The sequence below is a fragment of the Rhizobium sp. NXC24 genome, from assembly GCF_002944315.1.
In the GTDB taxonomy this organism is placed as follows: domain Bacteria; phylum Pseudomonadota; class Alphaproteobacteria; order Rhizobiales; family Rhizobiaceae; genus Rhizobium.
This window is the reverse complement of the sequence record NZ_CP024311.1, coordinates 2,197,901-2,254,138: the sequence shown is the minus strand read 5'-3', so window position 1 is coordinate 2,254,138 and position 56,238 is coordinate 2,197,901. Positions and strand designations below refer to the sequence as shown.

The 56,238-nt window shown below is 59.7% G+C and carries 54 protein-coding genes (2 of these 54 only partly in view); 24 read left to right on the top strand and 30 right to left on the bottom strand.

Annotation, left to right across the window (positions count from 1 at the left end; translation table 11 throughout):
* On the top strand, window positions 1–96 hold the 3' portion of the coding sequence (locus tag NXC24_RS11090; RefSeq protein ID WP_104823328.1) for a GNAT family N-acetyltransferase. 429 nt of this gene lie to the left of the window's left edge; the window shows 96 of its 525 coding nt (coding positions 430–525); its start codon lies beyond the left edge, outside the window; its stop codon occupies window positions 94–96.
* A gap of 5 nt (window positions 97–101) precedes the next feature.
* On the opposite strand, the gene NXC24_RS11085 is transcribed toward NXC24_RS11090, so the two are convergent.
* The 3 genes from NXC24_RS11085 to NXC24_RS11075 are packed head-to-tail and all read right to left on the bottom strand — an operon-like array spanning window position 102 to window position 1,823.
* Window positions 102–803 (bottom strand): TIGR02281 family clan AA aspartic protease, encoded by a 702-nt coding sequence (locus tag NXC24_RS11085; protein ID WP_104823327.1) that lies wholly within the window; start codon window positions 801–803, stop codon window positions 102–104.
* Window positions 800–1,021 (bottom strand): DUF1289 domain-containing protein, encoded by a 222-nt coding sequence (locus NXC24_RS11080; protein ID WP_104823326.1) that lies wholly within the window; start codon window positions 1,019–1,021, stop codon window positions 800–802. The genes NXC24_RS11085 and NXC24_RS11080 overlap by 4 nt, the downstream gene beginning before the upstream one ends.
* A gap of 19 nt (window positions 1,022–1,040) precedes the next feature.
* Window positions 1,041–1,823: an adenosylcobinamide-GDP ribazoletransferase gene (locus NXC24_RS11075; RefSeq protein ID WP_104823325.1), complete on the bottom strand. Its 783-nt coding sequence runs from the start codon at window positions 1,821–1,823 to the stop codon at window positions 1,041–1,043.
* A 123-nt stretch (window positions 1,824–1,946) separates the two neighbouring features.
* On the opposite strand from NXC24_RS11075, the gene cobT reads away from it, so the two are divergent.
* Both cobT and NXC24_RS11065 read left to right on the top strand, forming a co-directional pair.
* Complete coding sequence (gene cobT / locus NXC24_RS11070; RefSeq protein ID WP_104823324.1) at window positions 1,947–2,963, top strand: nicotinate-nucleotide--dimethylbenzimidazole phosphoribosyltransferase; 1,017 nt, start codon at window positions 1,947–1,949, stop codon at window positions 2,961–2,963.
* Between the two features lie 186 nt (window positions 2,964–3,149).
* Window positions 3,150–3,542, top strand: a complete 393-nt coding sequence (locus tag NXC24_RS11065; protein ID WP_104823323.1) for a diacylglycerol kinase — start codon at window positions 3,150–3,152, stop codon at window positions 3,540–3,542.
* 20 nt (window positions 3,543–3,562) lie between these two features.
* On the opposite strand, the gene NXC24_RS11060 is transcribed toward NXC24_RS11065, so the two are convergent.
* The gene (locus tag NXC24_RS11060; RefSeq protein WP_104823322.1) at window positions 3,563–5,092 is read right to left on the bottom strand and encodes a HAMP domain-containing sensor histidine kinase; all 1,530 of its coding nucleotides are present in this window, start codon (window positions 5,090–5,092) and stop codon (window positions 3,563–3,565) included.
* Between the two features lie 122 nt (window positions 5,093–5,214).
* Here NXC24_RS11060 and NXC24_RS11055 point away from each other — a divergent pair, with 122 nt between their 5' ends.
* The 3 genes from NXC24_RS11055 to NXC24_RS11045 all read left to right on the top strand — a co-directional run bounded on the left by NXC24_RS11055 (window position 5,215) and on the right by NXC24_RS11045 (window position 6,968).
* The gene (locus tag NXC24_RS11055) at window positions 5,215–5,781 is read left to right on the top strand and encodes a thermonuclease family protein (RefSeq protein WP_104823321.1); all 567 of its coding nucleotides are present in this window, start codon (window positions 5,215–5,217) and stop codon (window positions 5,779–5,781) included.
* The gene (locus tag NXC24_RS11050) at window positions 5,781–6,413 is read left to right on the top strand and encodes a uracil-DNA glycosylase family protein (protein WP_104823320.1); all 633 of its coding nucleotides are present in this window, start codon (window positions 5,781–5,783) and stop codon (window positions 6,411–6,413) included. The genes NXC24_RS11055 and NXC24_RS11050 overlap by 1 nt, the downstream gene beginning before the upstream one ends.
* A gap of 66 nt (window positions 6,414–6,479) precedes the next feature.
* On the top strand, window positions 6,480–6,968 hold the full coding sequence (locus NXC24_RS11045; RefSeq protein ID WP_104823319.1) for an Lrp/AsnC family transcriptional regulator: 489 nt from the start codon (window positions 6,480–6,482) through the stop codon (window positions 6,966–6,968).
* 77 nt (window positions 6,969–7,045) lie between these two features.
* On the opposite strand, the gene NXC24_RS11040 is transcribed toward NXC24_RS11045, so the two are convergent.
* From NXC24_RS11040 to NXC24_RS11010, 7 genes are all read right to left on the bottom strand, one after another.
* A complete protein-coding gene (locus tag NXC24_RS11040) occupies window positions 7,046–7,591 on the bottom strand; it encodes a YbhB/YbcL family Raf kinase inhibitor-like protein (RefSeq protein WP_104823318.1) in 546 nt (181 codons plus the stop codon).
* A 51-nt stretch (window positions 7,592–7,642) separates the two neighbouring features.
* Window positions 7,643–8,464 (bottom strand): AraC family transcriptional regulator, encoded by an 822-nt coding sequence (locus tag NXC24_RS11035; RefSeq protein WP_158704457.1) that lies wholly within the window; start codon window positions 8,462–8,464, stop codon window positions 7,643–7,645.
* 244 nt (window positions 8,465–8,708) lie between these two features.
* Window positions 8,709–9,581 carry an NAD(P)-dependent oxidoreductase gene (locus NXC24_RS11030; RefSeq protein ID WP_104823316.1) on the bottom strand — a complete coding sequence of 291 codons (873 nt, stop codon included), beginning with the start codon at window positions 9,579–9,581 and terminating at the stop codon, window positions 8,709–8,711.
* A 137-nt stretch (window positions 9,582–9,718) separates the two neighbouring features.
* A complete protein-coding gene (locus NXC24_RS11025) occupies window positions 9,719–10,195 on the bottom strand; it encodes an SRPBCC family protein (protein WP_104823315.1) in 477 nt (158 codons plus the stop codon).
* Window positions 10,192–10,536, bottom strand: coding sequence for a metalloregulator ArsR/SmtB family transcription factor (locus tag NXC24_RS11020; protein ID WP_104823314.1), 345 nt, complete (start codon window positions 10,534–10,536; stop codon window positions 10,192–10,194). Before NXC24_RS11020 ends, NXC24_RS11025 begins: the two co-directional genes overlap by 4 nt.
* Entirely contained in the window at window positions 10,529–11,221 is a 693-nt protein-coding gene (locus NXC24_RS11015; RefSeq protein ID WP_104823313.1) for a glutathione S-transferase family protein, read from the bottom strand. Before NXC24_RS11015 ends, NXC24_RS11020 begins: the two co-directional genes overlap by 8 nt.
* 131 nt (window positions 11,222–11,352) lie before the next feature.
* Window positions 11,353–12,174, bottom strand: a complete 822-nt coding sequence (locus NXC24_RS11010; protein ID WP_104823312.1) for a class I SAM-dependent methyltransferase — start codon at window positions 12,172–12,174, stop codon at window positions 11,353–11,355.
* 210 nt (window positions 12,175–12,384) lie between these two features.
* On the opposite strand from NXC24_RS11010, the gene NXC24_RS11005 reads away from it, so the two are divergent.
* Window positions 12,385–13,047, top strand: coding sequence for a DUF2270 domain-containing protein (locus NXC24_RS11005; protein ID WP_245463981.1), 663 nt, complete (start codon window positions 12,385–12,387; stop codon window positions 13,045–13,047).
* Window positions 13,048–13,169: 122 nt separating this feature from the next.
* Here NXC24_RS11005 and NXC24_RS11000 read toward each other — a convergent pair whose 3' ends face one another.
* The 4 genes from NXC24_RS11000 to NXC24_RS10985 form a co-directional block, all read right to left on the bottom strand.
* Entirely contained in the window at window positions 13,170–13,436 is a 267-nt protein-coding gene (locus tag NXC24_RS11000; RefSeq protein ID WP_104823311.1) for an usg protein, read from the bottom strand.
* A gap of 202 nt (window positions 13,437–13,638) precedes the next feature.
* Complete coding sequence (locus NXC24_RS10995; protein WP_104823310.1) at window positions 13,639–14,469, bottom strand: ABC transporter permease; 831 nt, start codon at window positions 14,467–14,469, stop codon at window positions 13,639–13,641.
* On the bottom strand, window positions 14,466–15,269 hold the full coding sequence (locus NXC24_RS10990) for an ABC transporter permease (protein WP_104823309.1): 804 nt from the start codon (window positions 15,267–15,269) through the stop codon (window positions 14,466–14,468). The genes NXC24_RS10995 and NXC24_RS10990 overlap by 4 nt, the downstream gene beginning before the upstream one ends.
* Before the next feature lie 117 nt (window positions 15,270–15,386).
* On the bottom strand, window positions 15,387–16,169 hold the full coding sequence (locus NXC24_RS10985; RefSeq protein ID WP_104823308.1) for an ABC transporter substrate-binding protein: 783 nt from the start codon (window positions 16,167–16,169) through the stop codon (window positions 15,387–15,389).
* A gap of 371 nt (window positions 16,170–16,540) precedes the next feature.
* Between NXC24_RS10985 and NXC24_RS10980 the strand changes: the two genes are divergently transcribed.
* Window positions 16,541–18,955 (top strand): OmpA family protein, encoded by a 2,415-nt coding sequence (locus NXC24_RS10980; RefSeq protein WP_104823307.1) that lies wholly within the window; start codon window positions 16,541–16,543, stop codon window positions 18,953–18,955.
* 46 nt (window positions 18,956–19,001) lie between these two features.
* Here the strand turns inward: NXC24_RS10980 and mobB are convergent, their stop codons facing one another.
* Genes mobB through NXC24_RS10965 form a run of 3 tightly spaced genes read right to left on the bottom strand, consistent with a single transcriptional unit; the run spans window position 19,002 to window position 21,105 of the window.
* Window positions 19,002–19,535: a molybdopterin-guanine dinucleotide biosynthesis protein B gene (gene mobB, locus NXC24_RS10975; RefSeq protein WP_104823306.1), complete on the bottom strand. Its 534-nt coding sequence runs from the start codon at window positions 19,533–19,535 to the stop codon at window positions 19,002–19,004.
* Window positions 19,532–20,182: a molybdenum cofactor guanylyltransferase MobA gene (gene mobA, locus NXC24_RS10970; protein WP_104823305.1), complete on the bottom strand. Its 651-nt coding sequence runs from the start codon at window positions 20,180–20,182 to the stop codon at window positions 19,532–19,534. The genes mobB and mobA overlap by 4 nt, the downstream gene beginning before the upstream one ends.
* Before the next feature lie 11 nt (window positions 20,183–20,193).
* Window positions 20,194–21,105: a DMT family transporter gene (locus NXC24_RS10965; protein WP_104823304.1), complete on the bottom strand. Its 912-nt coding sequence runs from the start codon at window positions 21,103–21,105 to the stop codon at window positions 20,194–20,196.
* Window positions 21,106–21,434: 329 nt separating this feature from the next.
* On the opposite strand from NXC24_RS10965, the gene NXC24_RS10960 reads away from it, so the two are divergent.
* Window positions 21,435–23,969, top strand: coding sequence for a methyl-accepting chemotaxis protein (locus NXC24_RS10960; protein WP_104823303.1), 2,535 nt, complete (start codon window positions 21,435–21,437; stop codon window positions 23,967–23,969).
* Window positions 23,970–24,050: 81 nt separating this feature from the next.
* On the opposite strand, the gene moaA is transcribed toward NXC24_RS10960, so the two are convergent.
* A complete protein-coding gene (moaA, locus tag NXC24_RS10955; RefSeq protein WP_104825117.1) occupies window positions 24,051–25,100 on the bottom strand; it encodes a GTP 3',8-cyclase MoaA in 1,050 nt (349 codons plus the stop codon).
* 135 nt (window positions 25,101–25,235) lie between these two features.
* Between moaA and NXC24_RS10950 the strand changes: the two genes are divergently transcribed.
* Both NXC24_RS10950 and NXC24_RS10945 read left to right on the top strand, forming a co-directional pair.
* Entirely contained in the window at window positions 25,236–25,610 is a 375-nt protein-coding gene (locus NXC24_RS10950) for a DUF971 domain-containing protein (protein WP_104823302.1), read from the top strand.
* Window positions 25,611–25,635: 25 nt separating this feature from the next.
* Window positions 25,636–26,835: a low temperature requirement protein A gene (locus tag NXC24_RS10945; RefSeq protein WP_104823301.1), complete on the top strand. Its 1,200-nt coding sequence runs from the start codon at window positions 25,636–25,638 to the stop codon at window positions 26,833–26,835.
* Here NXC24_RS10945 and NXC24_RS10940 read toward each other — a convergent pair.
* Window positions 26,832–27,314 carry a MarR family winged helix-turn-helix transcriptional regulator gene (locus tag NXC24_RS10940; RefSeq protein WP_104823300.1) on the bottom strand — a complete coding sequence of 161 codons (483 nt, stop codon included), beginning with the start codon at window positions 27,312–27,314 and terminating at the stop codon, window positions 26,832–26,834. The genes NXC24_RS10945 and NXC24_RS10940 overlap by 4 nt on opposite strands.
* 45 nt (window positions 27,315–27,359) lie before the next feature.
* Between NXC24_RS10940 and NXC24_RS10935 the strand changes: the two genes are divergently transcribed.
* Both NXC24_RS10935 and NXC24_RS10930 read left to right on the top strand, forming a co-directional pair.
* Window positions 27,360–28,331 (top strand): alpha/beta fold hydrolase, encoded by a 972-nt coding sequence (locus tag NXC24_RS10935; RefSeq protein ID WP_104823299.1) that lies wholly within the window; start codon window positions 27,360–27,362, stop codon window positions 28,329–28,331.
* 58 nt (window positions 28,332–28,389) lie between these two features.
* Window positions 28,390–28,998: a pyridoxamine 5'-phosphate oxidase family protein gene (locus NXC24_RS10930; RefSeq protein ID WP_104823298.1), complete on the top strand. Its 609-nt coding sequence runs from the start codon at window positions 28,390–28,392 to the stop codon at window positions 28,996–28,998.
* 66 nt (window positions 28,999–29,064) lie between these two features.
* On the opposite strand, the gene NXC24_RS10925 is transcribed toward NXC24_RS10930, so the two are convergent.
* The 3 genes from NXC24_RS10925 to NXC24_RS10915 all read right to left on the bottom strand — a co-directional run bounded on the left by NXC24_RS10925 (window position 29,065) and on the right by NXC24_RS10915 (window position 33,146).
* Window positions 29,065–30,132: a GGDEF domain-containing protein gene (locus tag NXC24_RS10925; protein ID WP_104823297.1), complete on the bottom strand. Its 1,068-nt coding sequence runs from the start codon at window positions 30,130–30,132 to the stop codon at window positions 29,065–29,067.
* 191 nt (window positions 30,133–30,323) lie between these two features.
* Window positions 30,324–31,931, bottom strand: a complete 1,608-nt coding sequence (locus tag NXC24_RS10920; protein WP_104823296.1) for a fumarate hydratase — start codon at window positions 31,929–31,931, stop codon at window positions 30,324–30,326.
* 162 nt (window positions 31,932–32,093) lie between these two features.
* Window positions 32,094–33,146 carry an AraC family transcriptional regulator gene (locus NXC24_RS10915; protein WP_104823295.1) on the bottom strand — a complete coding sequence of 351 codons (1,053 nt, stop codon included), beginning with the start codon at window positions 33,144–33,146 and terminating at the stop codon, window positions 32,094–32,096.
* Window positions 33,147–33,435: 289 nt separating this feature from the next.
* Between NXC24_RS10915 and NXC24_RS10910 the strand changes: the two genes are divergently transcribed.
* A complete protein-coding gene (locus NXC24_RS10910) occupies window positions 33,436–34,101 on the top strand; it encodes a glutathione S-transferase family protein (RefSeq protein ID WP_104823294.1) in 666 nt (221 codons plus the stop codon).
* Between the two features lie 65 nt (window positions 34,102–34,166).
* Here the strand turns inward: NXC24_RS10910 and fumC are convergent, their stop codons facing one another.
* Entirely contained in the window at window positions 34,167–35,558 is a 1,392-nt protein-coding gene (fumC, locus tag NXC24_RS10905) for a class II fumarate hydratase (RefSeq protein WP_104823293.1), read from the bottom strand.
* A 417-nt stretch (window positions 35,559–35,975) separates the two neighbouring features.
* Here fumC and NXC24_RS10900 point away from each other — a divergent pair, with 417 nt between their 5' ends.
* On the top strand, window positions 35,976–37,877 hold the full coding sequence (locus NXC24_RS10900) for a L,D-transpeptidase family protein (protein WP_104823292.1): 1,902 nt from the start codon (window positions 35,976–35,978) through the stop codon (window positions 37,875–37,877).
* A 184-nt stretch (window positions 37,878–38,061) separates the two neighbouring features.
* On the opposite strand, the gene NXC24_RS10895 is transcribed toward NXC24_RS10900, so the two are convergent.
* Together NXC24_RS10895 and NXC24_RS10890 are read right to left on the bottom strand one after the other, a co-directional pair.
* Window positions 38,062–39,231, bottom strand: a complete 1,170-nt coding sequence (locus tag NXC24_RS10895; RefSeq protein ID WP_104823291.1) for a TIGR02281 family clan AA aspartic protease — start codon at window positions 39,229–39,231, stop codon at window positions 38,062–38,064.
* 185 nt (window positions 39,232–39,416) lie between these two features.
* Window positions 39,417–40,091, bottom strand: a complete 675-nt coding sequence (locus NXC24_RS10890; protein ID WP_104823290.1) for an HAD family hydrolase — start codon at window positions 40,089–40,091, stop codon at window positions 39,417–39,419.
* A 195-nt stretch (window positions 40,092–40,286) separates the two neighbouring features.
* Between NXC24_RS10890 and rpiA the strand changes: the two genes are divergently transcribed.
* From rpiA to NXC24_RS10865, 5 genes are all read left to right on the top strand, one after another.
* Window positions 40,287–40,988 carry a ribose-5-phosphate isomerase RpiA gene (gene rpiA / locus NXC24_RS10885; RefSeq protein ID WP_104823289.1) on the top strand — a complete coding sequence of 234 codons (702 nt, stop codon included), beginning with the start codon at window positions 40,287–40,289 and terminating at the stop codon, window positions 40,986–40,988.
* 13 nt (window positions 40,989–41,001) lie between these two features.
* Window positions 41,002–41,571, top strand: coding sequence for a DUF2059 domain-containing protein (locus tag NXC24_RS10880; RefSeq protein ID WP_104823288.1), 570 nt, complete (start codon window positions 41,002–41,004; stop codon window positions 41,569–41,571).
* A 138-nt stretch (window positions 41,572–41,709) separates the two neighbouring features.
* The gene (gor, locus tag NXC24_RS10875) at window positions 41,710–43,095 is read left to right on the top strand and encodes a glutathione-disulfide reductase (protein ID WP_104823287.1); all 1,386 of its coding nucleotides are present in this window, start codon (window positions 41,710–41,712) and stop codon (window positions 43,093–43,095) included.
* 147 nt (window positions 43,096–43,242) lie between these two features.
* Window positions 43,243–44,616, top strand: coding sequence for a 3-deoxy-7-phosphoheptulonate synthase class II (locus NXC24_RS10870; RefSeq protein WP_104823286.1), 1,374 nt, complete (start codon window positions 43,243–43,245; stop codon window positions 44,614–44,616).
* Between the two features lie 156 nt (window positions 44,617–44,772).
* Window positions 44,773–45,198 (top strand): GFA family protein, encoded by a 426-nt coding sequence (locus NXC24_RS10865; RefSeq protein WP_104823285.1) that lies wholly within the window; start codon window positions 44,773–44,775, stop codon window positions 45,196–45,198.
* 89 nt (window positions 45,199–45,287) lie between these two features.
* Here the strand turns inward: NXC24_RS10865 and NXC24_RS10860 are convergent, their stop codons facing one another.
* Together NXC24_RS10860 and NXC24_RS10855 are read right to left on the bottom strand one after the other, a co-directional pair.
* Window positions 45,288–45,836: a DUF1003 domain-containing protein gene (locus NXC24_RS10860; protein ID WP_104823284.1), complete on the bottom strand. Its 549-nt coding sequence runs from the start codon at window positions 45,834–45,836 to the stop codon at window positions 45,288–45,290.
* A gap of 190 nt (window positions 45,837–46,026) precedes the next feature.
* On the bottom strand, window positions 46,027–47,955 hold the full coding sequence (locus NXC24_RS10855) for an LTA synthase family protein (protein ID WP_104823283.1): 1,929 nt from the start codon (window positions 47,953–47,955) through the stop codon (window positions 46,027–46,029).
* 190 nt (window positions 47,956–48,145) lie between these two features.
* Here NXC24_RS10855 and NXC24_RS10850 point away from each other — a divergent pair, with 190 nt between their 5' ends.
* From NXC24_RS10850 to NXC24_RS10840, 3 genes are all read left to right on the top strand, one after another.
* Window positions 48,146–49,825: an NAD+ synthase gene (locus NXC24_RS10850; RefSeq protein WP_104823282.1), complete on the top strand. Its 1,680-nt coding sequence runs from the start codon at window positions 48,146–48,148 to the stop codon at window positions 49,823–49,825.
* Between the two features lie 29 nt (window positions 49,826–49,854).
* Window positions 49,855–50,682: a TolB family protein gene (locus NXC24_RS10845; protein WP_104823281.1), complete on the top strand. Its 828-nt coding sequence runs from the start codon at window positions 49,855–49,857 to the stop codon at window positions 50,680–50,682.
* A 166-nt stretch (window positions 50,683–50,848) separates the two neighbouring features.
* Window positions 50,849–52,606: an ankyrin repeat domain-containing protein gene (locus NXC24_RS10840; RefSeq protein ID WP_104823280.1), complete on the top strand. Its 1,758-nt coding sequence runs from the start codon at window positions 50,849–50,851 to the stop codon at window positions 52,604–52,606.
* On the opposite strand, the gene NXC24_RS10835 is transcribed toward NXC24_RS10840, so the two are convergent.
* Entirely contained in the window at window positions 52,566–53,324 is a 759-nt protein-coding gene (locus tag NXC24_RS10835; protein WP_104823279.1) for a hypothetical protein, read from the bottom strand. The genes NXC24_RS10840 and NXC24_RS10835 overlap by 41 nt on opposite strands.
* A gap of 229 nt (window positions 53,325–53,553) precedes the next feature.
* The gene (locus NXC24_RS10830) at window positions 53,554–55,866 is read right to left on the bottom strand and encodes an NADP-dependent malic enzyme (protein ID WP_104823278.1); all 2,313 of its coding nucleotides are present in this window, start codon (window positions 55,864–55,866) and stop codon (window positions 53,554–53,556) included.
* A 236-nt stretch (window positions 55,867–56,102) separates the two neighbouring features.
* On the opposite strand from NXC24_RS10830, the gene NXC24_RS10825 reads away from it, so the two are divergent.
* Window positions 56,103–56,238 carry the start of a glycerophosphodiester phosphodiesterase family protein gene (locus tag NXC24_RS10825; protein ID WP_158704456.1) on the top strand. It continues 620 nt past the right edge of the window, so the window shows 136 of its 756 coding nt (coding positions 1–136); its start codon is at window positions 56,103–56,105; the stop codon falls past the right edge of the window.

The window sequence follows — 56,238 nt, the reverse complement described above, 5'->3', positions numbered from 1 at the left end:
GGCGGACGGATATCAGGCCGTTACGTCGATCCCGGCCCGGTTTGGCGATCGGACAACATCATCTTCGTTTGGGACGATTTGTCGTTGTTGATGTAAAGCCTTCAATCCCGCAGCCGCAGCTCATCCGTCTGCATCTGCATTGAGCCCAGCGTTTCCAGAAAGCTCATGCCGAGCAGGCTCTGATCGAGCTTGTCATCTTCGGCGACGGTTGCTTGGACATCGCGGCGCAGGATCGGACCGATGGCGACGGAGCCGAGTTCGACGGGAGCGGCCCTGGCCCTGCCGTTGGCGGTGATGACCGTCATGGAATAGGTGAGGTTTTCCGGATTGATGCCGACGCGCTCGGCGTCCTTTTGCGACAATGCGATGGTGCTGGCGCCGGTATCGACGAGCATGTCGATAGGCTGGCCGTTGATCATCACCTGTGCCTCGAAATGGCTGTTCAGCAGCTTGTGGAGAATGACTTCCTGGCCACCTTCGCTTGTCGTGACGACGACGGCGTGTCCGGGCACAAGGCCGGCCATCAACCGGTCGCCAACCTGCTGGGCATCGCGGCGGTAAATGTAGCCAGTCGCCAGCGCCATGATGATGACTAGCCAGATCAGCAGATTGCGCAATGACTGGCTCGCCGTATGGCGGCTCGCCCAAATGCCTGCCGCCATGACCAGTGCGAGCGGCACCAGATAGACGATGCCGGCAAAGTCGTCATTGTCGATTCCGAAGGTCGTGCCGCTGCTATTGTTGAAGACGAGGAGCGCGAGACCGATGCCGATAATGGCGAGGGCGACGTTCAGGCGGTTCATACTGCGCCGCGCTCCCGCGCCAGCCGCTGGCGACGGGTTTCGCGGCGCGGCTTGCGTTCGACGGTGGCGAGGCGCTCCGGCAGAACCTGCATGATCTCGCGGCGCTCATCATCGCTGTAGGACGTCCATGCGCCAATTTCTTCGCGCGTGCGTCCGCAGCCGAAGCAATAGCCGGTATTCATATCAATGGAGCAGACAAGAATGCAGGGTGTTAGCATAAGGGCATATATCGATGCTTCAAACGCACATGGCAAGGGTACAGAGGGCGGCGATCTCGCAAATCTGCTGCGTCGCACCGATGGTGTCGCCGGTGTGACCGGAAAGCCTTTGGCGTACGCGGCGGGTGAGGAGAAATGCCGCGGCTGCGGTGACAAAGAGGTACAGGATAAAGGCGGGAAGCCTGAGGCCCGGCCAGAGCAGAAGAGCAGAAAGCACCAGCGCGGTGATGAGCGCTATTTGCATTGCGCTGTAATCCGGTTTGCCGGCCGAGGCGGCAACGCCGTCCTGCTTCGCGGGGGGCAGGATATACCAGTGCCAGACCATGGCGCCGCGGCTGAGCGCGGCGGAAGCCGGTAGGGCAAGGGCTGCGGCAAAGGGCGTAAGGCCACGGGCGATGGCGGCAAGCGCTGCGGCGCGTAGTCCGAAAGAGAGGATCAGCGCCACCGCGCCGTAGGTGCCGATGCGGCTATCCTTCATGATCGCGAGCGCCTTGTCGCGATCCTTGCCGCCGCCAAGGCCATCTGCCATGTCGCTCAGACCATCCTCATGCAGAGCGCCTGTCGTCATCGTCTGGACAGCAAGTACCAACAGCGCCGCCATCAATGGGTCGGCGTGGAAGGCAAGCAGCACGCCGAAGACGATGGCGGCGGGCAGGGCAATCAGCAGGCCGGCGAGGGGGAAGGTACGCGAGACGCGGGCAAGCTTGCCGTCATAGCTCTCAAAGAAGGACGGCGGCACGGGAATGCGGCTCAAGAAAGCAACGGCGCGCGCGGTGTCGCCTGTGTATTCCCGAATATTCATCCTCTCCCCGATATTCCTGCGACAGCATCGGGCGTTTTTGGAGTTGTTCGCGCCTGTGCCGAAGACTAATAGAGTCGCACGCAAAGAACCTGATTTGAGACCAAAAGACAAGGAACGGCATTCATGAGCGTTACCGGCCTGCCATTCGACGATTTCCGCACGCTGCTGCGCGACCTTCCCGGTCCGGATTCCCGAGCGCTTGTCGCCGCTCGCGAGCGTGACGCCCAGCTCACCAAGCCGCCGGGCGCTCTCGGCCGTCTGGAAGAGATTGCCTTCTGGCTCGCCGCCTGGACCGGCCGTCAGCCGGCCGTCAACCGGCCGCTCGTGGCGATCTTTGCCGGCAACCACGGCGTTACCAAGCAGGGCATCACGCCATTTCCGCCGGCCGTGACGCAGCAGATGGTGGAGAATTTCGCCGCCGGCGGCGCTGCGATCAACCAGATTTGTGTAGCCTACGATCTCGGCCTGAAGGTTTTCGATCTGGCATTGGATTTCCCGACCGCCGACATCACCGAAGAGCCGGCTCTCAGCGAACGCGATTGCGCCGCAACCATGGCCTTCGGCATGGAAGCCATTGCCGGCGGGACGGATCTGCTCTGCGTTGGCGAAATGGGTATCGGCAACACGACGATCGCGGCTGCCATCCACTATGCGCTCTATGGCGGCACAGCGGCGGAGTGGGTTGGACCCGGCACAGGTTCGGAAGGCGAGATGCTGCAGCGCAAGATCGCTGCCGTCGAAAAGGCTGTGGCGCTGCATCGCGACCATCTTTCGGATCCGCTGGAAGTGCTGCGCCGCCTCGGCGGCCGTGAGATCGCGGCCATGGCCGGCGCCATCCTCGCCGCCCGTATGGAGCGCATCCCTGTGATTATCGATGGCTATGTCGCAACTGCCGCCGCTTCGATCCTCAAGGCTGCCAACCCCTCCGCTCTCGATCATTGTCTGATCGGTCACGTCTCGGCTGAGCCGGGGCATCTCAAGGCGATCGATAAGCTCGGCAAGACGCCGCTGCTGGCGCTCGGCATGCGGCTCGGCGAAGGCACGGGTGCAGCGCTCGCTGCTGGCATCGTCAAGGCCGCCGCTGCCTGCCATTCCGGCATGGCGACCTTCGAGAGCGCCGGCGTCGCTAACAAGCATTGACGGATAAAACGGCGGAGCGCCGCGATTAAGCGCCCCGCCTTCAAAATTCCGACCGACTTTCGACCTATGTCATAAAACTGTAATGATTTCTTTGGCCGACGCGGTTGTCGGCTTGCCTTGGGAATAGCGAAACGGTATTCGCAAGGCTGCTAATTTTGCGGTTAAGACGTTGCAAGCGGGGCAGGAATGGCCGAGTTTTCGAAATCAGCGGTAACCAAGGAAACGGGGATCCGGCATTTCTTTGCCGCCGCCGGTTATTCCTGGGGTGGCTTTCAACGCCTGCTGCAAGAATCGGCCTTCCGGCAAGAGCTGTTGTTCGCAGCCGCCGGATTGATCCTGCTCGTCGTCGTCGGGGCAACCCTTGCGGAAATCATGATTGCCGTCGTGCTGTTTCTCGGCGTTTTCGCCGTAGAGGCGATGAATACGGCGGTCGAGGAAGTCATTGACCGGATTTCGCCCGAGATTTCCAACGTCGGCAAGCATGCCAAGGATCTCGGCTCCTTCGCTGTCCTCTGCATGCTGGTCGCTTCCGGCCTCTATCTTCTTTATACGATCGCCAGCCATCTGTTTTTCCGCTGAAGCGCCGTATGGCCTGAGCGTCAGGCAAAGCTCTTCTTGCGACGCTCGACCAAGGGCGCGTCCTCGATGGCCGGCAGACTTTGCAGCACGCGTTTGGCCGGCAGGATGGCGATGACTTCCGTTCCCTCGCGCAGCTTGGACTTCAGCATGAACTGGCCGTCATGCTTGGCAAGGATCGCCTGAACGATCGGCAGTCCGAGACCAGTCCCCTGTTCGGCGCTCTTGATGGCGATCGAGCCCTGGCCGAAGGCGGAAAGAACGACGGGTATCTCCTCCTCGGGAATGCCCGGACCATTGTCCTTGATTGCCACATATTGCCCACCGCCGGCGGTCCAGCCAACCTTGACGGTGATCTCTCCGCCTTGCGGCGTGAACTTTACCGCATTCGAGAGAAGATTGAGGATCACCTGGCGCATGGATTTCTCATCGGCCCAGACCGAAGGAAGCTGTGGCTCGAACTGCGACGAAATGGAGATGTTCTTGCCACGTGCGCGCAACTGCACCATGCCGATGCAATCCTCCGACACATCCAGCAGCGAGATTGCTTCCTCGCTCAGCTCATACTTGCCGGCCTCGATGCGGGATAGATCGAGGATCTCGTTGATCAGGTTGAGGAGGTGTTGCCCGGAGCGGTGGATGTCGGTGGTGTATTCGCGATAGGTGGCGTTGTTCAGCGGCCCCATGACCTCCGCCGACATGACCTCGGAGAAGCCGAGGATGGCGTTGAGCGGCGTTCTGAGCTCATGCGACATCGAGGCCAGGAAGCGCGACTTGGCGAGGTTCGCCTCTTCGGCACGCCGTCGCGCTTCATCCGACATGGATTTTGCGACTTCCAGCTCGGCGATCAGATCGTCCTTTTCCGACTGGAACGAAAGGATCTTCAGATTCGATTGAAACATGCGGTTGGTAATGAAGGTGAAGAAGACGACCGCCACGGCAACGGTTGCGGTTAAGGCAATATCGACCGGATTGCGCGTCAGCGCCGCTTTGACGGCAAGTGCAACGATTGCCGGCGCGAAGGAGAAGGGTACGGCGCGCGGCAGCATGAAATTCGCCATCGCCGTGACGCAGATCCCCACCAGCAGCGTCGCGCCCTTATAGAGCGCGAAGCCATCGCCGCCGCAGGTGGCACAGTTCTGCATGGCGAAGTATGCCCAGCAAAAGCCGATGAGGAGTTGACCGAGCAACAGCATTTGGCGCCATTTTCTGGCGCTTTCGGCGGTCATTTCGCGTTTTTTTGCGCGGCGGCCGAGCAGCATGTTGAGGGCATGTGCCGACAGGGTGGGGATCGCCCAGATGAAGATTTGCGCGTCGCCGGCGAGATAGACGCCGAGCGCTGCGACGATGATGACGAAGATCGGCATGACTGAGGCGCCCTGCAAAAGGCTGTCGACATGCATCATCATGGCTTCGCGGTCGAAGCTGCGGCTGTGGCCGGATTGCAGGCGCTCGCGCGTCTGCCGCACCGTCTTCGACACAGCCCGGTTACGGTGACTGCGCGAACGGTCGACGATGATCTTATCTGTCGATGTGCTGACGCCGGTGCTCATAGATACGTTGAAATTTGGCCTGCCGAGGGCTACAGACTAGCGGCCAAACCTTAAGAAGATGCTGCTCAGAAATGATTTGTTGCCATCTTTGCCAAGGGTTTGTTCTTTAAGGAGGCAAAAGCGTGACGCGGCCCCGCCGCCTTTTTCGTGACGGCGTGACCACATTCGCGTTGCTGGCACTGCTCGGTTTGCTGGCTTTAAAGATGAACAATCGCCCGGAACTCATTCAAACTGGAAACTTTTATGTCGTTGACGGCGATACGCTCGCCCGAAACGGTGATCGTTTGCGCCTGCTTGGCATCGATGCGCCGGAGTATCGGCAGCAATGTCAGCGCGCTCACGTGGATTGGGCCTGCGGCGAAGAGGCGCGCAAGGCCCTTGATAAATTTATGAAGACGGGTCGGGCGGAATGTCGGGGAAGTGAACATGACCGTTACGGTCGGCTGCTGGTGACCTGCAAAGCCGACGGCGTTGACATTAATGGCGCGATGGTGCGCAGCGGCATGGCGGTCTCTTATGGTGGCTATGCGAGCGAAGAGGCGGCCGCGCGTCAGGCGAAGGCAGGGCTTTGGGCGGGCGAGTTCGAGCGGCCGCGCGACTATCGGCGCGACGAGCGTATGGCTCGCAATGGTGATCCGTTGGCCGGGCTCGGCGATTATTTGCGACAGTTTGTCGGATGGGATCGCTGATGGCGTGGGAGGAAGAGTTGCAGGCGCTGGGCAAGGCCATTGCCGCCTGCCGTATCTGCCGGGACACACCGCTGCGGGGCGAGGGGGACCGATTGCCGCATGAGCCGCGGCCGGTTGCCGTGTTATCGGCGACGGCGCGTATCCTGATTGCCGGGCAGGCGCCGGGGCTGCGTGTGCATGAGAGCGGCTTGCCGTTCAACGATGCCTCCGGCGACCGCCTGCGGCAATGGTTGGGTGTCGACCGCGATAGTTTCTACAATCCAGATCATTTCGCCATCGTGCCGATGGGGTTCTGCTTTCCCGGCTACGATGCCGCCGGCAGCGATTTGCCGCCGCGCCGGGAATGCGCGCCGCTCTGGCGGCAAAAGACCATCGACGCGATGCCGCAAATCGAGCTGGTCCTTACCGTCGGGCAATATGCTCAGGCGTGGCATCTCGGGCCGGCGCGTATGGCATCGATGACGGAAACCGTTTCGCAATGGCGGCGTTATCTCCTTACCAATCAGTCGCCCGCCGTCTTGCCGTTACCGCATCCGAGCTGGCGCAACAGCGGCTGGCTGAAGCGCAATCCCTGGTTCGAGATGGAGCTGCTGCCCGTGTTGCGAGAACGTGTGAAAATCCTTGTTTCGTGAAACAAGTTTCTTTTCCTCCGGCAAAAATGCGCTATAGAGAGAATATAATTCGAAAGGGCACTCGAAATGGACCGTCTTGACCGCAAAATCCTGCGCCTGCTGCAGGAGGATTCCACTCTGGCCGTGGCCGATCTCGCCAAAAAGGTCGGACTGTCGACGACACCATGCTGGCGCCGCATCCAGAAGATGGAAGAGGATGGCGTCATTCGCCGTCGTGTCGCCCTGCTCGACCCCGAAAAGGTCAACACCAAGGTCACCGTTTTCGTCTCGATCCGCACCAATAGTCACTCGATCGAATGGCTGAAGCGCTTCTCCGAAGTGATCGCCGATTTCCCGGAAGTGGTTGAATTCTATCGCATGAGCGGCGATGTCGATTATCTGCTGCGCGTCGTCGTGCCGGATATCGCCGCTTATGACGCCTTCTACAAGCGCATGATCGCCAAGATCGAAATCCGCGACGTCTCCTCGGCCTTTGCAATGGAGCAGATCAAGTATTCGACGGAGCTACCGCTGGATTACATGATCCTGGAAAACGCGAAATCGAGCGACGATTAATCGACAAGCGATATGTTTGGGCAACGCCCGCTGCGTGAACTTCGCAGTAAGGGCGTTGCGTCTTTGTCAGCGCGCCATCATTGGCCGTAAGTGGCGGTGATGGAAGCGGAGGCGAGGGCGTTTGCCTGCGTCATATAGCCGACGAGCGCCCCGCTGGCATTGCTGTCGAGGCCGAGCTTATCGACTTTCAACGCGGTTACGGTCAGCTTGTAACGATGCGCCGGGCCTGGAGGCGGGCAGGCGCCGCCGAAACCAGAGGTGCCGAAGTCGGTTCTTCCCTGGATGGCTCCGGAAGGCAGACCGGTTCCCCCAGTCGATCCCGCACCCGATGGCAGCGACTTGGCGGATGCGGGGATATCAAATACGGTCCAATGCCACCAGCCGGAGCCTGTGGGCGCATCCGGATCATAGAGCGTTACCACGAAGCTCTTGGTTCCCTCCGGTGCATCTTTCCAGCTTAGCGCGGGAGATACGTTTCCGCCCTTGCAGCCGAATACGTTGGCCACCTGTTCGATCTTGAGCGTGCCGCTGTCCTTCATGTCGGGGCTGGCGAGTTCAAAGGCTGAGGCTTGGCCCGATGCCAGCAACGTGGCAGCCAGGGCCGCGGCGATAGAATATTTCATGACAATCTCCGTTAGAGCGACGCTGTCCGCAGCGTCGACGGCGGGAGATTGTCATTCTGCGGCGATGAGCGCTGCGCTGTTTCGATCAGTCTTTGCGCCGTTTCGATCAACTTCACGCTGATGGCCGCGAATTTCGCTTGGCGCGAAATCGAACCGCGTCCGAAAGCGTGCGGTGAAGCGGGAGGCCGAGTCGTAGCCGACATCCAGAGCGATTTGCGTCACGGACTTCTCGGTCGTTTGCAAAAGGGTGAGTGCAGTCGTCATCCGGATATCAGCCAAAAGCTCAGAAAAGCTCGTTTCCGCCGCTGCCAACTTGCGCCGCAAACTGGCCTCGCTCATGCCGATAGTTTTCGCCAGCTCCGGAGCGCGCCAGGGGTAGGCCGGATCGGAATTGATGATCCGGCGCAGGCGTTCGATCGGGCCAGGGTTCGTGATCGGCGCAAACCGGTGGCCGAGCGCGCCGAGCCACAACAGGATTTCGTTGACACGAGATGCTGCGATGCTGTCCGGCAGGAGAGGGCCGCTTCGGATCGCCTCGATTGCCTTGCCATAAGCTTCTTCGAAAGCCGGCTGCATGCCGGTGAGAACCTGGATCTCCTGCACCGGCCTGGCATCGCCGACTGCGAAATCAGCGATCAAATTTGGCGCGAACTGCAGGGCGAGCGCCTGATAGCCGCCAGAGCCATCGGGCTCGTTGATGATATCGGAGGTGGCGCCTTCGGGGATCAGTACGAGATCGCCGGCGCAAGCCTTCATGTCGGCGACCCGATCGAGAATGATCTTCTGACCTTTTTGAACGAGCACCACGCCCGGAGCAGGCGACGCAAGGCGCTTGCAGAGCAGGCGCGTGCTTTGGATGATACATGCCGTCATTCCGGCTCCGTCGCGTCGGACGATATCGCGTTGGGGAAAGGCGGAATAATTATCCGAAATTTGAAACACCAGGCCTCCGCAACTCTTTTCACCGGCTTGTTCTTGTCAGCCGGCAGCAAAATGCCGCTAAACGTAGCGAAGGTTGCCGGTTTGTGAAACTGCCTTCGATCATCGTTTGCAGGAAGCAGGCGCCGCCTCGTTTGGCGAGCCGGCGGCGTCCCTCATCGAGCTGGACTAGGACGGATTATTTCCGCTCCAGTCGCGCCAACAGCGACGACGTGTCCCAGCGGTTGCCGCCCATGGCCTGGACGTCGCCGTAGAACTGATCGACCAAGGCGGTCAGCGGCAGCTTTGCCTTGTTGCGGCGGGCTTCCGACAATACGATGTCCAGATCCTTGCGCATCCAGTCGACGGCAAAGCCGAAGTCGTATTTTCCGACATTCATGGTCTTGTGGCGGTTTTCCATCTGCCAGGAACCGGCCGCACCCTTGGAGATGACTTCCACCACCTTTTCGATGTCAAGGCCGGCCTGGTTGCCGAAATGGATGCCTTCGGCCAAGCCCTGGACCACACCGGCGATGCAGATCTGGTTGATCATCTTGGTGAGCTGGCCTGCGCCGACGGCACCCATCAGGCCGACCATGCGGGCATAGGCATCGATCACGGGCTTTGCTTTTTCGAACACTGCCTCGTCACCGCCGCACATGACGGTCAGCACACCGTTTTCCGCGCCCGCCTGGCCACCGGAGACGGGAGCGTCGATAAAGTCCACGCCTTTTTCCTTGGCTGCGGCATAAAGTTCTCGGGCGACTTCGGCGCTTGCCGTCGTGTTGTCGATCAGGACTGCGCCCGCCTTCGTGCCGGCGAGCACGCCGTCATGGCCGATCGTCACCGCGCGCAGGTCGTCGTCATTGCCGACGCAGGTGAAGACGAAATCGGCGCCTTCGGCCGCAGCGGCGGGGGTTGGGGCGAACTTGCCGTCGAATTGTTTGGCCCAGGCTTCGGCCTTGGCGACGGTGCGGTTATAGACGGTGACGTCATGACCGCCCTTGACCTTCAAATGCCCTGCCATGGGATAGCCCATGACGCCCATGCCGATGAAAGCGACCTTTGCCATTCGCGAGACTCCTTCCAAGAATTTGCCTGAAGGCTTAGCGGAAAGGCGAGGGGGACGAAAGACCGATTTGTCGGCGAGTGGTAGCGGCCGAGCTCGAAAGCCAGTTGTTGGCGACGATCCTGGCTGGCTCGCGCGGGCTAGTTCGGCCTGCTTTCGTCGCCTTCGACATAGAGCCGAAGGTTGTCGAAGCCGATTTCGGTGCCCATCAACCGGGAACCATTGTCGCCATAGCCGTCGAGAAAAACCATTTGCTCGGTAAAGAGCATCGTGGTGCCGCTAGGCTCCGGCGCGAAGGTGACGGTTGCCAGCGATACCGAGATGCGCTTGTCAGCGAGCATCATGTCGAAGGCATAGATGATGCGTTCGTTCGGCACGATATCGATGTAGCGAGCCTGATAGGCGTGTACCACGCCATCCGTCGAGGCGACGCGGTTGCTCTCGCTGCCGCCAGGACGAAAGTCGAGCTGAAATTCCAGCGGCGTCCAATCCCCGTGGCAGGCGAACCATTGGCGCTTGTTTTCGGCCACCGCCCAGGCGCCGAAGACGCGCTGCAGCGGCGCCTTGAAATGACGCTCTATGGTCAGCGTCGTATGTTCCGTCGTTCTCTCGGTCATTTCACCGCCGTCTCCTCGGAATTGTCGGCCAGAAACTGATCGAGCCGGTCGAAGGTCCTGTTCCACCCCGCCCTACGCTCGGCGATCCAGCGTTCGACCTGCTCCAGCGCTTCTTTCCGTAGCTGGTAAGTCCGCACCCGGCCGATCTTTTCCGAGCGCACCAGACCGCTGGTTTCCAAAACATGCAGATGTTTCATCACGGTCGGCAGTGCCATGGCGAACGGCTGGGCCAGTTCCATCACCGAGGCGGGACCGCGGCCGAGGCGGTCGATCATGCCGCGGCGGCTTTGGTCCGACAGGGCCTGGAACATTCGGTCGAGCGCTATGGAATCCTCAACCATCCGATCGTTCCGGGCGGAAACGGGCGGGCAGCTTCTGGCTATAGGGATAGAAATGGAAGTAGGGCATCGCCTCTTCGAGCACGCGTGCAAAGGACGGACGATCGAGCAGGCGTTGATAATATTGCTGCAGCCGGACTTGCTGTTCTCCAAAGGGCACGAGCGTTTCGGCGTAGAACAATGCCGGGGCGGCGGCGCAATCCGCCATCGTCAGGGCGTCACCGGCGATCCAGAGCTTTTCGCCCAGTTGCTGCTCGATCATGCCGTAGGCGGTGCGCAACAATGCCTGCGCCTGCGCGACGGCTTTGGGGTTGCGCTCATCTTCCGGACGGCGAATGTCAGCAACGATCGCCTGCATCGGTTCCTGAACGTAGAGATCGAAGAAGCGATCCCAGAGGCGGACGCAGAGCGCATCCGTCGGATCGAGCGGCAACAGCGGCGTCGCGCCGGGATAATGCCGGTCGAGATATTCGATGATGATGCTGGTTTCGGGAACGGTGCTATCGAGCGCCTCGTCGCGCAGGACAGGGAATTTGCCGATCGGCCAGAGGCGCAGCAGCGATGCGCGGGACTCTTCATTGCCGAGATCGATGACCCGGCTTTCGAAGGGCGTACCGTTCTCATAAAGCGCCATCAGGACCTTATGGCAGAAGGAGGCGAGGGGATGCTGATAAAGGATGAGAGACATACAGCGACCTTTCCTACATCGAGGCGATGCCAAAACTTACCTAAATGGCTAAGTAACAGATCGTGCCAGCGAATGCAATGAATAGTTACCCAATTGGGTAACTATTCGGATTGGCTGCAGGAGAAATCAGATCACGACGCAAGGCGCGCGATAACCAGATGGCCCGGGGTCGGATGACCCTCTTCCATGCGGACATTGATGTCGGTGATTTCGATCAGCTCGAAGCCGGTCGCGGTCAGGCGTTCGCGCACGTAGCTTTCCGAATGGGCGAAACGCTGGTGCGGACCGACCATGTAGGCGCGGCCTGCCATAGCGCTGTCGGGCAGGGTTTCCGAGGAGAAGATGAAGAGGCCGCCCGGCGTCATGTTTTCAGCGGCGCCGAAGAACAACGGCTCCAGCGCGCCGAGATAGGGCAGCACATCGGTGGCGGTGATCAGGTCGAACGGCTCTTCGTCATTATCGTCGAGGAAATCCTCAACCTCGGCGACGAACAGCGTTTCATACAGATCCTTCTCATGGGCGACTTCGACCATGTTTTCGGAAATATCGATACCCGTAATGTCCTCGGCGATGTCTCGCAGCGTACCGCCGGTCAGGCCCGTGCCGCAGCCGAGATCAAGCATGCGCTTGAAGGGGCCGAGACCAAGTGCCTGCAGCCGCTGACGCACGAGAACCGGAACATGATAGCCGAGCTGCTCGACAAGCACGTCTTCGAAAACTTCAGCATGCTGATCGAACAGGGTTTCGACATAGGCGTCCGGCGCCTTAACCGGCGTTTCGCCGCGGCCCATCGAGGCGATGCGCACGGCTGCGCCGCCATGATCCTCGGGATCGATCGCCAGCACATCCTCATAGGCCTTGACCGCGGCGTCGATATCGCCGGCTTTTTCGAGCGCAAGGGCGCGGTTGTAGGCGTCCGCCAGCGCGTCTTCGTCTATCTTTTTCTTTGCCATGAGCGATCAGTCCTTCATTCGTCAAGGAGGCATTAAGGCGCTTGAATGGCTTTTGCAATGGCTGCGTTGAAGGAGCAAAATATTCGTCTGCGGCAGCGGCGGGCCATAAGGCCGTTGCGCAAAAAAAGAGAAATGGAGGAAAAAACCATGGCCACCGAGCTCACCACGTCGCATCTCATCAACAGCGCTACGGATCGGAAGCCGCCGCCTATGCCTTCGACGACGGGGGAGATCACCAACACGTTGACCCATTACTACCGCGGCGAGCTCGCGCGGATGACCAGTTGGCGCGATCGCATCGACCGGACGTCAAACTGGGCGATCACCGTCGTTGCGGCGTTGCTTTCCGTATCGCTGTCGACGCCGACGTCGCATCATGGCGTGTTGCTGTTTGGTATGATGCTGATCACCTTGCTGCTGATGATCGAGGCGCGGCGCTATCGCTTCTTCGACGTCTATCGGGCGCGGGTGCGGCAATTGGAACGCAGCTATTTTGCGCAGATCTTGGCGCCCGAAGCCAATCTCAATCCCGATTGGGCGGTGTCGATTGCCAAAAGCCTGCGCGCACCGCGTTTTCTGCTCAATTATTCCGAAGCGATGCAGCGACGCCTGCGGCGGAATTATTGCTGGATGTATGTGATCCTGCTGCTGGCCTGGGTTTTGAAGATCTCGACGCCGAAACTGCAAGCGAATGGTGCGCCGCAAGAACTGGCGCATTCGTGGAGCTATATTGCCGACAATGCAACGCTCGGACCGATCCCCGGTTGGCCGGTGATCGCAATCGTGGCCGTGTTCTATGCCGTCATTCTCTATAGCGCATTACGTCGCGGGCCGGATGACGGCGATTTCACCCATGGCGAAGCGCATGTCTGATCGTTTGGCAAAGCCAGACTAAAGCATGTCGCGCAAAAGTGCGCAGCGGTTTTGCGATAACGACACGCGCAAAATCAAGGGCCTAAAACGCAAGGAGCGAATCCCAGAGATCGCGATGCGTTTTAGTGCAGGATGAACTCTCCCTTCACTGCCCGCCACTCGGTCGCCGAGATCAGCCGACGGTGAACATAGCGCACCGAATGTAACGGCCCGTCGAGCTTCTCCTGCCAGAATTTCAGGAAGCCGCGCATCTCCGGGAAATTCGGGGCGAGATCATAGTCCTGCCAGATGTAGGTCTGCAGAAATTGCGGATGATCGGGCAGGCGATAGAGGATCTGCGCCGTAGTGAGCCCATAGCCTTGCAACTGCTTTTGCATGTCATTGTGCATGAGGTCTCTCTTTCTGTTCCCATTGTTCTTCGTGACGCGGATGTCACAGGAAAATGGAAACACCTCATGGTAAACCCAAGCTTTACAAAAGTGTTGCAAAAAAGAAATTTCTTTTCGAAAATCAATATGATAGCAGCCTCTATAGGTGAGTGCTGCCAAGGTGCAGGCGGCAGGCGCAAGGAGACGCCTGCCATGGCAAGGGTCAACGCTTCAGATGGCGCGTCAGGTAGCCCTCGATCCAAGCCCAGCGGTTACGCATCAGCTCGACGATGGAAAGATAGAAGATCGCTGCCCAGAGATAGGTCTGGTAGTCGTAGGTCTGCGAGAAGGCATAGCGCGTCTCACCCATCAGATCGTAGACGGTGATGATCGATACGGTCGCCGAGCTCTTGATCAGGAGAATGATCTCGTTGCCGTAAGGCCGCAGCGCCACGATCAACGCTTGCGGCAAGATGATCTTGTAGAAGGTGACGAGCTTATGAAGGCCGAGCGAGGCCGCAGCCTCGCTTTGGCCGTGATGGACGCTCTGGATGGCGCCGCGGACAATCTCGGTCTGATAGGCCGCCGTGTTTAGCGTCATGGCAAACAGACCGCAATTGAAGGGATCGCGGAAGAACCACCAGAGACCGATGCTGTCAATGAAGCCGCGCGCCTGCGGAAAGCCGTAGTAGACCATGAAGATCTGCGCCAGCAGCGGCGTGCCGCGGAAGAGATAGACATAGCCATAGGTCAGGCTCTTCAAAATCCGGTTCTTCGACATTCTCGCAAAGGCGAGCGGAACGGAGAGTATCCCGCCAAGGATGAAGGAAAGCCCGACCAGCTTCACCGTGATCCAGAGGCCGTGCAGAAAGCGTGGACCGAACTTGAAGAATTTTGCGTTGTCCCAATTGGTGATCATCATCGTGATCAGCGCGATGCCTAGCAGCGCCCAGAGGGCCAGGAAGAAATAACCGGCAATGCGGGCCTTGGAGAGGCGCTTCATCGTCTCCGGTGGTGCCGGCTGCGCGGGGATCAAGACTTCTGCATAGCTCATCGGCGAAACTCCGCGCGTTTGGCCCAACGGTCGAGGTAAGACAACCCGGCCGAGGAGATGACGGCGAGCGTCAAATAGAGTCCGCAGGCAACCAAATAGAAGAAGAATGGTTCCTTGGTCGCGCGCACGGCAAGGCCCGTTTGGCGGATGATGTCAGCGAGTCCGATGACGGAAACGTAGGATGTATCCTTCAGCAAGTTCATCCAGAGGTTCCCAAGATTGGGAAGCGAGATGCGGATCAATTGCGGCAGGATGATCAGACGCATGGTGCGGGCCCGGTGAAAGCCAAGAGCGTCGCCCGCTTCATACTGGCCCTTGGGAATCGCCCTGAAGGCCGACAGCAAAACTTCCGAGCAATAGGCGGAAAAAACGATCGACAGGGCGACCATGCCGGCGACGAAGGCGTTGATCTCGACCTGTCCGGTGTAGCCCACGTAAGCGAGGGCCGTTTGCAGCAGAATCTGTATGCCGTAATAGATGATGAACAGCGTCAGGAGCTCCGGCAGGCCGCGAAAGATGGTGGTGAACACGCCGGCTGCCAGCCGCAGCGACTTTTCTTCGGATTGCTGTGCCAGCGCCACCAGAAAGCCGACGACCAAGCCGAGCGGCAATGTCAGGACGGCTACTGTTATCGTGACTTTGAGGCCGCCGGCAATCTCGTCGCCCCAGCCGGTGTCTCCACAGGCAATAGAGGTGTTCTGGAAGAACACGGTGAAGAGCCCGACGGGGCCGCACAGCGGATCGAAAGCGTTATCTATCCAGGCCCACAAGGAACCAAACGCGGAAAACAATCCGCCCATACCGTATTTCCCCTCGCAGCTTTTGCCGCGTTTCTCTTATTCTTATATTATATGTCAAACAAAAACGGCGGAAGAGCAAGCTTCCGCCGTCGTCTTTTCCCAAGGAATCGACGGCGATCACTCGCCGTAGACGTCGAAGTCGAAATACTTGTCCTGGATCTTCTTGTAGGTGCCGTCGGCACGGATCGCGGCAATCGCGGCGTTTAACTTGTCCTTAAGGGCGGTGTCACCCTTGCGGAGGCCAATGCCGGCGCCGACGCCGTTGATTTCCGGATCGACCTTCAGCGTGCCGAGCATCTTGCAGCAATTGCCGGCATCGGACTTGACCCATTCGGAGAGAACCACGACGTCGTCGATGACAGCGTCGATACGGCCGTTAGCGAGGTCGAGCTTATATTCATCCGGCGACGGATAGAGCTTCAGCTCGGCATCCTTCAGATGCGCGGTGGCGTAGTTTGCGTGCGTGGTCGAGGACTGCGCGCCGATGGTCTTGCCCTTCAGGGCCGCATCGGTTGCTTCGGTTATGGTCGAATCCTTCGGCACGGCGATGGCCGGCGGCGTATTGTAGTATTTTTTGGTGAAGTCGATGGTCTTTTGACGCTCCGGCGTGATCGACATGGACGATACGATGGCGTCGAACTTCTTGGCCTGCAGAGCCGGAATGATGCCGTCGAAATCCTGGTTCACGAAGGTGCACTTGACCTTCATCTGATCGCAAAGCGCATTGGCTATATCGATGTCGAAGCCGACGAATTTGCCGGCGGCGTCGAGCGATTCGAACGGCGGATAGGTTGCGTCGGTGCCGATGACGATCGAATCGCCGTCAGCAAGCGCTGCCCCGGCGAAAAGCGACATCGCGGCAAGCGATGCAGCGGCGAAAAGACGAGTGGAGATGCGCATTTTGATCCTCTCTGTTGGCGACCGGCGGCTATTTTTCTTCATTGGCGGCCGGCCAGAATGGAGCGGGTGCGTGGCCCGCCTGCCTTCGATAATCGTACTTTTTTTTCGCAAATTGCAACTGGAATTACGAAGCCGGTTTGCATCGCACACACTATCTCCAAAGCGCTTGCGCGATCCCGCAAAGCTGAACGGAAGCCTTCCGGCGCGTTCAGGCGGGGTTAATTTTCCGTATCTAATTCTTTGGAACATATCACCGTTTGCCGCGATTCAGCCCTATGGACACCGAAAATCGGCCGGGATCATGGGGCATCTGTTCCGCGGGCTGAGATCCGCACCTTGGCGGATAATGATAAGAAAAGGAGATCCCAACTATGGGAAAGCGATCCAGACTATTTGCCAGTGCAGCATTTCCACTGCTGTCTCTATCACTGGCATTTGAGCCGGCTGCCGCCACAGCGCTGCGCGACCAAGCCATCGCACCGTTGAGCAATGCTGCCGCCGGATCGGTCGCCGTCAACGGCAATGCAAGTTTCGAGGTTGCCCAGGAGCAGCCGGCTCCGGACGGGCAGTCCGAAGAGGAGCTGAAAAAGCGCAAGAAGCCAGGCGGTGCGGAACAGGGCGAGCCGCAGGGCCAGAAGCATCAGGCCGCACCAGCACAGCAGGGCGGAGCCGAGCCACAGCGCAAGATGAAGGAAGCCCAGCCCGAAGGGCAGCCTGAACAGCAAAAGCCCGCCAAGCAGCAGCAGGAAACACAGCAGCCCAAGGCGCTGCAGCCGCAGGCGGTACCGGAAACCCAGCAGGCTCAGCCGGAGCAAAAGAAGCACAAGCAGAATGCGGAGCAACAGCCAGCGGCGCAGCCGGAAGTAGCGCCGCAGCCGAAAGCGGCCCAGCAACAGGCTGCCCCTGAAACGCAACCGCAAGGCCAGCCCGAACTCAAGAAACGTCAGAAGAAGCAAGATCAATCGGCTGAACCGGCACAGCAGCCAGCCGAACAGAAGGCCGCGCCCGCGCAGCAACAGGCGCCGGCTGCACAGCCGACTCAGAGCGGACAGGCCCAGCCGGAAACCCCCGCCCAGCCTGAGAAGAAGAAGCATCAGAAGCTGCAGGGCCAATCGGCTGAACCGGCGCAGCAACCGGCGGAACAGAAGGTAGCCCCAGCTCAGCAACCAGCAGAACAGAAGGTAGCACCGGCCCTGCAACAGGCTCCCGCCACAGAGCAGGCCCAACCGAAGACCCAGGTTCAGCCTGGAAATCAGGTCGAGCCCGGCACGCAGCAGGGCCAGAAGCCGGCGACCGGCAAACTGCCGCAGACTGAGCAGGGCGCGCAACAGCCTGCAGCCACTCCCGAACAAAAGCCAGTTCAGAAGAACCTGGGACAGCAGGCTCAGCCGCAGAACGAGGTAGCTCCGCAGGTCGGCAAACAGCAGCAGCCGAATGTCGAAACCGGTGCTCCCGCTCAGGGTAACGCCGTGCAGGCGCCTGCCAATGGTGCCGCGCAGCAGGGCGCCCAGACAGCGGCCCCCGCCGCTGGAGGTGAGCAGGTTTCGCCGCAGGAACTGGAGCGTCGCAAGAAGATCGCTGCAAATCCTGCAGCCAGCAACGAGACGGTTATTCTGCCGGTGCAGAATGGCGCTGCCGTGCTGGATAGCGACAAGGATGCGGCGCGGCGCGGCTTCCGTCAGGGTGGCCAAGCTGCCGGCGGGCAGGCTCAGACTGGTGCCGGTCAGGCTCAGACTGGGCAAGCGCAGAACGCCCCGGTGCAACAGCCGCAGGCCTATGCTAAGGCGCCGACATCCGATGCCGAAGCTCAACGCGCGCTCGCTGGCCAGCAGCAGCAACAGCCTGTGAGGATCGAAGCCATAACCAGCGAGCAGGGGCGTCGCCTCGACCGCAGGCCGGATTTCGCGTCGCCGGAAGGCGTTGCACTCCAGCCGAACGGCAATCAGGGCGGCCGCGTCATCCTGAATATCGACAATACCTACGTCGTTCGTCACGATGATAGCGCGCGCTTCATCCGTGAGGGTGAACGTCCGATCTATGAGCAGCTTCCGCGCGACCGTTACCGCGAAACGATCGATCAGCCGGATGGCGATCGCATTATTACCGTGCGCAATCGCTATGGCGACGTCATTCAGCGCTCGCGCATCGACGCTCGCGGCCGTGAATACGTGCTGTTCTACTCCCCGGAACTGGAGGATCAGCCGGACCGCGACGACTACTTCCGCGATCCGGGCGACGAGTTGCCGCCGATGCGCCTGCGCATTCCGCTGAACCAGTACATCATCGACACGGGCACGGACCGCGAGGCGGATTATTACGACTTCCTGCGCGAACCGCCGGTCGAGCCAGTCGAGCGGGTCTATTCGCTGAACGAAGTGCGTTATTCCGCCCGCATCCGCGACAAGGTGCGCCGTATCGACCTCGATACGATCACCTTCGCGACCGGCAGTGCGGAAATCCCGATGTCGCAGGCGAGTACGCTGCGCGGCGTTGCCGACGCCATGGGCAAGATCGTCAAGAAGGACCCGACCGAGACCTTCATGATCGAAGGCCATACGGATGCCGTCGGCACTCCGGAAAGCAATCTGGTCCTTTCCGATCAGCGTGCCGAATCCGTCGCCAAGGTCCTTAGCGACGTCTATGGCATTCCGCCGGAAAACCTGGTGACCCAGGGTTACGGCGAGCAATATCTCAAGGTGAATACGCAGGGGCCCGAGCAGGAAAACCGTCGCGTTACCATCCGCCGTGTCACGGCGCTGGTGCGTCCGGTCGCTTCAACCCAGTAAGCTTTTCCTGTCTCAAACGCGTAAGGCCGTCGGGAAACCGGCGGCCTTATTCTTTTGCCAGTTCGCCGAGGCCAACCGTCGCAGCGATGAAATCGGCGATCGCCAGGGTATCGTCGAGATCGAAGACGGTCAGTGCGCCGGCATCCTCCACCGGATGGTCGGTGGCTATGGCGACGATATGCGGGTCTTGCGGCGCCAAGGGCACGCGGTTGGCCGCCTCGAGGCGACGAGCTTCGATCTTGGGGATCGGCTCGCGCTTGTAGCCTTCGATCAAGACGAGGTCGCAAGGGGCAAGCCGCGCCAGGATTTCCTCGAAGCTCGGCTCCGGCTCGCCGCGTAGTTCGTGCATGATGGCATAGCGCGTGCCGGAAACGATGGTGACTTCATGCGCTCCAGCTTCGCGATGGCGAAAGCTGTCGGCGCCCACCTTGTCGATGTCGAAGTCATGGTGGGCATGTTTGATGGTCGAAATCTTGTAGCCGCGGCGGGTGAATTCGGTGACAAGCCGCACCGCAAGGCCGGTCTTGCCGGAGTTCTTCCAGCCGGCGATGCCGAAGATTTTGGGTCGCTTGGTTGTCATGATGTCTGCTCCAATGCCGCGAGCCATGTTTCTGCGGCGATCAGGTCTTCTGGTGTGTTGACGTTGAAGAAGGGATCGAGGGAACCGATCGGCGTTTGGATCATGGCAAATTCGACCGTTCGGACACTATGACGCGCGAGATAGTCCCTGACGCGTCGCTTGTCATCCTTGACAAGCCAGGTCGCGAGATCGTTGGCAATCGAGACGGGCCACACGCCGAACACCGGATGATCGCGACCCAATGATGTGGCTATCGCGATTTCGTCTCGGTCTTCGATCGTTTCGGCCAGCCGGGCGACCAGATCGATTGGAAAAAACGGGCTGTCGATCGGCGCCGTAGCGATATGCGACGCGTCCGGGTGCCTCATCACCGCATGGCGCATGGCGGTGTGCACGCCCGCCAGCGGGCCGAGCTTGCCGGGGATGGTGTCGGGAACCAACGGCAGCCCTTCCGTATCCGACCAATCGGCATCGGCATTCAACGCAACCGGCTTTCGCTGCTGCTGTCCGATGCGAGCGGCTATACGCGTCAGAAGAGTTTCGCCACCGAGAAGTGCAAGCGCCTTGTTCGCACCCATGCGGCTGGAGCGACCGCCGGCGAGCAGATAGGGCGGGATATCGGCGGGATCGGGGATGAAGCCGGGCATGTTGGGCGACCTCAGGCGGGCACACGCGGCTCGGATTCCTGGGCGACGCGCTCGACCGCTTGCCGTTTGCTCTCCCGGTAGAATGTATAGAGACCGGAGGCGATGACAATGGCGGAGCCGATCATGGTCCAGGCATCCGGCATCTCACTGAAGAACAGCAAGCCAAGCAATGCCGACCAGATGAGGCTTAGATAGCGGAACGGTGCGACGAAGGAGATCTCGCCCGTGCGCATCGCCTGGATCACCGATTGATAGCCAACGAGCACCAGGATCGATGCGAGCAGGATGTGCGAGAACGGGGTGAAAGTGATCGGCTGCCAGCCGCCGAGCGGAGCGATCGACAGGGCGCCGAAGATGGAAATCGAGACAGCGGTACAGACCGTCACCATCAGCGACGGCACATCCTTGCTGACACAACGCGTCGCCAGATCGCGGGCGGCTGTGGCGAACATACTGGCGACCACGAGCAGGGCAGCCGTCGTGAAGCCATCGGGGCCGGGGCGGATGATGATGAGCACGCCGACAAAGCCGACGACGATCGCCGTCCAACGCCGCCAGCCGACCGGTTCCTTCAGGAACAGGGCTGCGCCGAGGGTAACGGCGAGCGGCAATGCCTGCAGGATGGCGGAGGCATTGGCAATCGGCATCATGCCGAGCGCGGTGATATAGGTTGCTGCCGCAATTCCTTCGCAGACGACGCGCAGCGCGATCATCGGCTGCAGAATGACTTTCCATGAGCGCAGGGCTCCCATATTCCAGGCGAGCAGAAAGACGAAGATGCTGGTAAAAAGCCCGCGGAGAAACATGATCTCTCCTGCGTTCATGACCGCGATGACTGATTTGGAAAGTGCGTCGCTGCAGGAAAAGCCGGCCATAGCTGCGGCCATGTAGAGCGCGCCCTGCGTATTCTTCGTCCGCGGCATAAAGCGATTCCCTGGATATATCAGCTCGCTCTACTGCGGTTTTCCGCAAATTGGAATCATTGCCGGTGTAGTCGTGATCAAATTCGATTGTGCGTCGCAATGAAAACGTGAGCTGATGGCGAGTGCAATCACGCCGAAATCGCAAAATCGGGACAGCACTGTCGATTTTTGGGAGATGTGCGATCTTTTACGTTCGTGATTAATCCTTATTCAATCTAATTTCCGGACGCTCGGCTCAGTTTTGCATGAGGCAGAAGCTCTACCGCAGCGCAGCAGGGAATGACGGTCCCGCCTTCGCCGGATACCAACGAATTTCATTGGGGCGTGGCATGTTCTTCATTGATCGTCTTCTGCAAAGCCGCCGGATCGTGACCAAGGTTCTTATCTTCGTCGTACCGCTGGTGGTGCTCATCGCCGGCATCGGCCTGGTTGGCTATCACACGGCCAATATTCTCAACGGCCATATGACCGTGACGCGGGCGACGATCGAAAATATCAGCGACTTCGAGAACTTGCAGGCTGCTTTGCAGGAGTTCACCACGTCGCCATCCGATGAAACGCGCAAGACGCTTGCGGACAAGATCGATGCGCAGGCGGCCGGCGTCCAGCGTCTGAGCGGCCTGCTCAGCAATGATCAACGCGCCAAGATCTCCGCCGTCAGCGATCTGGCCGACAAGATGCGCACGCAGACGGCCGCCCTTTGGAACATCAAGCAAAAGCAGGACAGCGATGTCGACGCGATCCAGAAGGCAGTGTCGGGGCTCGAAGCCAGCGGCAAGGCGGCTGGAAAGCAGATCGACATCATCCGCAAGGAGTTCGGCGACAAGGAAACCTTCGCCAAGGAACTGCTTTACGATGCCGCTGCCTTCAAGGGCCTGTCGGACAAGATGAGCAACCTGCGCATCCAGGTGCAGATGGCCGCGGATTCCAATGAGGAAATCTCCGATGCGCGTACCTATACGGATGCGATCCTCAAGCAGGTCGCCACGTCGAAAGCTCTTGTTTCCAAGCGTGGCGTCGCGCTGGTCAACGGCGCGGCCGATGCTGCCAATAAGCTTGACGCAGTCCTGAAGGGCGGCGACACCGCCGATCTGAAGGTCCAGGCCATGGGACCGATTCTGCAGAGCTTCGTGAAGATCGAAGGGGATATGACCCTGCAATCGGCCAAGAACAGCGATACTGCCGCCGATCGCTTCGTCAGCCTCGACAAGATCATCGACGGCCAGAAAGAATTGTTGGATCACGTCGACCAGGCGCTGGGCATCATCGATCGCCTGACGCTGCATACCGCACGGATGGAGAATGTGCGCGACGCTGCCTCGCGGGACGCCGTCGTTGCCGATCTGAAGGATCTGCAAGACGCCGGCGTAAAGATCTCTGCGTTAGGCCAGACCAATTCTACGATGCGCGATTTTTCTGCTCGTACTCAGCCTTTGATCGACAGCGTGACCAAGGGTTCGGCCGATCTGTTGCAGACTGCGTCCGACTGGAAAAAGACGCGCGTCGATTCCAACAGCTTGCTGGCGGATGCGATGACGTCGCTGCGCAGCTTCGTTGCGCAAGCGCAGGAGATCGGCAAGGAAGACAGCGAGCGCTCCGCCAATGTCTCCGTCATTGCCATGATCCTCGGTACGTTGCTTGCCATCGTCGGCGGTCTAATGCTGGTCGAAACGCTGCGTGGACCTCTGAAGCGGGTTACCGAAATCATGACGCGGCTTGCCAGCGGCGATCTGGAAGTGGCGATCGACGGCCGCAATCGCGGCGACGAGATCGGCGATATGGTGCGTTCCGTCACCGTCTTCCGCGACGCTGCCGTGGAAAATGTCCGCCTGGAGCGGGAGGCCGAGAGCGCACGCGCTTTGTCGGCGGAGGATGCCGCACGCCGCGCCGCCGACCGCGCCCGCATCGAAGCCGAGCAGAAGCAGGCGCTGAATGCGCTGGCAGACGTTCTCTCCAAGCTTGCGGATGGCAATCTGGAAGAGAGCATGCGCGAAGACCTCTCCGCCGATTTCGTCGAAATGGCATTCACCTACAATCACGCTGTCGAAGCCCTGCGCGAGACGTTGACGGATGTCCGCTACACGGCCGAGGAGATCAAGGGCGGTACCGGCAATCTCGCCGCATCCGCCGACGATCTCGCACGCCGCACCGAGCAGCAGGCGGCTGCCCTCGAGGAAAGTTCGCGGGCACTCCACCGTCTGAGCGACGTCGTGCGTTCCACCGCCGACCGCGCTAAGCAGACGGCGGTCTCGGTCAACGAGACCCAGGCTTACGCAACGCAATCCGGCGAAGTCGTCGCCAAGGCCGTCGGCGCCATGAGTGAGATCAACCGCTCGTCGGAAAAGATCGTCACGATCATCGGCGTCATCGACGAAATCGCCTTCCAAACCAACCTGCTGGCGCTGAATGCCGGCGTCGAAGCCGCCCGCGCCGGCGAGGCCGGTCGAGGTTTTGCTGTCGTCGCGCAGGAAGTGCGCGAACTGGCGCAGCGCTGCGCCAACGCGGCAAAGGAGATCAAGGGCCTGATTTCGGCAAGCTCCTCGCAGGTGCAAAATGGCGTCCATCTGGTCGAGCAGACCGGTGCTGCGCTCGCCGAAATCATCGGCCATGTGACCGGCGTGCAGAAGCTCGTCGCCGACATTTCCGCGGCAACGGCCGAGCAGTCGACCGGGATCGAAGAAGTGACGCGAGCGGTCGGCGAAGTCGAGCTGATCACCCAAAGAAATGCGGCGATGGTGGAAGAAAACAACGCCGAGATTCATGGCCTGCGCCAACGCGTCGATATGCTCTCCGACAAGATCGACCGCTTCCGCACGGGCGATGGCGACGGGGCACATGAAGGCTATGGGTATCGCGCCGCCTGAGGCGTTACTTCAGAAAACAACAGCAACCAATAGAAACGCCGGACTTATCGCCCGGCGTTTTCTTGTCTTGGTATGGGAAGATCAGCCGCCGGTGACGCTCATATGGCGGGCGACAGCCGGTCTGTTGTGCGTGCGGTCGATGATAAAATCGTGACCCTTCGGCTTACGGGTGATCGCTTCGTCGATGGCGGCGTAGACGAGCGCGTCATCTTCGGTGGCGCGCAGCGCCGTGCGCAGGTCGGCGGCATCGTTCTGGCCGAGGCACATATAAAGCGTGCCGGTGCAGGTGAGGCGCACGCGGTTGCAGCTCTCGCAGAAATTATGGGTCAGCGGCGTGATGAAGCCGAGGCGGCCATCGGTTTCGGCGACTTCGACATAACGGGCCGGACCGCCGGTCTTATATGGAATGTCGGTCAGCGTGAATTGTTGTTCGAGATCGGCGCGCAATTTGGAGAGCGGCAGGTACCGGTCAGTGCGATCTTCCTCGACCTCACCCATCGGCATCGTCTCGATGACGGTCAGGTCCATGCCGCGGCCATGGGCGAAGCGCAGCAGCTCGGGTATCTCCGCCTCGTTGAAATCCTTGAGCGCCACGGCATTGAGCTTGATCTTCAGGCCCGCCTTCTGCGCGGCGTCGATACCCTCCATCACCTTCGCGAAATCGCCCCAGCGGGTGATGGCGTGGAATTTATTGGGATCGAGCGTGTCGAGCGAAACGTTGATGCGGCGCACGCCGCAATCATAGAGCTCCTCTGCATAGCGCGAGAGCTGCGACCCGTTTGTCGTCAGCGTGAGCTCCTCCAGGCCACCGTCTTGAACGCGTTTGCCGAGCTCGCGCACCAGAAACATGATGTTCTTGCGCACCAGCGGCTCGCCGCCGGTCAGGCGAATCTTACGGACGCCTTTAGCAATGAAGGCGGAACAGAGCCGGTTCAGCTCTTCCAGCGTCAGCAGATCTTTTTTCGGCAGGAAGGTCATGTTTTCCGCCATGCAATAGGTGCAGCGGAAATCGCAGCGGTCGGTCACGGAGACGCGCAGATAGGTGACCGCCCGCCCGAAAGGGTCGATCATCGGTGACGCATCCGCCACCAGCGGCGATCCGTTGCCTATCGTACCGACAATGCTGTTCACGAAAACCTCCGTTGTCATGTTAATGTGTGCATAGGCGATTGTTGCGTCAAGGGAAATGCATTTTCAAATGCACTTGCGCGTTAACGACTGGCGGCCTACTTCTCCGGGTACGCATTGAAACGCATGGGAAAATCGATGAGCGACGTCTGGCCAACCGAACTGAGAGTGTCGAAGGACCGCCATCATCTGGTGGTGAGCTTCAATGACGGCGCAAGCTTCGATCTGTCGGCGGAAATGTTGCGCGTGCTGTCGCCATCGGCCGAAGTGCAGGGACATGGGCCAGGGCAGAAGATCACCGTGCCGGGCAAACGCAATGTCGGGATCATGTCGATGACGCCGACCGGCAACTATGCCGTCCGCATCGGTTTTGACGACATGCATGATACCGGCATTTTTACGTGGGCCTATCTTCGCGAGCTCGGCGAGAAAGGTTCCGAGCTTTTCGCCGCCTATGAGGCCGAACTGAAGGAAAAGGGCTTGAGCCGCGACGTGGCGGGCAAGCCGCACTAGCACTGTCAGCAGCAAGGGGACAGGCATGGCAGGTGGGGATACGGGAAGCTGGCTGCGCGCCAAAGGTAGCAAGAACGAAAGCAAGGTCTCTTTCGTCGAGCTGTTTTTCGATCTCGTCTTCGTCTTCTCGATCTCGCAGCTTTCGCATGCGCTGGCCAGCCATTTCACTCCCCTCGGCGCTCTCGAAGCCGGCATGCTGATTTTTGCCGTCTGGTGGGTATGGATATTCACCGCCTGGGTGACGAACTGGCTCGATCCCGATCGCATGCCGGTGCGCATCATGCTCTTCGTGCTGATGTTTGCCGGGCTGGTTCTCTCAGCGTCCATTCCGGATGCCTTTGCCGGGAAAGCCATTTTCTTCGCCGGCGCCTATGTGTTCATGCAAGTGGGCCGTTCGCTATTTACCGTCTATACCCTAAAAGACGTCAGCCCGGCCAATCATCGCAATTTCGTCCGCATCACCTGCTGGCTGATCGTGTCGGGGATCTTCTGGATTGCCGGCGCCCTGATGGAGGGCGAGACGCGGGTGTCGCTGTGGCTCGCTGCGCTGGCGATCGAATATGCAGCACCCGCCTTCGGTTTCGCCGTGCCCGGCCTTGGCAAGTCGACCGCGGCGGATTGGGATGTTTCCGGTGCGCATCTTGCCGAGCGCTGCGCGCTCTTCATCATCATCTGCCTCGGCGAGGCAATCCTGCAGGCGGGCAAGACATTTGCAGAACAGCCGCTTTCGCCGCTGATCGTTGCGGTATTCGTCACGGTCTTCGTCGGCACCGTCGCCATGTGGTGGATCTATTTCCAGTTCGGCCATGAACGTGCCGCCCATCGCATCGAGCAGGACGAGACGCCCGGCAGCCTAGCGCGACAGGCTTTCACCTATGCGCATATCCCGATCCTGGCGGGCATCATTCTGAGCGTCGTCGGCGACGAATTCTTGTTCTCCCATCCCCATGACCCGGCCGACATACATATGGCGGCGGCGATCCTTGGTGGCCCGGCCGTGTTCCTTGTCGGCAATCTCTGGTTCAAGGGGGCGACGACCGGGCGGCCGCCGCTATCGCATTTCGTCGGCCTCGCCGGGCTGGCGCTACTGGTTCTCGCGGTTTCCCAGGTCGATGTCTACCAGCTCGGCATCCTTGCCACGGCGGTCCTTATCGTCGTGGCGATATGGGAGTTCGCTTCGCTGAACCGCGCGGTGCCCTTGGCGCGCCCGCCGGGCAATCACTAATCGCCTATTGTTTCCAGAGGCTCGCGTTCTTCCTGCAGCAACAGGCTGACAATGCGTTCCATGTGGGCCGTCATGATTTCGCATTCGTCGAGTGGTGCGTCCGAGAGCATGCGGTCGATGAGGTCGGTCTGGATGGCCATGGCTTCTTCCGTCAAGCGTCGGCCTTCCGTGGTCAGATAAAGCCGCCACACGCGCTTGTCGTGTTTATCGCCGCGACGCTCGATCAGGCCGCGTTTTTCCATCTGCGGCAGGAGCATGCTCATGTTGGAGCGACCGACTAGCAGCTTGTGGGCCAATTCCTGCTGCGAGATGCCTTCGAAGCGGAAGAGATTGACGAGAATGTCTAGATGCGGCGGCTTGATGTCGAGATGCGCAAGTGCCCGGCCGAGCGATTGCTGCATGAGCTGGCAGGCGCGGGCGACGGCAATCCAGCTACGAAAACGCGGATGGTCCCAAGGTAGGGATTGATTTTTGTTCATCGTTGTACTTTATTGTTCATGATTGAACATTATTGGATTCCCACTATGCCATCCTTTGCGCTTAAGGTCACCCGGCTAGGATTGTCCAGCCTTGGCAGGATTTCGCCGCAGCTTGCCGGCAAAGCCGCCTTCAAGCTTTTCTGTCTGACACCGTCGCGCCGGCCGCAGGGCGCCAAGGCGGAGGCTGCGCATTCACAGGGCAGGGCGCGTCTGAATTCTGCCGAGCAGATCATGCTGTCTTTTCGCGGCGGACGGGCGATGGCCTATCGCTTGAACGGCGGGGCCAAGGGCCAGCGGAAACGCTTTCTTGTCGTCCATGGCTGGGGCTCGAGTAGCGAATACATGTCGGAGCTCGCCGTCTTCCTCGCAAATGCGGGTGCCGAAGTGATCTCGCTCGACCTGCCGGGCCATGGCCGCTCGCCGGGGCGCTTCCTCAATGTGCGCCTTGCGGTTTCGGCCATCGTGGCTGCGGCGGAGCGCTTCGGCGCTTTCGACGCGACCATCGGCCATTCGTTCGGCGGTGCTTCCATTGCAATGGCCGCGGCCGGCTTTCTGCCGGGCACAGAGCCGACTCTGACGGATCGCCTGGTGCTGATCGGCGCACCGAGCGCAATGGGCTGGCTGTTCACGGATTTCGGCAGGATGATGCGGCTCGATCCTAAAGTGCAGGCAGCACTTGAAGCGGAGGTCGGTCATGTCACTGGCAGGGCGCTCGATGAGTATGTTGCCGAACACAGCGTTCGCGACCTCGGCAGGCCGGTATTGGTCATCCACGCCGAGGACGACAAGGAAGTCAGCGCCGATCATGCCCGCGCCTACGCCCGCGCCGGCGATCATGTTCGCCTCCTCTGGGCCAACGGCTTCGGCCATCGCCGTATCGTCAGCGCCGCTCCCGTGCTGGAGGCGATCGGCGAATTCCTGGCGGAAGCGCCGGCATCTGCTGAAGAAAATGCATTCGAAAGCGACGGCGAAACGGTTATATCCTTTCTTCGGACGTCGGTGCGGCGTGTGTCATAGCAACGTCACGCCTTGCGTCTAACCCGCTAGTATCTGGATCAAAAAGACGTGAGGCAACATGCGGATCATCACTTCCGTTGAAGAACTGAATGAGCTTTATGGCGGCACGAGCGAGGCATCGATCGCCAAGGTGACGACTGCGCTGACGCCGCTCTATCGCAGGATGATCGAGGTATCGCCCTTCATGGCGCTGGCGACGGTCGGCCCGGAGGGGCTGGATTGCTCACCGCGCGGTGACTTGGGCGGCGTCGTGCGCGTGCAGGACGACAAGACGCTGCTGCTTCCCGACTGGCGCGGCAACAATCGCGTCGACTCGCTGGCCAATATCGTCAGGGATCCCCGCATTGCACTGATGTTTCTAATTCCCGGTTCAAACACCACGATGCGCCTTAACGGTCGCGCGGTGGTCTCCATCGAGGAAAGTTTGCTTGCGAGTTTCGAGATGGAGGGCAAGCATCCGCGCAGTGTCGTGGTGATCACCATCGACGAGGTCTATTTTCAATGCGCGCGGGCCGTGATGCGTGCCGAACTCTGGAAGACGGAGACATTCGTCGATCCGGCAAGCCTGCCGACGCCCGGCATGCTGCTGAAGGCGGCGAAGGGCGATTTCGATCAGGAGACCTATGACCGCGAATGGCCGGCGCGAGCCGCCAAGAGCATGTGGTAACAAAAAATCCGCCGGCGCGCTTGGGGAAGCAGCACCGGCGGATAAGACTTTAACTCTGGTCCGATTCTAACTTTTGTAGATGAGCCAGCTCTTCGAGAAGTCTTTCTGCATGCCTTCCTGATAAATATAGCTGGAGTTGCGGCCGCCATTCTTGGCGCAATAGAGCGCAATATCGGCTTTGCTATAGAGTTCGCCGGGATCTCCGGCTTCCGAGGCCATGCAGATGCCGAGCGAGAGGGTGATCGGCCCGTAATTCACTCCTGTGCGGGAGTTCTTGAACGGCGTCGTCTCCAGTGCACGGCGGATACGCTCGCAGACCGCCATAACCTCTTCCGACGTATTGCCTTCCAGGATCAGCGCGAATTCCTCGCCGCCGGTGCGGGCGACGAAGGCGTCGCGACGGACATTGGCGCGGATGAGGGAGGCGACGGTTGCGAGGATCTTGTCGCCGACCGGATGGCCGTATGTGTCGTTGACCTTCTTGAAGTAATCGATATCGGCCAGCACCAGCGCCGTTACGGGCCGGGCCATCTGATTGTCAAAGATGGTGGCCAGGCGATCATCGAAGGCGCGGCGATTGGAGAGGCGCGTCAGAGAGTCGGTATTGGCAATGCGCTTGTATTCGTCCAGTTCCTTGCGCACCTGGTCCATTTCCTGGCTGCGCTGCGCAACATTCTCGACGGTCTTTTCGCCGTGCGCCATCGTGTCGCCGGTCGCTTCCGCCAGGATGTCGATGGCGCTGCGCAGCAGATCGACGCTATTGTTGTTCTTGGACGTGATGCGTTGGCAGGTCTCGCCGAGCAATCGATTGTAGCTTTCAAGCGACGTCTGTTCCTGTCGCAGCGTGCGCAACACGGCATCGAGTTCCGAGATCAGGCGGGCGTGGGCGTCATCGAAAACGCGGCCGGCATGGTGGGAGAAATGCTGGGCGCCGAGTGCATCCAGTTCTTCTTGCGTGGCGTTGCTGCCGAGTGCGGCAAGCTCGCGGGTCAAGGCAGGATTGGAACCAATATAGGCTTCGTAGAAAAGTTCGTAGTTGCGCGGGATCGGCGCGACCCCCATGGATCGCATGGCATAGGTAATCTGTCCTGCCACGTCGGGAACTTGCGCCTTGGGCGCAACCACCGTACTCATCGGCGAACTCCATTAATTGATTTCATGAAAGCACTATTTTTAGTTAGCCTAAGAATCTTTGAAAAAGATTAAGGCAATGAATGTAAAATCTTATAAGTTCGGACTTGGGTTTAGTTTTATTATAAAGTGGAAATACTTACCAGGAAGGCACCGAGACGGTGCCTTCCTTTTTGTCTGACTATTGACAAAGTTCAGCCGAGGTTGAGTTCCTGGAAGAAATCGTTCCCCTTGTTGTCGATGACGATGAAAGCCGGGAAATCTTCGACTTCGATCTTCCAGACTGCTTCCATGCCAAGTTCGGGATATTCCAGCACATCGACTTTCTTGATGCAGTCCTGAGCGAGGCGGGCGGCCGGACCGCCGATCGAGCCGAGATAGAAACCACCATGCGACTTGCAGGCCTCTCGCACGGCGCGCGAGCGGTTCCCCTTGGCGAGCATCACCATGGAGCCGCCGAAGGACTGGAACTGGTCGACATAGCTGTCCATACGTCCGGCCGTCGTCGGGCCGAAGGAACCGGAGGCGTAGCCGGCAGGCGTCTTGGCCGGGCCGGCATAATAAACCGGATGATTCTTGAGGTAATCCGGCATGCCCAGGCCTTTTTCCAGGCGCTCGCGGATTTTTGCGTGCGCCAGGTCGCGGGCGACGATGATAGTGCCGGTCAGCGACAGCCGGGTCTTGACGGGATGCCGCGACAATTCCGCCAGGATCTCGGGCATCGGCCGGTTGAGATCGATGCGGACCATCGATTCGGAAAGCTTGGCCTCGTCGATTTCAGGCATGTATTTCGACGGATCAGTTTCGAGCTGCTCGATGAAGATGCCGTCGCGGGTGATCTTGCCCTTGGCCTGACGATCGGCGGAACAGGAGACGCCGAGGCCGATCGGCAACGAAGCGCCGTGGCGGGGCAGGCGGATGACGCGGACGTCGTGGCAGAAATATTTGCCGCCGAACTGCGCGCCGACGCCGAGGCTCTGCGTCAGCTTGTGAATTTCCTTTTCCATTTCGATATCCCGGAAGGCATGTCCGCTTTCGGAGCCCTCCGTGGGAAGACAGTCGAGATAGCGCGTCGAGGCCAGCTTGACCGTCTTCAGGTTCATCTCGGCCGAAGTGCCGCCGATGACGATCGCCAGATGGTAGGGAGGGCAGGCGGCCGTGCCGAGCGTCAGGATCTTCTCCTTGAGGAAATCCAGCATGCGGTCATGGGTGAGCAGCGACGGCGTGCCCTGATAGAGGAAGGTCTTGTTGGCCGAGCCGCCGCCCTTGGCGACGAAGAGGAATTCGTAGGCGTCGGTGCCTTCCTCATAGATGTCGATCTGCGCCGGCAGATTGTTCTTGGTGTTCTTTTCCTCGAACATCTTGATGGGCGCGAGCTGCGAATAGCGCAGATTCTTCTTCTCGTAGGCGTCGAGCACGCCTTTTGCCAGAGCCGCGCTGTCGCCGCCTTCGGTCCAGACGCGGCGGCCTTTCTTGCCCATGATGATCGCCGTGCCGGTGTCCTGGCACATGGGCAGCACGCCGCCGGCGGCGATATTGGCGTTCTTCAGCAGGTCATAGGCAACGAAACGGTCGTTGTCGGTCGCTTCCGGATCTTCGAGGATGGAGGCGAGCTGCTGCAGGTGGCCGGGACGCAGCAGGTGGTTGATATCGGCAAAGGCGGTTTCGGCGAGCAGCCGGATACCCTCGGGATCGACGGTCAGGATGTCCTGGCCCTTGAACGTGTCGACGGAAACATAGTCTCCGGAAATCTTGCGATAGGGAGTGGCGTCGTCGCCGAGGGGAAAGAGATCGTCAGCCATGCGTGGACCTTTCAATGCCTTGATGTGGCGGAAGAGACGTTGCGAACGGTCTAAATCCGGCAAGGTCCAAATGCAATTGGTTGGATACGGCAACTCAATATCCCCATAGACAATTGGCGCCCAAACCGAGCTCTTGAGATAACGGTCAGCAGGGAGCGCATTTTACCGCAAGAGGCCGGGCGAGGTGCCCAATGAGGCTGGCCAGGCCGCAAGCTCGTTGGTCTGCCGCCATCGCATCGGCGTCATACCGGTCCATGCTTTGAACGCCCGATAAAAGGAATTCGTATCTCGATATCCTAGAAACCAAGCTACCTCCTCGACCCTGATCGTGGGGTCGGCCAGCAGTTGAATGCCAAGTTCGTGGCGTGCTTCGTCGAGGAGAGATCGAAACGTCATGCCCTCCGCTGTAATTCGGCGCTGTAGCGTCCGCTTGCTCATGCCCATATCGCGCGCGACATCGTCCACTTCGGGGCGGCCGCTCGCCATAGCGCGCTTCAGCACCGACTTGACCTGATCGACGAAGCTGCTTCCCGACTCCAAATCACGCATTGCCTCCGAAAGCGCTGGCGTCAGCATATGCAATAGCTCAGGATTGTGGTCGATGAACCGGCGGTCGAGGTCGGCTGACGCAAGGATAAGTCGATTTTTGGACGCCTCGAAACGGATCGGACAGCCGAAGAAGGCATCGTGTAAATCGGTGGATGGGCCAGCCCGCTCGAATTCGATCCCGACCGGGCTAAGAGCCTGCCCTGTGCCCCGCCGTCCGAGTTCGATCAGCATCGCAAAGCTGGCGTCGACGGCGAGAGCCGGTTCCGGCTCCGTGTCCGGCGGCCACTCTATAGTGAGAACAGCCCGGCCATTCTTTTCGTCGCAGAGAAGCTCATCGGGACTGCAAAGCAGCTTGAACCGTACAAGCCGCGCAATACCGTCGCGATAGCTCTCTGCGTAGGAAGCGGCGAGGAATGCCAGTTTGTGGGTTGCGGTGCTGGTTTCGCGGACCATCTTGATGCCGAACCCCGCGTCGCCGGACAGCGCTTCGATTGCACGCCAAATCCTGAAAAGTTGTGCTGTGCTGATAATCGCCGTGGGATCGTGGTGAAGCGTGGCGGGAAGGCGCGCTTGTCTCAGTACAGTTGTCGGCTGCAAGCCTAGAAGCTCGACGGCACGCCAGAATGCTTGGGGTAGCCTGCAACGATCCGCGCGAACAACCTTCATCGTTTTCCTATTCAACAAGGGCAGCCTTTGGCTGGTAGTGTCCTGAGCCCAATCATCCATGGGACTTGGTCACTGTCGCCGCCTGGACGGGCATACCTTCTGTTTGGTTTAGGGGCAGATCCCTCCGAAATCGGACACTCGAGCACTTTGGCGTATTTCGCAAGTAAATTGGCACTCTGTGCTGATGCGGCCAAGCGGCCCGGCCTTTATCTCCACTCTACGCACCTTGCTAACTGGCCGAGTGACCGGCAGCGGCAAACATGCGGATCCGTTTCTCAGGAGATCGACCATGTCACTTACATTCTACACCAACCCCAATTCCCGCGGCCGCATCGTTCAATGGATGCTCGAAGAGGTGGGGTGCGAGTACGACACCGTTCTGCTCGATTACGAACGCTCCAGTGCCGCCGACCGATGGGGTGGCGCAGCGCTTGCGCGCCCTGGCGACGCTTCCAGCCAGCGCGGCCGCTTCTTCACGGAGGTGAACCCGATGGGCAAGGTGCCGGCGATCGTTCATGACGGCCGGGTGATAACGGAGAGCGCCGCTATCTGCGTGTACCTCGCCGAGGTCTTCGCCAGCGCCGGATTGGCGCCAACCGCGGACGAGCGGGCGGATTATTACCGGTGGATGTTCTTCGCGGCCGGACCGCTTGAACAAGCTGTGACCAATCATCGGGCCGGCTTCGTTCCCGCGCCGGAGCAGGAGTTCTTTTTCGGGCACGGCAGCTACGAGCGCACCGTGGACCAATTGGAACGCGCGGTGAGCGCGAATCCCTACATCGCAGGAAATCGTTTCACCGCGGCCGACGTCTACGTCGGATCGCATATCGGCTGGGGCCTTGGGCTCGAAACCCTCCCGAAGCGTGACGCATTCTTGGAATATCTGGGTAGGATTACGCAGCGCGACGGCTTTCGAAGGGCTATCGCCAAAGGCGAGACGAAGGTCGCTGCCTGATTGTAATCACCGTAACAGGGCGCGCTTTCGGCAGATGCCGGAAGCGCCTCCCCACTTCGCAGAGTCTACTTCGGCCCAATCATCGTCTCCGGCCGGACGATCGCATCGTAATCTTCCGCCGAAACCAGCCCGCTCGCCAAAGCCTCTTCCTTCAACGTCGTGCCGTTCTTATGCGCCGTCTTGGCGATCTTGGCGGCATTGTCGTAGCCGATCTTCGGGGCAAGTGCGGTCACCAGCATGAGCGAACGTTCGAGGCCAGCCCTGATATTCTCCTCGCGCGCCTCGATGCCGACGACGCAATTGTCGGTGAAGGAGACGGCGGCATCGCCGAGCAACTGCACCGACTGCAGGAAATTGTAGGCCATCATCGGATTGTAGACGTTGAGCTCGAAATGACCCTGGCTGTCGGCAAAGGTCAGCGCGGCATTGTTGCCGAAAATGTGGGCGCAGACCTGCGTCAGGGCTTCGCATTGCGTTGGATTGACTTTGCCCGGCATGATCGACGAGCCCGGCTCGTTTTCCGGCAGCGCCAATTCGCCGAGGCCGGAGCGGGGGCCGGAGCCGAGCAGGCGGATATCGTTGGCGATCTTGAAGAGAGCGGCAGCGGCGGCATTGATGGCACCATGGCTGAAGACCATCGAATCATGGGCCGCCAGCGCTTCGAACTTGTTTGGAGCGGTAACGAAGGGCAGGGCGGTGATTTTGGCGATCTCGTCGGCGACCTTTTCGGCAAAACCGATCGGCGCATTCAGGCCGGTGCCAACCGCGGTGCCGCCTTGGGCGAGTTCGCAAAGGCCGGGCAAGGTCAGCTCGATCCGCTTGATCGAGGACGCGACCTGTGCGGCGTAGCCGGAAAACTCCTGGCCAAGCGTCAGCGGCGTGGCATCCTGCGTGTGGGTGCGGCCGATCTTGATGATGTGGGCGAAGTCGGCGACTTTCTTTTCCAATGCCGCATGCAGATGTTTGAGGCTTGGCAGCAGATGATGAACGATCTGCTCGGCGCAGGCGATATGCATCGCGGTCGGATAGGTGTCGTTCGACGACTGGCTCATATTGACGTGATCGTTCGGATGCACCGGCTTCTTGGAGCCCATGACGCCGCCCAGCATTTCGATCGCGCGGTTCGAGATCACCTCATTGGCATTCATATTCGACTGCGTGCCGGAGCCGGTTTGCCAGACCACCAGCGGGAAATGCTCGTTGAGCTTGCCGTCGATCACTTCCTGGGCGGCCTCGACGATCGCTTTGCCGAGAGCGGGATCCAACTGGCCAAGCTCCATGTTGGCCCGTGCAGCGGCCTGCTTGACGATGCCGAGGGCACGTACGATCGACAGCGGCTGCTTCTCCCAACCGATCTTGAAGTTGCCGAGCGAGCGCTGCGCCTGCGCGCCCCAATAGCGGTCGCTAGCCACTTCGATCGGGCCAAAAGTATCGGTTTCAGTGCGGGTGGAGGTCATTATCCCTGGTCCTGCTTTTCCGTTGAAAAGGATAGTTGTCATATAGGTCCGAATGGTGCCCAAGAAAACAGAGAAGGGGGATTTCATGATAGTCTTCGTCATGTTTTCGACGCGATAAGGAAAGCCGTGTTCTTTTTAACACGCTCGATAGATATTCTTCGTGGCGTCCTTATTGCCACTCAAAAACCACGCGAAAATTCAATAAAAAATTAACTAATAATTTCATAATTTTGTGTGAACTAAATCGCGAAGCCTGCTTTCGCTTTTTCACACAAAGTTGAGGCATTGAACGAAAGACGGGGTCTGGCCGTTTTCATTCTAATGGTTAAACGGTGTTTGGAACATCGCGGCCGAGTTGATTGGAAAACAGCACCGTCTGTCTCGAAGATACCGCTTGATACGGGGACTGATTAGAGAATGAAACTTGTCATGAAAGCCGCAGCATCCGTTCTGGCTCTTTCCTGCTGCCTCTCCGCCGCCGGCGCGACATCCGCGAACGCGATGACCCTCATGGATTTCATTCGCGGCGGGCAGGGGCGTCAGCAGAGCACTCAAGTTTCCGCCCCGGTCACTGCCAATCCGGCACAGACTGGTATTGGCGCCACCGCGCCAACACAGGCAAAAGAGCCGCTGCCCAGCGTCAGTGCGCCTAAATATTATACCTACAAGCCCGAGGCTATGCGCCTCGTGGCATCCAACCGTTTTGCCGATCCGGTGGTGACGGGGGCGGTCGCTGATGCGTCTTCGACGCCGGTCGCTGTCGACACCAGCGCTTCGCAGCGTCGCTATCTGACCGAAGCTCGCGTGATGGCGACGAATGATGTCGCCAAGGCGCTCGAGGCCTACTACGCCGATCAGAGCAAGCCGCTCCTTTGGGTTGCCGACAATGTCATCAACGACAAGGCCAAGGCTGCCATGGCGGTTCTGGCCGACGCGGGTTCCGTTGGCCTCGACCCGGCCGATTATGCCGTGCAGGCGCCGAGCTTCGATCCGGCAAGCGTCGACCCGACAATGCGGGACCGCGCGTTGATGCAATTCGAGCTTGCACTTTCCGGCAAGGTGCTGATGTTCGTTCAGGATACGATCCGTGGCCGTCTCGACCCGAACAAGATCTCCGGTTATCACGATTTCAAGCGCAAGGACGTCAACCTGACGCCGGTTCTCGGCCTGCTGCGTGCAAGCCCGGATGTTGCCGCCTATCTCAACAGCCGCAGCCCTTCGAACCAGGAGTTCACGGAGCTGAAGGCTGAGCTTGCCAAGCTTCACGCAGAAAGCGGCAACGACAGCACGCACATCTCCATCTCGCTGAACGGCACCCTGAAGCCGGGCGGCAGCTCGCCGGAGATGGCAAACATCGTCAAGGCTATCCAGCATCGCGGCTCGGATGCGCTGAAGGTCAAGAACGCCGTGACGCTTGCTGCCTACAAAGGCACGCCGGACTATACGCCCGAGCTCGTCTCGTTGGTCGAAGACTTCCAGAAGGAAAAAGGCCTGACGGCAGACGGCGTCATCGGCCAGTCTTCCGTTCGCGCCATGGTCGGTGAAAACAACGATACGAAGGTCCAGAAGCTGGTCATCGCCATGGAGCAGTTGCGCTGGCTGCCGAGTGAACTTGGCCCGCGCTACGTCTTCATCAACCAGCCGGCCTTCATGGTCTACTACCACAACAACAACCATGAACAACTGTCGATGCGCGTCGTCGTCGGCGGCAAGGAACATCAGACCTTCTTCTTTGAGGATCAGGTCCAGACGGTCGAGTTCAACCCGTTCTGGGGCGTTCCGCAGTCGATTATCATCAACGAAATGCTGCCGAAGCTGCGCGCCGATCCGAACTATCTCGACCGTATGGGCTACCAGGTCGAAGTCGGTGGCCATGCCGTCGCGTCATCCAGCGTCGATTGGTACGGTTCGACACAGAATGTCTCCGTGCGCCAGCCGCCGAGCAGCGACAATGCGCTGGGCGAGTTAAAGATCCTCTTCCCGAATTCGCATGCGATCTACATGCATGACACGCCGCAAAAAAGCTTCTTCAAGAAGGATATGCGTGCGCTCAGCCACGGCTGCGTCCGCCTCGCCGATCCGCGCGCCATGGCCGCTGCCGTGCTGAACACGACGGTGGACGACATCGCAAAGCAGATCGCCACCGGCCAGAACAAGGCGGTACCCGTGCCGCAGAAGTTCCCGATCTACATCGCCTATTTCACCGCCTGGCCGAACAAGGACGGCGTCGTGCAGTATTTCAACGATGTCTACGATCGCGATGCGGCAACACAGAAGGCGCTCGACGCGACCACGAAGGCGCGCACCGCACAGATCTGATTGCAGGCTCGTGTTTGAAAAAGAAAAGGCGGTCCATTCGGGCCGCCTTTTTCATGTGCTGACTTTCGTCGTCGTCGGTATGTTGCTCATTTCCGGCGCTAAATAAGGTCTGAGAAGCGCCTGGAATTGCCTCAAGGAAAATCGCGGCCGCAGGCGATGGGTGCTGTTCTTGGCCGATAGCGGATCAGTTTTTCGTCTCGATCCGCCATTCGCGGCTTCCGAATGTTACATCGAAACGTGACAGGAACGACCGACCCAGCAAGCCATCTATGTCGTCTCCCAAGGCCGCCTCGTCGCCGAGAACGATGGTGGTGACGTCGTTGGCCTCCACGTGTCCGACCTTGACCGTTGTGGATGTCGTGCGCGTACCCTGTGAGACGCCATTGGCGGTCTGCAGCGAAATGTCGCCGGCTTCGTCAAGGGGCAGCTTGGCTCGCGCCGCGAATGCCTTGGTGACGGCAATGAAGCTCGCGCCGGTATCGACGATGAATTTGCCGTCCATGCCATTGATGTTGACCTTGGTGACGATCACGTTCTTGCCCTGGGTTGGAAAGCGGTCGCTGCCCGTCGCATAGGTCGTCGCGCATTTTCCTTGCGCGGTATAATTCTTGATGATTCCGCGCACCACCGCAGTGTCGTTATGATCGGGATTGATCGATACCCAGGTCTGAAGTGGCGTGATCGCCGCGCAGTAGTCGCCGAGAGCGCGGTAGCTGTCGGAAATGCCCTGGAACACGAGACTGTTCAAGGTGGCGACGTTATCGGTAAGGCCGATAACGGAATAATAGTCGTCGATGGCATCGCTGTATTTCTTTGCGCCTTGCCGGATCTGTCCGCGCAGAAAATAGAAGTCCGGTATGCCCGGCGTCATCGCAACCAACTCGTCCGAGACCTTCATCGCTTCGCCAAAGTCGCTGAGGCCGAGAAGAATGCTTGCCGCATTTTGGAGCGCGATATTGGAAGGCGTACATTTGCGGGAAAACGCGACCAGCGCTTTCGCGGCTTCGCGGCGATACCCTTGCGTCTGCAATTCAGCGGAAAAATTATAGAGCGCATTCCAGTCGCAGGGCTCCCGGCGCAGCATGTCGAGGTAGTTGGCCATTGATTTGCGGCCGGCAACGACGTTCGGCAGCGGCTCAATTTCGTATTTTTCATAGACGGCGAGCAGTGCTGGGTCGGGCTTCGCGGCGGTTGCTTCTTCGAGATAGCCGACGACGCGGTCGCCATAGATATAGAATGCCAGTGCCGCGCATAGGGCGGCAAAGATTGTAAGTGTGCGAATGATTGGCGCGAGCCATCCTCTGCGAGAGGGCAATCTACCGCCATTGCGGTCTTCAGGATCTGCTACCAGCAAGCGCGCGCTCCGCCATCAAATTGCCCTCTGCGCTTCCTCCTTGGTGCAGACTGCTGGCTGATTTGCGTCGCAATTTCCGGCCGACATCACGTTTGTATTGAAGCGTCGATAAGTTGTGGCGTAGCAGCGTGAATCGCGCAAGGGCCGCTACAACTTTACCAACGGATTGCTGCCGATATCCGGCTCTATGCCGCTAACAGATCGCGTACGAGCGCCGGAGTCAGTTCGTCATAATGCGCGATGACTCGGCTCGGACCGAGCGTGTCGACGCTGACGTCGGAGTAGCCGAAGGGGACGGCGATGGAGGGGACGCCGGCATTGCGGGCAACCAGAATGTCGTTGATGCTGTCGCCGATCATCACCGTCCGGCGAAGGTCGCCGCCGGCGCGCTCGACGGTGCCGATCAGGTGCTCCGCATTCGGTTTGCGAACGGTGAAGGTATCGCCCCCGGTGATGGCCTCGAAATAGTGGGTAAGCCCAAGCCGGTCCAAAAGGGTGCGTGCGAGCGCCTCCATCTTGTTTGTGCAGACGGCGAACTTGTAGCCTTGCGTTTTCAATACCTCTAACGCGGCAAGCAGACCCGGATAGGGTTGCGTCAGGCCGGGCATCGTTTCGGTGTAGTGGGCGATGAATCGCTGCAATAGCGCCGGCAGTTCCTCCGGCTTCAATATATAGCCACGCAGCTTGCAGGCGCGTTCGATCATGACCTGAGCGCCGTTGCCGACGAGATAGGTCAGGTCGCCATAGCTGACCGGCGCCAATTCCAATGCGGCAATCGTGTGGTTGAGGCTTTCGACGAGATCCGCATGGGTATCGAGCAGCGTGCCGTCGAGATCGAATACGACAAGGGGAGATTTCACGAGGAATTGGCCTTTGGGTAAGAAGAAGCGGGTCTTTTGGAGTTAAAAGATCGGGCTGGCAATTGCAACCAAAGCCTCTTTAAGCCCCGCCGAATATGGCCGCGGATTTCTATGAAGCGCCGTTATTTTGGCTTTCGTTTGCAGGGAGAGCCGTGTAAACAGCACTCCAACGTAATAAACGGGAGCATGTGGCGCATGGACGCCCGCCAATTGAAGATCGAAGCTGCAAGAGCGGCTCTGGCCCATGTCGAGAGCGGCATGCGGCTCGGGATCGGCACGGGCAGCACGGCGGAAGAGTTCGTCCGGCTGCTCGCCGAAAAGGTTGTGGCAGGCCTTGTGATTGAAGGCGTTCCGACCTCCGAGCGTACCGCGCGGCTCTGTGTCGAACTCGGCGTGCCGCTGAAGTCGCTCGATGAACTTCCAGAGCTCGACCTCACCATCGACGGTGCAGACGAGGTGGATGGCGCCCTGCGGCTGATCAAAGGCGGCGGCGGTGCGTTGCTGCGCGAAAAAATCGTCGCGGGCTCGTCGGCACGGATGATCGTCATTGCCGACGAGAGCAAGGTCGTCGAGACGCTCGGCGCGTTTCCGCTGCCGATCGAGGTCAATCCCTTCGGCCTCGTTTCCACCCGTATCCAGATCGAGAAGGTGGCGTCCCGCCTCGGCCTTTCCGGCGCGCTCAGCCTGCGCCAGTCGGGTGGCGGCAACTTCGTTACCGACGGCGGGCATTTCATTATCGACGCATCTTTTGGCCGCATTCCTGATGCAGAGGCGCTGTCGATTGAGCTGAATTCGATTCCCGGTGTTGTCGAACACGGGCTCTTCATCAACATGGCGACACTTGCGATCATTGCCGGTCCCGCCGGCGCGCGCACGTTGCAGGCGAACAATACATAGGAGCACTGAACTCATGATCAAAATAGCGGGTCTTGGCCGTTTTGCCGCTGCGACCATCGTTCTTTCAGGCATCGCGCTCGGTTCCGCAAGCGCTCAGGAAGTCACGGAAGAGCAGATCAAGGCCGCACGGGCGGCGATCAACGCGCTTGGCATCACGAACCAGTTCGACAACATCCTGCCGAATCTCGCCGAGCAGTTGAAGAGCACGATGATCCAGGCGAACCCGAACTTCGGTGACGCCATCAATTCGTCCGTCGACGCAACCGCACTGGCTCTGGCGCCGCGCCGCGCCGACCTCGAGCGGGAAGCCGCTGTGACCTACGCAAAGGCTTTCAGCACCGACGAGCTGAAGGCGATCGCCGATTTCTACAACTCCCCGGCTGGCAAGAAGCTTCTCAAGGACGGCCCGATCGCAACGCGCGCGCTCTACAAGGCCGCCGATATCTGGGGTCAGGGCATTTCGCGCGATCTCGCCAACCAGAGCAGCGATGCTCTGCAGAAGGTGGTGAAGGCTCCGATCGTTTCCCCGCCGACGGATGCCACCAACAACGCTCAGCCTGCACCGACGCAGAAGCAGAAGTAAGCCTGATCCTTTCCAGGCCCTCGAATTTCAAAGCCCGGATATCGTTCCGGGCTTTTCTTTTTGCCCTTCGAAATCCTATATCAGTGCCGACCCCTTTTCGGCGCGTCGCGCGCCCTTCCATTTCTGCAGGAGTATTCGATGTCTTCCTTCGATTTCGATCTTTTCGTCATTGGCGGTGGTTCCGGTGGCGTACGCGGCGCGCGCGTCGCCGCGTCCCTCGGGAAGAAGGTCGGCATCGCGGAGGAATATCGTTATGGCGGCACCTGCGTTATCCGCGGCTGCGTTCCGAAGAAGCTCTTCGTCTATGCTTCGCAGTACAGCGAGCATTTTGAGGATGCGGCGGGATTCGGCTGGACGGTAGGCGAAAGCACCTTCGACTGGAAGAAGCTGATCGAAGCGAAGGATAAAGAAATCGCCCGCCTGGAAGGGCTCTATCGCAAGGGGCTCGACAATGCCAAGGCCGAGATCTTCGATACTCGCGCCGAGCTGGTGGATGCCCATACGATCCGTCTGCTGAAAACAGGCAGAACCGTCACCGCCGAAACGATCGTTGTCGCCACCGGCGGTACGCCGAACCTCCATGCGGCGCTGCCCGGCCACGAACTCTGCATCTCTTCCAACGAGGCTTTCCACCTGGAGGAGCTGCCGAAGTCCATCCTGATCGCCGGCGGCGGCTATATCGCCGTGGAATTCGCCAACATCTTCCACGGGCTCGGTGTCGAGACGACGTTGATCTATCGCGGCGCCGAGATCCTTTCGCGCTTCGACCAGGACCTGCGCAAGGGCCTGCATGAGGCAATGGAGGCCAAGGGCATTCGCATCCTCTGCCATGACATCATCGAGAGCGTGACGAAGACGGACGATGGCCTGAGCGTTCTGACGAAGAACGACAAGCGGCTGACGGTGGACACGGTGATGCTGGCGCTCGGCCGCACGCCGAACACGAAGAATATCGGGCTCGAAGCTGCCGGCGTAGCGATCAACGAACTCGGCGCCATCATCGTCGACGAATATTCGCGGACATCGGTGCCGAACATCTATGCGCTTGGCGATGTCACCGATCGGGTACAATTGACGCCGGTGGCGATCCACGAGGCAATGTGCTTCATCGAAACCGTCTACAAGAACAATCCGACCCGTCCGGATCATGAACTGATCCCGACTGCCGTTTTCTCGCAGCCGGAGATCGGCACGGTGGGCCTGACTGAAGAGGAAGCCGCCAAGCGTTATCCGGAACTCGAAGTCTATCGCGCCCAGTTCCGGCCGATGAAGGCGACCTTGTCGGGTCGTAGTGAGAAGATGATCATGAAGCTGATCGTCAATGCCGCCGACCGCAAGGTGATCGGAGCGCATATTCTCGGCCATGACGCCGGCGAGATGGCGCAGTTGCTTGGCATTCCCGTGAAAGCCGGCTGCACCAAGGAAGATTTCGACCGCACCATGGCCGTTCACCCGACGGCCTCCGAAGAGCTGGTGACGATGTACACGCCAAGCTATCGCATCCGCAACGGCGAGCGCGTATAAGGAATAGGCTAGTAATTCCACGGTGCATAAAAGACCTCTCGAAGAGATGGTTCGCCTTTGCAAGCGGCGGGCAAAGGTTTATAAGCGCGCGTTATTTATGGCGACGGGACACTTGGCGAAGACCGGGTGCGGAAACAGGTGAGTGAGATGGCAGACAATTGGACACCGAGCAGTTGGCGGCAAAAACCGATCCAGCAGGTGCCGGAATATCCGGATCAGGCAGCGCTGGAGGCTACCGAAGCGCAGCTTGCAAGCTATCCGCCGCTCGTTTTTGCCGGTGAAGCTCGTCGTCTGAAGGCGCATCTTGCCAACGTCGCCGAAGGCAATGGTTTTCTGCTGCAGGGTGGTGACTGCGCCGAAAGCTTCGCTGAGCATGGCGCCGACACGATCCGCGACTTCTTCCGTGCCTTCCTGCAGATGGCCGTCGTCCTCACGTTTGGTGCGCAACTGCCTGTCGTGAAGGTCGGCCGCATTGCCGGTCAGTTTGCCAAGCCGCGGTCTTCGAACATCGAAACGCAGAATGGTGTTTCGCTGCCGAGCTATCGCGGCGACATCATCAACGGCATCGAGTTCACCGAAGAAGCGCGTATCCCCAATCCGGATCGTCAGATGATGGCCTACCGCCAGTCTGCCGCGACGCTGAATCTGCTGCGTGCTTTTGCCATGGGCGGCTACGCCAACCTGGAAAACGTGCAGAAGTGGATGCTCGGCTTCGTCAAGGACAGCCCGCAGGGCGAGCGCTATCGCAAGCTTGCCGATCGTATCGGCGAGACCATGGATTTCATGAGAGCGATCGGCATCACGGCCGAGAGCAATGCGAGCCTGCGCGAGACCGATTTCTTCACCAGCCATGAGGCGCTGCTTCTGGGCTATGAAGAAGCCTTCACCCGCGTCGATTCCACGACTGGCGACTGGTATGCGACCTCGGGCCATATGCTCTGGATTGGCGACCGCACGCGCCAGGCCGATCATGCCCATGTCGAGTATTTCCGTGGCATCAAGAACCCGATCGGTCTGAAGTGCGGTCCTTCGCTGCAGGCGGACGATCTCATCAACCTGATCGATGTTCTGAACCCGCAGAACGAAGCCGGCCGCCTGACGCTGATCTGCCGCTTCGGCCACGACAAGGTTGCCGACAACCTGCCGCGCCTCATCCGTGCCGTCGAGCGCGAGGGCCGCAAAGTCGTATGGTCCTGCGATCCGATGCACGGCAATACGATCACGCTCAACAACTACAAGACGCGTCCGTTCGAACGCATCCTGTCGGAAGTGGAAAGCTTCTTCCAAATCCATCGCGCCGAAGGCACGCATCCGGGCGGCATCCACATCGAGATGACCGGCAAGGATGTGACCGAATGCACGGGCGGCGCCCGCGCCGTCGGCGCCGAGGATCTTCAGGATCGTTACCACACCCATTGCGACCCGCGTCTCAATGCCGACCAGGCGCTCGAGCTGGCGTTCCTGCTCGCCGAACGCATGAAGGGCGGCCGCGACGAAAAGCGTCTGCGCGCGCACGGCTGATCGAAGCTGTAAAATCATCATCTGCGAAAAGGGTCGGTTACGCCGGCCCTTTTCTTTTGTGCTCTTGCAATCAATCTCGCTGAATCCTGCTTCATTTCTTTGCATTTGACGAGAACGTCATCATCGTCAAACTTGCTGAAAAAGAGAAGGATCAGCATGAACGACGATCACACCGGTGCCTGCCTTTGCGGCAGCGTACGTTTCAAGACACATGGCCCATTGCGGGAGGTGGTCGGCTGCCACTGCTCGCAATGCCGCAAGCAGACGGGGCTCTATTACGCGGCGACTAATGTCCCCCTCGACAACATCACGATCGAAGGCGAAGACGCGATCACATGGTACCGCGCCAGCTCCTTTGCCCGTCGCGGTTTCTGCCGAACCTGCGGTTCGGCGCTTTTCTGGGTAGCTGACGAGGCCAAGGAAATCTCGATCATGGCCGGCCTCTTCGACAGCCCTAGCGATCTGAAACTGGCCTATCATATCTACTGCGCCGACAAGGGCGATTTTTACGAGATCGACGATGGATTGCCGCAATACAGACAGGGCCGGCCGGGATTGCTGACGGCGGGGCCTTCGGATTAGGTTCTTGTCGGCTGGCGCGACACTTCCAAAGCCTCGCAACTACCGCCTCGACGGGCGATCCGACTATCTGCTGCCCGAGGTCAGCCAGCTTAGACGATCGACCCGCCGCTACTCTTGTCTTCGATCCTACTGCTCAGCCGTGCGAATTCCTCGCGCAAGGCGGATAGTTCCGTCAGAACGTGCAGGTCGATCTTCTGATGCAGGGAGAGAACTTCCAGTTCCGCCTTGAGATTGACTTCGTAGTCCTTTGCGGCCTCGAAGCGGTCGCGTTCGGCCTGGCGGTTCTGGGACATCATGATGATCGGGGCCTGGATCGCGGCGAGCATGGAGAGGACGAGGTTGAGGAAAATGAAGGGATAGGGGTCGAAGGCGCGGGTCATCAGCACGATGGTGTTGACGACGCACCAGACGACGAGGAACGCCAGGAAGGCGAGTATGAAAGACCAGGAGCCGCCGACGCGGGCAATGCTGTCGGCGAGGCGTGCGCCCGTGGATGCCTCGGCAGAAAAGGCGGCGTTGATGTCGGTGGAAACGATTTTCCGCTCATGCGCCTTTTTCAATACACGCTTTTCGATCTCGCCGAGTTCCTCGGCCGTTTTGTCGAAATGCTGATGAACGAAATTGGGTAGATTATACATGGGAACGCTCCGAAGACTTGGTCGCTTTGGCCGCAAGTATTCGACTGCCCGATGGAATTGCAATGCAAAAAGGGTTGCAGTGTAGAGCGGTTCAGCGTTTCACGGAATCGCTCTCATCCGAGAGGATCGCTTTTGGACGTACCAACAAGCTTGACTAAGACGGATACTTCGCACTTTTCCTGGAATTGCTCTAACTGCCCTGGCTGACCAGCCAGGCATTTGATGGGAAGAAGCGGTCGAGCCCATATTCATGTCCGAACATCATGTCATGCTGTAGAGAGCGGTAGTCGCGTATCAGCGGATCGAGGTTTTGCTCTTTGCGAGCCCAATCCGGAAACGCCTGATTGTCGCGCGTCGCGAGCTGATAGCGATCGATGATGGTGTATTTCTTCTGCAAGCGGCCGAGAAAGCCGGTGTAGAAAGGATGCTCGTAGCCGGCGGTCTTCAGGATATGATAGGGCAGTTGCGACGGGCTGATCGTTCCAACATCCCTGCGCACGCCCTTTTTGCTCGACCAGATGACCAGCGGTGTTTCATGCTGCCGCTTCATCACATCGAGCGACGCTTTTCGGGTCGCCACCTGTTCGGGCATGTAATTCGTATCCGGATAGACCGTGCCAAGCGGCGGCAGATGATCGCCCCAGAGGACGATAATCGTCTCGCGATCGCGCTTCGAAGCCCAATCCATCAGCGTTTTCAAGCTCTGGTCGGCTTCCCGAACGCCTTGCGCATAGGTCGCGAGCGTGTCGCGATCGGCGTCGCTCAGATCGCCTTTGATATCGACCGTATTCTCGGCGTAGCGATGCGCATCATAGGGACCGTGACCCTGCAGGGTGACGGCGAAGAAGAAAAACGGCCGCTCCATGGCGTCGCCCTCGCGCATGATCTCCTTCATCAGCGAGTCGTCGGAGGCAAAAAGGCCGCGTTTTTCCATAGGCGGCATGGTCTCCTCGGTGCGGAACTCCTCGAAACCAAAAGCCTTGTAGACTTCGTTGCGGTTCCAGAACCAGCCGCTGAACGGATGGATGGAACGCGCTGCATAGCCTTCGCCGCGGAAGAAGGTGGCAAGTGAGGGCATCGGCCGGCGGACATATTGCTGATAGGGAATGCTGCCATAGGGCAGGAAGGCGTTGGAGAAGCCGGTCAGTGCCTCGAACTCGACATTGGCGGTCATGCCGCCGAATTCGGGAGAGAAGACATAGCCCGACTGCGCCGCGCGGATGTTCGGCATGGGATCGGGCGTGAAGGTCAGATTGGAAAGCCTTGTCGGATCCCAAAAAGACTCGCTCATCAGCATGATGATGTCGGGCTTTTCGCGTGGGCCGGAAAGATAGCCATAATTGCGGGCGGGTATGGCGTCGATCGCATTTTGTCCATATCCGCCAGGCGCTTTGACGTCCGCCATCGGCAGATTGAGCGAGAAGGCGATGATGAAGCCGTTGTAAGCGTAATTTTCCTTCTGATCCCAGACGATGGGGATGATGCGCAGTTTTTCGCGGATGAACGAATTTTGCGTCGGATCCATCTGCGAGACGAAGACGGTCATGAGCGGCAGGCAGACGGAGAGCCGCGCAACCCTCTCATTGCGCGAAAGCGCTGTCGCATGTCGCCAGGCGTAGCGCCAGAGGAAGGCGAGCGCGACAATCGAGGCGATGACGCCGACAGCGACCGCAACCGCGGTCCACGGGCGCTCGCGCACGATCACCGGCATGAGTTCCAGGATCTGGTGCGCAAAAAGGAAATCCGAAGGATAGAGGGGATCGGAAAGATAATACTGTTTCTGGTTGGAGATAAGGGCCGGAACCAGCACCAGAGGCACAACCACCAAGATCGATGGATGCGCGCGGCCGAACACGGCGTCAAGCGCCAGCATCAGGAGCATGACGATGCCGATCGTGGTGAAGCCGGGATGAATAGGCGAATCGAAATAGCCGGGAAGATCCGTCAGCTCACCACGCGCAATCCACTCGACGGCGATGACGGTGAAGAGCGCAAGCAGGAAGGTCAGCGCAAGGCTCTGAAGCTGGCGTAAAACCGTCGATCGTCGGCTCGTCGCACCAAGCTTTTGCAGAATGGCAAATCTGCCAGCCAACACGGAACTGGGGATCAAGGCGACCAACGGCCCTCTCCAATTGTTACAAAACCGTCACATAATTGTCGCCTCTCTGTCATGAATGGCGGCTGAACCGCAAGGCTTACTTAGTATTTTTTGGTGGCGAAATATGTCCTCTAAGAGCAGCGCCATCTTTGGCGCTTGAAGAGGGCCGAAGGCTGTTGCGGAACGGGGTGGCGCTCGCTAAATATATGGCATGACAGAACAAAGCCCCATCACCCAGACCATCCGCATCGCTGTCGCGCAACTCAACCCGACAGTCGGCGATGTCTCCGGCAACCTTGCCAAGGCGCGGGAAGCGCGGGCCGAGGCGGCGCGCGAGGGCGCGCAGCTCGTGTTGCTGACGGAGCTGTTCATCTCCGGTTATCCGCCGGAGGATCTGGTGTTGAAACCGGCCTTTATCCGCGCCTGCCGGAAAGCTGTGGAGAGCCTTGCTGCGGATACTGTCGATGGCGGCCCGGGCGTTGTCATCGGCTTTCCCCGCCAGGACGACACCGGTCGCTACAATTCGGTCGCTGTGCTCGACGGCGGCAAGATCATCTTCATCAGAGACAAGGTCGATCTGCCGAACTATGGCGAGTTCGACGAGAAGCGGGTCTTCGATGAAGGTACCGTTGCGGGGCCGGTCAATTTTCGGGGTGTTCGCATCGGTATCCCCATTTGCGAGGAAATCTGGAACGATCTCGGCATCTGCGAAACGCTAGCCGAAAGCGGGGCGGAAATTCTTCTGGTTCCGAACGGCTCGCCCTACTATCGCGGCAAGGTCGATGTCCGTCACCAGGTCGCGTTACGGCAAGTGATCGAGTCGGGTTTGCCGCTCATCTTTGCGGCCCAGGTTGGCGGTCAGGACGAACTGGTTTTCGACGGTGCAAGCTTCGGCTTCAACGCCGACAAAACTCTGGCCTTCCAGATGAGCCAGTTCGAAACCGCGTTGGCGGTGACGAGCTGGAAGAAGAACGGCAATGGCTGGCATTGCGCCGAGGGTCCGATGGCGCATATTCCGGAAGGCGAGGAGGCAGATTATCGCGCCTGCCTGCTGGGTTTCCGCGACTATGTGAACAAGAACGGCTTCAAATCGGTCGTGCTTGGTCTTTCCGGCGGCATCGACTCGGCGATCTGCGCTGCGATTGCCGTCGATGCGCTGGGCGAGGAGCGCGTGCGTACCGTCATGCTGCCCTACCGTTATACATCGGAAGATTCCCTGAAGGATGCGGCCGATTGCGCCAAGGCACTCGGCTGCCGCTACGACATCGTGCCGATCGAGGAGCCGGTGACCGGCTTCACCTCGGCGCTTTCCGATCTATTCGAAGGGACCGACAGCGGCATTACCGAGGAAAATCTGCAGAGCCGTGCCCGCGGCACCATTCTCATGGCGATTTCCAACAAATTCGGCTCGATGGTGGTGACCACGGGCAACAAGTCGGAAATGTCTGTTGGATATGCCACGCTCTATGGCGACATGAACGGCGGCTTCAATCCGATCAAGGATCTCTACAAGATGCAGGTCTATGCGCTGTCGCGCTGGCGCAATCTGCATGTGCCGCCGGGAGCGCTTGGCCCATCGGGCGAGGTGATCCCGTTCAACATCATCGACAAGGCGCCGTCTGCCGAGCTGCGGCCGAACCAGACGGACCAGGATTCGCTGCCGCCCTATCCGGTGCTCGACGACATCCTCGAGTGCCTGGTGGAAAAGGAAATGGCGGTCGAGGAGATCGTTGCGCGCGGGCATGACGTCGCAACCGTCCACCGCGTCGAGCATCTGCTTTATCTCGCCGAATACAAGCGCCGCCAGTCGGCACCGGGCGTGAAGATCACCAAGAAGAATTTCGGTCGCGATCGGCGCTATCCGATCACCAACCGGTTCCGCGATCGTTGATCGCAACGCCCGTGGCGAATGGAGAGGCAATGCGCAGCTCGGTCGAGATCTACAATATCCGCACCGGTGAAAACCGCGTCGTCTGGCAGACCGAGCGGCTGGTCGAGGCGCCGAACTTTTCGCCGGATGGGCGCCACCTCCTGCTGAACGGCGATGGCCTGCTTTATCGGCTTCCGCTAGACGGCAAGGCCGAGGCCGTTCAGGTCGATACCGGTTTCGCGACGCTCTGCAACAACGATCACGGCATATCGCCCGACGGTTCGCTGATCGTCATTTCCGACAAGACGGAACACGGCAAGTCTTGCATCTATGTGCTGCCGGCCGAAGGCGGTACGCCGCGACAGGTAACGCGCAATTTGCCCTCCTATTGGCATGGCTGGTCGCCCGATGGGCGGCGGTTTTCCTATTGCGGCATTCGTGACGATATCTTCGATATCTATACGATCTCGATCGACGGCGGCGAAGAGACACGGCTGACGCATGGCGAGGGACGCAATGACGGCCCTGACTATTCCGCCGATGGGCAATGGATCTATTTCAACTCCAGCCGCACTGGTCTGATGCAGATATGGCGCATCCATCCCGATGGGACCGGGCTACAACAGATCACCAACGACAACTACGGTAACTGGTTCGCCCATCCGTCGCCGAAGAACGATAAGGTCGTGCTGATCTCCTACGATCCAGATGTCTTCGACCATCCGCGCGATCTCCATGTCCGGCTGCGGCTGATGGATATGGATGGCGGCAATCTGACGACGCTGTTCGAGCTCTTCGGCGGGCAGGGGACGATCAATGTGCCGAACTGGGCGCCCAATGGCGATGAGTTCGCCTATGTCCGCTACGAGCCGGCCTGATCGCTCTGGACAGGCCAGACGGCTCGCGATAAGTTCCGGATCGTTCGCAGGGCGCATCCGATCCGCGGGAAGGGCAAGGCCCACCTGATGTATAGAACGTAAGACTGCCACACCTCTTTTCAGTCTGTGGGCGCGGATACCGGACGTGAATGAAAGGAGGTCTTTCGTGACCACGCGCTCTCTGGCGGGCAATGCCACCGTCGATTCCCTGAAAAAACAGGCCAAGGCTTTTCTGAAAGCCGTTCATTCCGGTGATTCATCGGCACGCAGTCGCGTCGCACCGTATTTCGCCGATGCGCTCGAAGTCGGGCTTCAGGACATCCAGCTTGTTCTTGCCCGCGAATATGGCTTCTCAAGCTGGACGAAACTCAAGGCGCATCTGGAAGGCGCCAATCGCGAGCAAACTCCCCTAGATCAGCTTGCCAATCAATTCCTGTCGCTGGCGACGGTTTCCTATTTCTCCCATGTTCCGGCAGATCCGGCACGCTTCGAGGAGGCGCTGCAATTGCTGGAGGCTCATCCTGAAATTACCGGGGACAGCATCTACATTGCCGCGGCGCTTGGCGACGCCGCCGGTGTGGCGCGCTGGCTCGATCGCCAGCCACAGCTTCTCGATCGGAAAGGCGGGCCTTACGATTGGCCGCCCTTGCTCTATGCCGCCTATGCTCGTTTGCCCGGTCGGTCCAGCTTGTCGGCGGCGCGAGTCCTTGTCGAGCGTGGGGCCGGTCCCGACGCCTTCTTCCTCGACGGCGGCCAATATCGCTTCACGGCGTTGACCGGCGTCTTCGGAGAGGGCGAAGCCGGCAAGGTCCGGCAGCCGCCACACCCTGATTGGGAGGCTTTCGCGCGCCTATTGCTCGACGCCGGCGCGGAAGTGAATGACAGCCAGGCGCTCTATAACCGGATGTTCGAGCCCGACAATTCCTGCCTGGAATTGCTGCTTGAATACGGGCTTTCCGCCGCCGACAAGAACAATTGGCTGGTGCGCGAAGACGGTCTGATGGTGGCGAATTCGCAGACGGTGTTCGACTATCAACTGGCTTGGGCCTGTGAAAAGCGCATGGGCGCGCGCGTCAGGCTGCTGGTCGAGAATGGGGCTGACGTCAACAAGCCGGTCAATGGCCGAACGCCCTTCGAATGGGCGCGGATCGGTGACGACAAGGATCTTGCGCTATACCTTGTACAGAAGGGCGCTGTTGCCGTTCGCTTGAAGCAGGAGGATTGGCTTTACCTTCAAATAATGACCGGCGAAATATCGATTGACCAAATGAGACGAATGGTGCCGGACCTCGACATTCCCGCGGCGATGCGGCGAACCCACCCAGCAATGCTGCACGAAGCTGCGGCGGACAATGCCTTCGAGCCCGTCCGCCGCATGCTGGCGCTCGGCCTCGACGTCAACGCCATGACCAGCCGCACGCCGCTGCATGAGGCTGCCTTGCATGGCCACATCGATATGGCGAAGCTGCTGATCGAGCATGGGGCCGACACCTCCATCCGCGATGCCTATTACTATTCACCGCCGATCGATTGGGCGGAGTATAACGGCAAGGAGGAGATGGTTGAATTCTTGAAGACACAACCACTCGATATCTTTGCCGCGGCTGCCTTTGGCCAAGTTGAGCGATTGGCCGCATATCTGAATACGCATCCTGACCGGATGAACATCCGCTTCGGCGATTTCCGTCCACACGGACAGGCGAGCGCAGAGCGCGACTGGTTGACGCCGCTCGGCTTTGCGATCCGCAATGCTCAAGTCGATGCGATGCGCCTTCTGCTGGAGCGCGGCGCGGATCGTTCGGTGAGGGATGCATCCGGCCGCTCATACAGGGATCTAGCGCGGGAGACAGGCAATGAGGCGATCGTCTCGCTGCTCAAAGCGCCTATTGTGCCGGTTGAGGACCAGCCGCCTTTGGATGTTTGAGATCGAGGCTGCCCTGGTCGGTCGCGAGGAATTGCGGCCCGACCTGGCGCACCTTGTTTGCTGAGGGATCGTAAGGCCGGTCCGCTGGCATTTGTCTGGGCTGAATTTGGGTAATCGACGGTGCCGGTGTCGCCGGCATCTGCCGTTGTGGGAGTGTCGCGTCTGTCCGGGGCTTCTGCGTCTCGATGGTCGTCACCGAGCTTTCCGGTTCCGCCAGCGACTGTTCTTGTGGCGCATAGGGTTCCGGCTTCAGTCGGGTATTGATAACAGTGTCCGGCTGGGCCGACGCCGGGGCGTTGCAGCCCTGCCGTTGCATGGCAATGAGCAATTGCCGACGCTGTGCCCTTTCAGCGTCGATCCGGGTCAAGCTCAGCTCACGTTCATCCATCAGTGAACCCAGGTCCTGCTCCATGCGGTCCAGCGAGTTCTCCATTTCATCGCAGTCGCCGCTATCGCCTGAGCCGCCGATATTCACCATGCTGCTGTCGTAAGAGCAGCCCTGAATACGCATATCGCTCTTGAGCCGGCGGATCATGGTATTTTGTTGGGCGATGGCGCGCGAAAGCTGCCGTGTCTCAGTGCTGGCGCCGACGACTTCCGTGATATTAGCATACCGGCCATGCAGTTCGTCGCAGATGGTATTCGTCTGTGCAAAAGCCGGCGATGCAGCCAGCAGGGACAGTAAAAGACAAGAGACGTAATTTCTGCCGCGGTTCACGATTTTGCTCTTCGAAAGCGGTTCGACTTTGAAAAACGATACAGCGTGGAGCTTAACAACAAACCTATCAGAAATACGGTTCGGGTGGGAAAATTCTTGCGAAATGATCGCGGATGCGGCTCAGGCCGCCACTTGTCACCGCCTGGTGAGATCGCCGGGCTGTAGTTGAATCCGGCCGCCAATAGCTCGTCGGGGCCGCCTCAGAGGACGGCCGCGACGAGCTATTCGCTCAATTCGGCTGAGAAGCCTCGACCACAGCAAGGGCCGCCATGTTGACGACGCCGCGCGACGTGACGGAGGGCGACAGGATGTGCGCCGGAAGCGCCGTGCCGAGCAGGATCGGGCCGACATGCAGGCCATCGGTCATGGTCTTGACCACACCAAGCGTGATGTTGGCCGCGTCAAGATTTGGGAAGACGAGCAGGTTCGCTTCGCCGGAAAGCGTGCTGTCGGGCATGACGTGGCGGCGCAGGCTTTCGGAAATAGCGCTGTCGCCGTGCATTTCGCCGTCGACTTCCAGCTCCGGTGCCATCTCGCGGACAAGCGCCAGCGCCATGCGCATCTTGGTTGCGCTTTCCGACTCCCGCGAACCGAAGTTCGAATGCGAAACGAGGGCGGCGCGGGGCGAGATGCCGAAACGTTTGATTTCTTCGGCCGCCAGCACCGTTGACTCGGCGATCTCCTCCGCATTCGGATTAAAGTTGACATAGGTGTCGGTGTAGAACGTCGCGCCACGCTGCGAGATCAGCAGGCTGAGCGCCGAGAAGTCGCGAACATCGGAGCGTTTGCCGATGATCTGGCGGACGATGCGCAGATGGCGCTCGTAACGGCCTTCGAGGCCGCAGATCAGCGCGTCGGCTTCGCCGCGCTTTACTGCCAGGGCGCCGATGACCGTGGTGTTGGTGCGTACGATCGTTCGCGCCGCTTCCGGAATGACGCCGCTGCGGCCGACAAGCGAGAAGTAGAGGTCGACATATTCGCGGAAGCGCGGATCGTCTTCCGGATTGATGACGGCGAAATCGGTGTTCGGCCGGATCTTCAAGCCATAGCGCTTCAGACGGGTCTCGATAACGGAGGGACGTCCAATGAGGATCGGAGCAGCGGTGCCCTCTTCGAGAAGAACCTGGGCAGCGCGCAGTACGCGCTCATCCTCGCCTTCGGAGAAGACGACGCGCTTGCGCTCTGCGATCTTCGCGGCGGCGAAGATCGGCTTCATGATGAAGCCCGAGCGGAAGACGAAGCGGTTGAGTTCGTCCATATAGGCGTCGAAGTCGGCGATGGGGCGCAGGGCCACGCCGCTTTCGGCCGCAGCTCTCGCAACGGCAGGCGCAATGCGCAGGATCAGACGCGGATCGAAGGGCGAGGGGATCAGATAATTCGGCCCGAAGACCGGCGTTTCGCCGCTATAGGCGCGGGCGGCGACATCGGACGGCTCCTCGCGGGCAAGCGAGGCGATGGCGCGCACTGCGGCCATCTTCATTTCCTCATTGATCGTCTTGGCGCCGCAATCGAGCGCCCCCCGGAAGATGTAGGGGAAACAGAGGACGTTGTTGACCTGGTTCGGAAAATCCGAGCGGCCGGTGCAGATCATCGCGTCCGGCCGGGCGGCACGGGCGAGATCCGGCATGATTTCGGGTGTCGGATTGGCGAGCGCCATGATCAGCGGCTTTTCCGCCATCTGCTCCAGCAGCTCGGGCTTCAGCACGCCGGCGGCGGAGAGGCCCAGAAAGACGTCGGCGCCGGGGATCGACTCGGCAAGCACGCGCTTGTCGCTCTTCTGCGCGTAGATGGACTTCCATTCGTCCATCAGCTCGGTACGGCCCTCATAGACGAGGCCCTCGATATCGTGGACCCAGATGTTTTCGCGCTTGGCGCCAAGGATGACCAGCAGGTTGAGGCAGGCGAGCGCGGCGGCGCCAGCGCCCGAGGCGACGATCTTGACCTCCTCGATCTTCTTCCCGGCCAATTCCAGCCCGTTGAGAATAGCGGCGGCAACGATGATGGCAGTGCCGTGCTGGTCGTCGTGGAAGACCGGGATTTCCATCTTCTCACGCAGGCGACGTTCAACGTCGAAGCACTCGGGCGCCTTGATGTCCTCGAGATTGATGCCGCCGAAGGTCGGCTCCAGCGCCGAAATCGTGCTGACCATCTCATCGACGGTAGGCGCGGCGATTTCGACGTCGAAGACGTCGATGCCGGCAAATTTCTTGAAGAGTACGGCCTTGCCTTCCATCACCGGCTTGGAGGCAAGCGGACCGATATTGCCGAGACCGAGGACGGCCGAACCATTGGATATGACCGCGACGAGATTGCCGCGCGAGGTGTAGTCGAAAGCCGTTTCCGGATTGTCGCGGATGGCAAGGCAGGGCGCGGCAACGCCGGGAGAATAGGCAAGCGCCAGGTCACGCTGGTTGCCGAGCGGCTTCGTCGCCTGGATTTCCAGCTTGCCGGGGCGGGGATAGCGATGAAAGAAGAGAGCCTGTTCGTCGAGATTGCCGCTCGCCATGTTCTTGGCTGCCTTCGATGTGTCGTGCGTATCCATCACGCTTCTCCGTTTCTGCTTGCGCACTCGCGCTTTTTGAGTCCCTGCATACATCAATCACTCAGGGTGCACAGTATGCAATTGACGCAGAGGAAAGGTTTTTTGCAGCGCCGTTTTCACAATTGTTTTTCTTGTCCCGCAACGGTGACATTCGAGCCCGATGGTAAGCGAAAAGTGAATGCGTCATAAGGGGTTCATGGCGTGAGCCTATGAGGGCAAAAAACAGAGGAGCCCTCATGACCCTCATCGCTTCCCACCGCGGCGGTTCGCATCTTTGGCCCGAAAACACCCGGCTCGCCTTTTCCGAAACCGCTAAACTCGATGTCGATCTCGTCGAATTCGACGTGCATCAGACGCGTGACGACAAGCTCG

Coding starts and splice junctions, on each gene's coding strand:
- NXC24_RS11085 (WP_104823327.1), bottom strand. CDS start 803: ATGAACCGCCTGAACGTCGCCCTCGCCATTATCGGCATCGGTCTCGCG.
- NXC24_RS11080 (WP_104823326.1), bottom strand. CDS start 1,021: ATGCTAACACCCTGCATTCTTGTCTGCTCCATTGATATGAATACCGGC.
- NXC24_RS11075 (WP_104823325.1), bottom strand. CDS start 1,823: ATGAATATTCGGGAATACACAGGCGACACCGCGCGCGCCGTTGCTTTC.
- cobT (WP_104823324.1), top strand. CDS start 1,947: ATGAGCGTTACCGGCCTGCCATTCGACGATTTCCGCACGCTGCTGCGC.
- NXC24_RS11065 (WP_104823323.1), top strand. CDS start 3,150: ATGGCCGAGTTTTCGAAATCAGCGGTAACCAAGGAAACGGGGATCCGG.
- NXC24_RS11060 (WP_104823322.1), bottom strand. CDS start 5,092: ATGAGCACCGGCGTCAGCACATCGACAGATAAGATCATCGTCGACCGT.
- NXC24_RS11050 (WP_104823320.1), top strand. CDS start 5,781: ATGGCGTGGGAGGAAGAGTTGCAGGCGCTGGGCAAGGCCATTGCCGCC.
- NXC24_RS11045 (WP_104823319.1), top strand. CDS start 6,480: ATGGACCGTCTTGACCGCAAAATCCTGCGCCTGCTGCAGGAGGATTCC.
- NXC24_RS11040 (WP_104823318.1), bottom strand. CDS start 7,591: ATGAAATATTCTATCGCCGCGGCCCTGGCTGCCACGTTGCTGGCATCG.
- NXC24_RS11035 (WP_158704457.1), bottom strand. CDS start 8,464: ATGACGGCATGTATCATCCAAAGCACGCGCCTGCTCTGCAAGCGCCTT.
- NXC24_RS11030 (WP_104823316.1), bottom strand. CDS start 9,581: ATGGCAAAGGTCGCTTTCATCGGCATGGGCGTCATGGGCTATCCCATG.
- NXC24_RS11025 (WP_104823315.1), bottom strand. CDS start 10,195: ATGACCGAGAGAACGACGGAACATACGACGCTGACCATAGAGCGTCAT.
- NXC24_RS11020 (WP_104823314.1), bottom strand. CDS start 10,536: ATGGTTGAGGATTCCATAGCGCTCGACCGAATGTTCCAGGCCCTGTCG.
- NXC24_RS11015 (WP_104823313.1), bottom strand. CDS start 11,221: ATGTCTCTCATCCTTTATCAGCATCCCCTCGCCTCCTTCTGCCATAAG.
- NXC24_RS11010 (WP_104823312.1), bottom strand. CDS start 12,174: ATGGCAAAGAAAAAGATAGACGAAGACGCGCTGGCGGACGCCTACAAC.
- NXC24_RS11005 (WP_245463981.1), top strand. CDS start 12,385: ATGCCTTCGACGACGGGGGAGATCACCAACACGTTGACCCATTACTAC.
- NXC24_RS11000 (WP_104823311.1), bottom strand. CDS start 13,436: ATGCACAATGACATGCAAAAGCAGTTGCAAGGCTATGGGCTCACTACG.
- NXC24_RS10995 (WP_104823310.1), bottom strand. CDS start 14,469: ATGAGCTATGCAGAAGTCTTGATCCCCGCGCAGCCGGCACCACCGGAG.
- NXC24_RS10990 (WP_104823309.1), bottom strand. CDS start 15,269: ATGGGCGGATTGTTTTCCGCGTTTGGTTCCTTGTGGGCCTGGATAGAT.
- NXC24_RS10985 (WP_104823308.1), bottom strand. CDS start 16,169: ATGCGCATCTCCACTCGTCTTTTCGCCGCTGCATCGCTTGCCGCGATG.
- NXC24_RS10980 (WP_104823307.1), top strand. CDS start 16,541: ATGGGAAAGCGATCCAGACTATTTGCCAGTGCAGCATTTCCACTGCTG.
- mobB (WP_104823306.1), bottom strand. CDS start 19,535: ATGACAACCAAGCGACCCAAAATCTTCGGCATCGCCGGCTGGAAGAAC.
- mobA (WP_104823305.1), bottom strand. CDS start 20,182: ATGCCCGGCTTCATCCCCGATCCCGCCGATATCCCGCCCTATCTGCTC.
- NXC24_RS10965 (WP_104823304.1), bottom strand. CDS start 21,105: ATGCCGCGGACGAAGAATACGCAGGGCGCGCTCTACATGGCCGCAGCT.
- NXC24_RS10960 (WP_104823303.1), top strand. CDS start 21,435: ATGTTCTTCATTGATCGTCTTCTGCAAAGCCGCCGGATCGTGACCAAG.
- NXC24_RS10950 (WP_104823302.1), top strand. CDS start 25,236: ATGAGCGACGTCTGGCCAACCGAACTGAGAGTGTCGAAGGACCGCCAT.
- NXC24_RS10945 (WP_104823301.1), top strand. CDS start 25,636: ATGGCAGGTGGGGATACGGGAAGCTGGCTGCGCGCCAAAGGTAGCAAG.
- NXC24_RS10940 (WP_104823300.1), bottom strand. CDS start 27,314: ATGAACAAAAATCAATCCCTACCTTGGGACCATCCGCGTTTTCGTAGC.
- NXC24_RS10935 (WP_104823299.1), top strand. CDS start 27,360: ATGCCATCCTTTGCGCTTAAGGTCACCCGGCTAGGATTGTCCAGCCTT.
- NXC24_RS10930 (WP_104823298.1), top strand. CDS start 28,390: ATGCGGATCATCACTTCCGTTGAAGAACTGAATGAGCTTTATGGCGGC.
- NXC24_RS10925 (WP_104823297.1), bottom strand. CDS start 30,132: ATGAGTACGGTGGTTGCGCCCAAGGCGCAAGTTCCCGACGTGGCAGGA.
- NXC24_RS10920 (WP_104823296.1), bottom strand. CDS start 31,931: ATGGCTGACGATCTCTTTCCCCTCGGCGACGACGCCACTCCCTATCGC.
- NXC24_RS10915 (WP_104823295.1), bottom strand. CDS start 33,146: ATGAAGGTTGTTCGCGCGGATCGTTGCAGGCTACCCCAAGCATTCTGG.
- NXC24_RS10910 (WP_104823294.1), top strand. CDS start 33,436: ATGTCACTTACATTCTACACCAACCCCAATTCCCGCGGCCGCATCGTT.
- fumC (WP_104823293.1), bottom strand. CDS start 35,558: ATGACCTCCACCCGCACTGAAACCGATACTTTTGGCCCGATCGAAGTG.
- NXC24_RS10900 (WP_104823292.1), top strand. CDS start 35,976: ATGAAACTTGTCATGAAAGCCGCAGCATCCGTTCTGGCTCTTTCCTGC.
- rpiA (WP_104823289.1), top strand. CDS start 40,287: ATGGACGCCCGCCAATTGAAGATCGAAGCTGCAAGAGCGGCTCTGGCC.
- NXC24_RS10880 (WP_104823288.1), top strand. CDS start 41,002: ATGATCAAAATAGCGGGTCTTGGCCGTTTTGCCGCTGCGACCATCGTT.
- gor (WP_104823287.1), top strand. CDS start 41,710: ATGTCTTCCTTCGATTTCGATCTTTTCGTCATTGGCGGTGGTTCCGGT.
- NXC24_RS10870 (WP_104823286.1), top strand. CDS start 43,243: ATGGCAGACAATTGGACACCGAGCAGTTGGCGGCAAAAACCGATCCAG.
- NXC24_RS10865 (WP_104823285.1), top strand. CDS start 44,773: ATGAACGACGATCACACCGGTGCCTGCCTTTGCGGCAGCGTACGTTTC.
- NXC24_RS10860 (WP_104823284.1), bottom strand. CDS start 45,836: ATGTATAATCTACCCAATTTCGTTCATCAGCATTTCGACAAAACGGCC.
- NXC24_RS10850 (WP_104823282.1), top strand. CDS start 48,146: ATGACAGAACAAAGCCCCATCACCCAGACCATCCGCATCGCTGTCGCG.
- NXC24_RS10845 (WP_104823281.1), top strand. CDS start 49,855: ATGCGCAGCTCGGTCGAGATCTACAATATCCGCACCGGTGAAAACCGC.
- NXC24_RS10830 (WP_104823278.1), bottom strand. CDS start 55,866: ATGGATACGCACGACACATCGAAGGCAGCCAAGAACATGGCGAGCGGC.